Annotated in this window: 52 protein-coding genes and 2 tRNA genes (1 of these 54 running past the window's edge); 30 read left to right on the top strand and 24 right to left on the bottom strand. The window is 42.7% G+C overall.

Annotated elements, in window-relative coordinates; translation table 11 throughout:
- Nucleotides 1-1943, top strand: the 3' portion of a protein-coding gene (locus CQ839_RS17260) for a ribonuclease catalytic domain-containing protein (RefSeq protein WP_103669536.1). The gene continues 136 nt to the left of window position 1, outside the view; the window shows 1943 of its 2079 coding nt (coding positions 137-2079); its start codon lies beyond the left edge, outside the window; the stop codon is at nucleotides 1941-1943.
- A gap of 71 nt (nucleotides 1944-2014) precedes the next feature.
- On the opposite strand, the gene CQ839_RS17255 is transcribed toward CQ839_RS17260, so the two are convergent.
- Entirely contained in the window at nucleotides 2015-3496 is a 1482-nt protein-coding gene (locus tag CQ839_RS17255; protein WP_103669535.1) for an MFS transporter, read from the bottom strand.
- Nucleotides 3497-3634: 138 nt separating this feature from the next.
- Here CQ839_RS17255 and CQ839_RS17250 point away from each other — a divergent pair, with 138 nt between their 5' ends.
- Nucleotides 3635-4195 (top strand): thioredoxin domain-containing protein, encoded by a 561-nt coding sequence (locus CQ839_RS17250; RefSeq protein WP_103669534.1) that lies wholly within the window; start codon nucleotides 3635-3637, stop codon nucleotides 4193-4195.
- Nucleotides 4196-4267: 72 nt separating this feature from the next.
- Here the strand turns inward: CQ839_RS17250 and CQ839_RS17245 are convergent, their stop codons facing one another.
- The 5 genes from CQ839_RS17245 to CQ839_RS17225 all read right to left on the bottom strand — a co-directional run bounded on the left by CQ839_RS17245 (nucleotide 4268) and on the right by CQ839_RS17225 (nucleotide 9401).
- Nucleotides 4268-5854 carry a serine hydrolase gene (locus CQ839_RS17245; protein ID WP_103669533.1) on the bottom strand — a complete coding sequence of 529 codons (1587 nt, stop codon included), beginning with the start codon at nucleotides 5852-5854 and terminating at the stop codon, nucleotides 4268-4270.
- Nucleotides 5855-5931: 77 nt separating this feature from the next.
- Entirely contained in the window at nucleotides 5932-6735 is an 804-nt protein-coding gene (locus CQ839_RS17240) for an RNA methyltransferase (RefSeq protein ID WP_103669532.1), read from the bottom strand.
- Nucleotides 6736-6739: 4 nt separating this feature from the next.
- Nucleotides 6740-7276, bottom strand: coding sequence for an HNH endonuclease signature motif containing protein (locus CQ839_RS17235; protein WP_103669562.1), 537 nt, complete (start codon nucleotides 7274-7276; stop codon nucleotides 6740-6742).
- A 64-nt stretch (nucleotides 7277-7340) separates the two neighbouring features.
- A complete protein-coding gene (gene dcm, locus CQ839_RS17230) occupies nucleotides 7341-8351 on the bottom strand; it encodes a DNA (cytosine-5-)-methyltransferase (protein ID WP_103669531.1) in 1011 nt (336 codons plus the stop codon).
- 81 nt (nucleotides 8352-8432) lie between these two features.
- On the bottom strand, nucleotides 8433-9401 hold the full coding sequence (locus CQ839_RS17225) for an aspartate carbamoyltransferase catalytic subunit (protein ID WP_103669530.1): 969 nt from the start codon (nucleotides 9399-9401) through the stop codon (nucleotides 8433-8435).
- A 28-nt stretch (nucleotides 9402-9429) separates the two neighbouring features.
- Here CQ839_RS17225 and CQ839_RS25745 point away from each other — a divergent pair, with 28 nt between their 5' ends.
- The 6 genes from CQ839_RS25745 (at nucleotide 9430) to CQ839_RS17200 (ending at nucleotide 13763) form a co-directional block, all read left to right on the top strand.
- Entirely contained in the window at nucleotides 9430-9552 is a 123-nt protein-coding gene (locus tag CQ839_RS25745; protein ID WP_258040773.1) for a hypothetical protein, read from the top strand.
- Nucleotides 9553-9800: 248 nt separating this feature from the next.
- Nucleotides 9801-10049: a 30S ribosomal protein S16 gene (gene rpsP / locus CQ839_RS17220; RefSeq protein ID WP_094532087.1), complete on the top strand. Its 249-nt coding sequence runs from the start codon at nucleotides 9801-9803 to the stop codon at nucleotides 10047-10049.
- A 38-nt stretch (nucleotides 10050-10087) separates the two neighbouring features.
- Nucleotides 10088-10465, top strand: a complete 378-nt coding sequence (locus tag CQ839_RS17215; protein WP_103669529.1) for a KH domain-containing protein — start codon at nucleotides 10088-10090, stop codon at nucleotides 10463-10465.
- A 69-nt stretch (nucleotides 10466-10534) separates the two neighbouring features.
- Nucleotides 10535-11794: a competence/damage-inducible protein A gene (locus CQ839_RS17210; protein ID WP_103669528.1), complete on the top strand. Its 1260-nt coding sequence runs from the start codon at nucleotides 10535-10537 to the stop codon at nucleotides 11792-11794.
- 787 nt (nucleotides 11795-12581) lie between these two features.
- On the top strand, nucleotides 12582-13190 hold the full coding sequence (locus CQ839_RS17205) for a hypothetical protein (protein WP_103669527.1): 609 nt from the start codon (nucleotides 12582-12584) through the stop codon (nucleotides 13188-13190).
- A gap of 177 nt (nucleotides 13191-13367) precedes the next feature.
- Nucleotides 13368-13763, top strand: coding sequence for a hypothetical protein (locus CQ839_RS17200; protein ID WP_146048757.1), 396 nt, complete (start codon nucleotides 13368-13370; stop codon nucleotides 13761-13763).
- Nucleotides 13764-14181: 418 nt separating this feature from the next.
- Here the strand turns inward: CQ839_RS17200 and CQ839_RS17195 are convergent, their stop codons facing one another.
- Nucleotides 14182-15801: a radical SAM protein gene (locus tag CQ839_RS17195; RefSeq protein WP_103669525.1), complete on the bottom strand. Its 1620-nt coding sequence runs from the start codon at nucleotides 15799-15801 to the stop codon at nucleotides 14182-14184.
- Between the two features lie 253 nt (nucleotides 15802-16054).
- On the opposite strand from CQ839_RS17195, the gene CQ839_RS17190 reads away from it, so the two are divergent.
- Together CQ839_RS17190 and CQ839_RS17185 are read left to right on the top strand one after the other, a co-directional pair.
- A complete protein-coding gene (locus CQ839_RS17190) occupies nucleotides 16055-17479 on the top strand; it encodes a WGR domain-containing protein (RefSeq protein ID WP_103669524.1) in 1425 nt (474 codons plus the stop codon).
- A 191-nt stretch (nucleotides 17480-17670) separates the two neighbouring features.
- Nucleotides 17671-19122, top strand: coding sequence for a WGR domain-containing protein (locus CQ839_RS17185; protein WP_103669523.1), 1452 nt, complete (start codon nucleotides 17671-17673; stop codon nucleotides 19120-19122).
- Between the two features lie 10 nt (nucleotides 19123-19132).
- On the opposite strand, the gene CQ839_RS17180 is transcribed toward CQ839_RS17185, so the two are convergent.
- Both CQ839_RS17180 and bchE read right to left on the bottom strand, forming a co-directional pair.
- Nucleotides 19133-20569, bottom strand: a complete 1437-nt coding sequence (locus CQ839_RS17180; RefSeq protein WP_103669522.1) for a reverse transcriptase family protein — start codon at nucleotides 20567-20569, stop codon at nucleotides 19133-19135.
- A 431-nt stretch (nucleotides 20570-21000) separates the two neighbouring features.
- On the bottom strand, nucleotides 21001-22533 hold the full coding sequence (gene bchE, locus CQ839_RS17175) for a magnesium-protoporphyrin IX monomethyl ester anaerobic oxidative cyclase (protein ID WP_103669521.1): 1533 nt from the start codon (nucleotides 22531-22533) through the stop codon (nucleotides 21001-21003).
- Between the two features lie 252 nt (nucleotides 22534-22785).
- On the opposite strand from bchE, the gene CQ839_RS17170 reads away from it, so the two are divergent.
- On the top strand, nucleotides 22786-23250 hold the full coding sequence (locus CQ839_RS17170; protein ID WP_181016229.1) for a hypothetical protein: 465 nt from the start codon (nucleotides 22786-22788) through the stop codon (nucleotides 23248-23250).
- A 649-nt stretch (nucleotides 23251-23899) separates the two neighbouring features.
- Here CQ839_RS17170 and CQ839_RS17165 read toward each other — a convergent pair.
- Nucleotides 23900-23971, bottom strand: a tRNA-Thr gene (locus CQ839_RS17165).
- A gap of 721 nt (nucleotides 23972-24692) precedes the next feature.
- Here CQ839_RS17165 and CQ839_RS17160 point away from each other — a divergent pair.
- Nucleotides 24693-25655 (top strand): protochlorophyllide reductase, encoded by a 963-nt coding sequence (locus CQ839_RS17160; protein WP_103669519.1) that lies wholly within the window; start codon nucleotides 24693-24695, stop codon nucleotides 25653-25655.
- A 531-nt stretch (nucleotides 25656-26186) separates the two neighbouring features.
- On the opposite strand, the gene CQ839_RS17150 is transcribed toward CQ839_RS17160, so the two are convergent.
- Entirely contained in the window at nucleotides 26187-26849 is a 663-nt protein-coding gene (locus CQ839_RS17150; protein ID WP_103669517.1) for a LuxR C-terminal-related transcriptional regulator, read from the bottom strand.
- Between the two features lie 94 nt (nucleotides 26850-26943).
- On the opposite strand from CQ839_RS17150, the gene CQ839_RS17145 reads away from it, so the two are divergent.
- The 5 genes from CQ839_RS17145 (at nucleotide 26944) to CQ839_RS17125 (ending at nucleotide 29361) form a co-directional block, all read left to right on the top strand.
- The gene (locus tag CQ839_RS17145; protein ID WP_258040772.1) at nucleotides 26944-27381 is read left to right on the top strand and encodes an MAPEG family protein; all 438 of its coding nucleotides are present in this window, start codon (nucleotides 26944-26946) and stop codon (nucleotides 27379-27381) included.
- Between the two features lie 147 nt (nucleotides 27382-27528).
- Complete coding sequence (locus CQ839_RS17140) at nucleotides 27529-28266, top strand: SDR family oxidoreductase (RefSeq protein ID WP_103669516.1); 738 nt, start codon at nucleotides 27529-27531, stop codon at nucleotides 28264-28266.
- Between the two features lie 43 nt (nucleotides 28267-28309).
- Nucleotides 28310-28519, top strand: coding sequence for a hypothetical protein (locus CQ839_RS17135; RefSeq protein ID WP_103669515.1), 210 nt, complete (start codon nucleotides 28310-28312; stop codon nucleotides 28517-28519).
- Between the two features lie 105 nt (nucleotides 28520-28624).
- The gene (locus tag CQ839_RS17130) at nucleotides 28625-28927 is read left to right on the top strand and encodes a type II toxin-antitoxin system HigB family toxin (protein ID WP_103669514.1); all 303 of its coding nucleotides are present in this window, start codon (nucleotides 28625-28627) and stop codon (nucleotides 28925-28927) included.
- A 32-nt stretch (nucleotides 28928-28959) separates the two neighbouring features.
- The gene (locus CQ839_RS17125) at nucleotides 28960-29361 is read left to right on the top strand and encodes a type II toxin-antitoxin system HigA family antitoxin (RefSeq protein ID WP_103669513.1); all 402 of its coding nucleotides are present in this window, start codon (nucleotides 28960-28962) and stop codon (nucleotides 29359-29361) included.
- A 326-nt stretch (nucleotides 29362-29687) separates the two neighbouring features.
- On the opposite strand, the gene pheT is transcribed toward CQ839_RS17125, so the two are convergent.
- The 4 genes from pheT to CQ839_RS17105 form a co-directional block, all read right to left on the bottom strand.
- Entirely contained in the window at nucleotides 29688-32099 is a 2412-nt protein-coding gene (gene pheT, locus CQ839_RS17120; RefSeq protein WP_103669512.1) for a phenylalanine--tRNA ligase subunit beta, read from the bottom strand.
- 203 nt (nucleotides 32100-32302) lie between these two features.
- Nucleotides 32303-33034, bottom strand: coding sequence for an Abi-alpha family protein (locus tag CQ839_RS17115; protein WP_103669511.1), 732 nt, complete (start codon nucleotides 33032-33034; stop codon nucleotides 32303-32305).
- Nucleotides 33035-33183: 149 nt separating this feature from the next.
- Nucleotides 33184-33552 (bottom strand): DUF5615 family PIN-like protein, encoded by a 369-nt coding sequence (locus tag CQ839_RS17110; protein ID WP_103669510.1) that lies wholly within the window; start codon nucleotides 33550-33552, stop codon nucleotides 33184-33186.
- On the bottom strand, nucleotides 33549-33833 hold the full coding sequence (locus CQ839_RS17105; RefSeq protein WP_103669509.1) for a DUF433 domain-containing protein: 285 nt from the start codon (nucleotides 33831-33833) through the stop codon (nucleotides 33549-33551). Before CQ839_RS17105 ends, CQ839_RS17110 begins: the two co-directional genes overlap by 4 nt.
- A gap of 154 nt (nucleotides 33834-33987) precedes the next feature.
- Between CQ839_RS17105 and CQ839_RS17100 the strand changes: the two genes are divergently transcribed.
- The 10 genes from CQ839_RS17100 to CQ839_RS17055 all read left to right on the top strand — a co-directional run bounded on the left by CQ839_RS17100 (nucleotide 33988) and on the right by CQ839_RS17055 (nucleotide 46094).
- A complete protein-coding gene (locus CQ839_RS17100) occupies nucleotides 33988-34656 on the top strand; it encodes a YggS family pyridoxal phosphate-dependent enzyme (RefSeq protein ID WP_103669508.1) in 669 nt (222 codons plus the stop codon).
- 814 nt (nucleotides 34657-35470) lie between these two features.
- Nucleotides 35471-36055 (top strand): cell division protein SepF, encoded by a 585-nt coding sequence (locus CQ839_RS17095; RefSeq protein WP_103669507.1) that lies wholly within the window; start codon nucleotides 35471-35473, stop codon nucleotides 36053-36055.
- 22 nt (nucleotides 36056-36077) lie between these two features.
- A complete protein-coding gene (proC, locus tag CQ839_RS17090) occupies nucleotides 36078-36875 on the top strand; it encodes a pyrroline-5-carboxylate reductase (protein ID WP_103669506.1) in 798 nt (265 codons plus the stop codon).
- Nucleotides 36876-37043: 168 nt separating this feature from the next.
- The gene (gene purM / locus CQ839_RS17085) at nucleotides 37044-38075 is read left to right on the top strand and encodes a phosphoribosylformylglycinamidine cyclo-ligase (protein ID WP_103669505.1); all 1032 of its coding nucleotides are present in this window, start codon (nucleotides 37044-37046) and stop codon (nucleotides 38073-38075) included.
- Nucleotides 38076-38294: 219 nt separating this feature from the next.
- Nucleotides 38295-39665, top strand: a complete 1371-nt coding sequence (locus CQ839_RS17080) for a P-loop NTPase fold protein (protein WP_103669504.1) — start codon at nucleotides 38295-38297, stop codon at nucleotides 39663-39665.
- Nucleotides 39666-39682: 17 nt separating this feature from the next.
- Nucleotides 39683-41338: a tetratricopeptide repeat protein gene (locus CQ839_RS17075; RefSeq protein ID WP_103669503.1), complete on the top strand. Its 1656-nt coding sequence runs from the start codon at nucleotides 39683-39685 to the stop codon at nucleotides 41336-41338.
- Nucleotides 41339-41802: 464 nt separating this feature from the next.
- The gene (locus CQ839_RS17070) at nucleotides 41803-42567 is read left to right on the top strand and encodes a transposase (protein WP_103669502.1); all 765 of its coding nucleotides are present in this window, start codon (nucleotides 41803-41805) and stop codon (nucleotides 42565-42567) included.
- A 53-nt stretch (nucleotides 42568-42620) separates the two neighbouring features.
- The gene (locus tag CQ839_RS17065; protein WP_103669501.1) at nucleotides 42621-44324 is read left to right on the top strand and encodes a tetratricopeptide repeat protein; all 1704 of its coding nucleotides are present in this window, start codon (nucleotides 42621-42623) and stop codon (nucleotides 44322-44324) included.
- Between the two features lie 247 nt (nucleotides 44325-44571).
- A complete protein-coding gene (locus CQ839_RS17060; RefSeq protein ID WP_103669500.1) occupies nucleotides 44572-45495 on the top strand; it encodes a methylenetetrahydrofolate reductase in 924 nt (307 codons plus the stop codon).
- Nucleotides 45496-45575: 80 nt separating this feature from the next.
- Nucleotides 45576-46094 (top strand): DUF3172 domain-containing protein, encoded by a 519-nt coding sequence (locus CQ839_RS17055; RefSeq protein ID WP_103669499.1) that lies wholly within the window; start codon nucleotides 45576-45578, stop codon nucleotides 46092-46094.
- A 181-nt stretch (nucleotides 46095-46275) separates the two neighbouring features.
- Here CQ839_RS17055 and CQ839_RS17050 read toward each other — a convergent pair whose 3' ends face one another.
- The 5 genes from CQ839_RS17050 to CQ839_RS17030 form a co-directional block, all read right to left on the bottom strand.
- Complete coding sequence (locus CQ839_RS17050; protein ID WP_103669498.1) at nucleotides 46276-46509, bottom strand: DUF2555 domain-containing protein; 234 nt, start codon at nucleotides 46507-46509, stop codon at nucleotides 46276-46278.
- A 24-nt stretch (nucleotides 46510-46533) separates the two neighbouring features.
- Nucleotides 46534-46625: transfer RNA gene (locus tag CQ839_RS17045), tRNA-Ser, on the bottom strand.
- 47 nt (nucleotides 46626-46672) lie between these two features.
- Entirely contained in the window at nucleotides 46673-46960 is a 288-nt protein-coding gene (locus tag CQ839_RS17040; RefSeq protein WP_103669497.1) for an MSMEG_0570 family nitrogen starvation response protein, read from the bottom strand.
- A 42-nt stretch (nucleotides 46961-47002) separates the two neighbouring features.
- Nucleotides 47003-48166, bottom strand: a complete 1164-nt coding sequence (locus CQ839_RS17035; RefSeq protein ID WP_103669496.1) for an MSMEG_0565 family glycosyltransferase — start codon at nucleotides 48164-48166, stop codon at nucleotides 47003-47005.
- 3 nt (nucleotides 48167-48169) lie between these two features.
- Nucleotides 48170-49033: a class I SAM-dependent methyltransferase gene (locus CQ839_RS17030; protein WP_103669495.1), complete on the bottom strand. Its 864-nt coding sequence runs from the start codon at nucleotides 49031-49033 to the stop codon at nucleotides 48170-48172.
- Between the two features lie 126 nt (nucleotides 49034-49159).
- Here CQ839_RS17030 and CQ839_RS17025 point away from each other — a divergent pair, with 126 nt between their 5' ends.
- A complete protein-coding gene (locus CQ839_RS17025) occupies nucleotides 49160-50446 on the top strand; it encodes an NAD(P)/FAD-dependent oxidoreductase (protein ID WP_258040771.1) in 1287 nt (428 codons plus the stop codon).
- On the opposite strand, the gene CQ839_RS17020 is transcribed toward CQ839_RS17025, so the two are convergent.
- Together CQ839_RS17020 and CQ839_RS17015 are read right to left on the bottom strand one after the other, a co-directional pair.
- Nucleotides 50408-51679: an MFS transporter gene (locus CQ839_RS17020; RefSeq protein WP_103669493.1), complete on the bottom strand. Its 1272-nt coding sequence runs from the start codon at nucleotides 51677-51679 to the stop codon at nucleotides 50408-50410. The genes CQ839_RS17025 and CQ839_RS17020 overlap by 39 nt on opposite strands.
- A 128-nt stretch (nucleotides 51680-51807) precedes the next feature.
- Entirely contained in the window at nucleotides 51808-52470 is a 663-nt protein-coding gene (locus CQ839_RS17015) for a pentapeptide repeat-containing protein (protein WP_103669492.1), read from the bottom strand.
- Nucleotides 52471-52756: 286 nt separating this feature from the next.
- Between CQ839_RS17015 and CQ839_RS17010 the strand changes: the two genes are divergently transcribed.
- Together CQ839_RS17010 and gcvH are read left to right on the top strand one after the other, a co-directional pair.
- Entirely contained in the window at nucleotides 52757-53476 is a 720-nt protein-coding gene (locus CQ839_RS17010; protein ID WP_103669491.1) for a TerC family protein, read from the top strand.
- A 74-nt stretch (nucleotides 53477-53550) separates the two neighbouring features.
- The gene (gcvH, locus tag CQ839_RS17005) at nucleotides 53551-53937 is read left to right on the top strand and encodes a glycine cleavage system protein GcvH (RefSeq protein ID WP_103669490.1); all 387 of its coding nucleotides are present in this window, start codon (nucleotides 53551-53553) and stop codon (nucleotides 53935-53937) included.
- A gap of 29 nt (nucleotides 53938-53966) precedes the next feature.
- Here gcvH and CQ839_RS17000 read toward each other — a convergent pair whose 3' ends face one another.
- Together CQ839_RS17000 and CQ839_RS16995 are read right to left on the bottom strand one after the other, a co-directional pair.
- Nucleotides 53967-54605, bottom strand: coding sequence for a TMEM165/GDT1 family protein (locus CQ839_RS17000; RefSeq protein WP_103669489.1), 639 nt, complete (start codon nucleotides 54603-54605; stop codon nucleotides 53967-53969).
- A 190-nt stretch (nucleotides 54606-54795) separates the two neighbouring features.
- Entirely contained in the window at nucleotides 54796-57456 is a 2661-nt protein-coding gene (locus CQ839_RS16995) for an ATP-binding protein (RefSeq protein ID WP_103669488.1), read from the bottom strand.
- Between the last annotated feature and the right edge of the window lie 215 nt (nucleotides 57457-57671).

Raw genomic sequence — 57671 nt, 5'->3', positions numbered from 1 at the left:
TTAATTACATAGTAAAAGCTAGTGGTGAAAGTACAAGTTTCAACCATCTGCAAATCCCATCATTTTTGCAAAAAATCGAAAAATTTCTTGATCCTTCTAGCCTCGAAGTCGCATGGGAAATTTTGATTGAAGATAACCAAGCAACTAGCCCCAACGATCTTGCTAATCTTCTGTTCTCAGAATTATCGGCTGTTACTTCTTACGCTTCCTACTGCTTACTCAGTAATGACAAAATTTATTTTAAGCAAAAAGGTGATCTCTTTGAGCCGCGATCGCTTTCTCAAGTTTCAGAGCTAAAACATCAAGCGGAAGCTGCTGCCCAACGGGCTAAGTTGATTGAAGAGTTTCAGCAAAAGATCACTGATAAACTCTCAGGTGCTGTCGTGGCATGGACAACTAGCGATCGCAGTCGGTTAGATTGTTTAGAGCGTTACGCTCTTCATGGGGATGAAGCCTCAGACAAAGCTACTGCCCAAGAACTATTGAGCTTTGCTAAGCGTTCCAAGAATGAACAGTCAGCATTTCAAATGCTCGTTGATCTCGGCATTTGGGGCGAACATGAAAATCTAAATTTACTGCGTAGCCAAATTCCGATTCGGTTTGCGAATGAATTAATTGCTGCTGCCCAAGAATGTTTTACTGCTCCAATTCCCGATAACATGCAGCATTTGCGGCAAGATCTCACACATCTCCATGTTTATACGATTGACGATATCAGCACCACAGAAATTGATGATGGACTGAGCATTGAGACACTAGCAGATGGCAGTAAACGTATCTGGATTCATATTGCCGATCCGACTAGATGGCTCGATCCTGAAAGTCCTCTAGACAAAGATGCTCGTAAGCGCGGGACGAGTGTTTATTTGCCCACGGGCGTGATCCCGATGTTCCCGATGGACTTAGCGACTGGGCCAATGAGCTTAATTGAGAGTAAAGTCTGTCATGCAATGTCCTTTGCCGTCGATCTTGATGCTGTAGGTGCGATCGCCAATTACAAGATTGTGGCGAGTTTGGTGAAGCCAAACTATCGGCTCACCTATGATGATGTCGAAGAAATGTTGCAACTAGGCGTGGAAGATGATCTTGAGCAGCTCGCCACCTATGCCCGTCTTCGCAAAAAATGGCGGGTTGAGCAGGGTGCGATCGAGATTCATTTGCCTGATACCAGCGTTAAGGTTGATTCTAAAGATGGCAATCGCCTGACCTTGGAACTGATGGAGGATACATTTTCACGTCAACTGGTTGCTGAAATGATGATCCTTGCAGGTGAGGTTGCCGCCAAATTCGCGCAAACTAATAATATTCCGATCCCCTATCGCTACCAAGAGCAGCCAGAATTGCCACCCCTCGACACATTGATGCAATTACCTTCAGGCCCCGTGCGTGAATTTGCGATTTGTCGCTGTATGACTAAGGGTTCCTTAGGGCTTTATGCCTCGCGCCATTCAGGTTTGGGACTTGATGCCTATGCACAGGTAACTTCCCCGATCCGTCGTTACAGCGATTTACTCGCCCATTGGCAAATCAAAGCTTTCTTACTCGAAGAGCCTTTGCCTTTTACGGCGGAAATGCTCACGGCAATTTTGCAGGCGATCGATCCAGCGATTTGGGATGCTAATCAGGTTGAGAAGCAGTCGGTGCGCTATTGGAGCTTAGAGTATTTGCGCCGTAACAAGGATGTGGTGTGGGAAGCATTGATGCTGGACTGGCTGCGCGAAAATGAAAAACTGGCTCTTGTCCTGATCGAAGATTTAGGTTTGAAGTTGCCCATGCGAATTACACGTCAGATTCAAGTTGGTGATAATCTGCGTATCAAAACTGGTGAAGTCGATCCCCGCAAAGACATTATTTATTTCCAAGAGGCGCAGCAATCCACCTCAGTTTTAGAAATGGAAATGGAGAGGGATAGCGATCTCCTCGAATCTGAATATGCAACTTAAAAAATGATTTGCGCTCAAAGCTGAACAACAATAGATTTTGAAAAGTGTTGCTGAGCAACACTTTTCAAAATCTATTGTTGCTCGGTTGGTTGTCTTCTTCTTTCAGCAAGACGCATCAATATCTCTGTATGCACTTCACGAGTAATCGGATAGAAATATGCTAATCCTAAGCCAATAATCAAGGCGATTGTTGGTAAGGGACCGATCGCAATTCTGATCGCAAATAGAGCTGAATCGGGTTGAGTTGGCAAAGGCTGACAAGGTACACTCTCTTGAAATTTTGCCCATGACAGACCAATCCCAAGCAGAAATAAACCACCTGCTAGTCCAAACTTTTGCAGCAGTACCATGAAGGCGTAGAAAATACCCTCGCGGCGCTGACCTGTTTCTAGTTCATCAAGATCCGTCACATCAGGAATCATCGACCAAGGAATGAGATAGGCTGTGGAAACGCCACAACCCGCCATAATCGCGAGGATATACAGCAGCACAACTTGCCCTTCTTGCAAGAAAAACAGTCCTGCTTGCGCAATGATCCAGATTCCTGAACCCATGAAATAGGCAGCTTTTTTGCCAAATCTTTTGCTGATTTCACTCCATACTGGCAACATTAACAGCGCTGTACCTTGAACTGCGATCGTCACGAGAATAAAATCACTCTCCTGCATCTTCATCCAATTCACGACGAAATAGGGAATGATCGAAGCCGTGATCTGTAACGATAGCCATGAGCAGAAGTAAATTCCAATCACGAATAAAAATGGGCGATTGCTGAAGACGATTTTTAATTGCTCCAAGAAGCTTAACTCTTCAGTATCCGCATCAAGGGATTCATTATGGAGTCGATGCCGATCGCTAGCGATCGCTCTTCTTTTAATTCCCCAAACACACCAATAAATCGAGACGCTAGAAACAATTGCGCAGACTGCACCCAGCACAATATATTGCATTCCGCCCGCATTACAACTGCCAGCTTGACGGGCTGGATCTTTAAAGAAGGCAAAGATCAATTGGGCAATAAAGAGAGAAAGAATACTGCCGCCAATCGAAAAGGTAAACCGAAAGGTATTCAGACTAGTCCGTTCGTTGTAATCTTGGGTGATTTCAGGCGTGAGGGCGGTATAGGGAAGGTTAACCGCCGTGAAGAAGGTATTAAACACGATACCTACGATCACGTAATACCAAAAGAGAACCATCTTATCGGTGCTAGGTACTAGCCATTGCGCCAAAAATGACAAGCCAAAAGGAATCGCTGCGTAGATCATCCAAGGCAATCGTCTTCCCATTTTGGATTTGGTGCGATCGCTAAGTACGCCGATAATCGGATCATTAATCGCATCAAAAACTTTGCCAATTAATAACACCAGTCCTGCAAGGGCGGGATCGAGTCCTGCGACATTGGTAAAAAAGAATAATAAAAAGAATGAGAGCAGATTGGTGGTGATCGAAGTACCAAGATCTCCCGCACCATAGGCAAGCTTTTCACTAAAAGTTAGTTTGGCTTGCGTGAGGTCATATTGGGATGAATCAAAGGAATTCTCAGAATTACTCATACCTTAATTGTGTAATTACAGTTTTCAGATAGTAGCGGCACTTCGTGCCGCTACTATCTGTTGGGTTTTAGAATTGCTTTAGCATAGAGCAAACCTTGCTCGGCATAATGGGAATAGTAATTTTCGTAAGTTATCGTTATGAATCCAGAAAATCCAATTAGTCCAACGCCTGCTAGCTCTAATCAATTGCGAAATTTATTAGTAGCGATCGCCGCGATCCTGCTGACTACAGCCCTATTTTTTGGGTTTCAGGCTCAGCAAAGCAGTACATCATTAGATGCTGTTGCAGCAGCGGCGCTCCCTATTGATGAGGCTTTGGCAAATGGTAAGCCTACCACCATCGAGTTTTACGCGGATTGGTGTTCGAGTTGTCAGTCAATGGCGGCGGATAATCTGTCTCTTGAAAAGGAATATCGCGATCGCATGAATTTTGTGATGTTAAATGTGGACAACACGAAATGGTTGCCAGAGGTAACCAAATATCGCGTTGATGGTATTCCCAGATTTATTTTTTTAGATCGCGCTAATCAGTCGATCGGCGATACTACTGGCGCAGTTCCTCGCGCAATTATGGCGGAGAATATCGAAGCGGCGATCGCTCAACAGCCTCTACCTCACAATAGTATTAGTAGCGATCGTACCTCGCCCGTCTCTGAACCTAAAGCCGCAGATATCTCTCAACCACGAGACCATTCATAAAAAAACAGACATGCTTTGCCTAAATAAAGTGAGAGTGCGCCCCTTCGGGGCGCACTCTCACTTTATTTAGGCTTATCGGTTTTGGCGAGTTAACTCGGATGGGTTGTTCAAACTGGGCGATGTACTTGGGGTATTTGTTGGAGACGAATTAGGAGCGGCATTTGGTAGAGGAATAGTAATATTTTCAATAACGCTACTACCATTGTTGCTAGGACTAGCCGACTCTGTAGAATTCGCAGGTGAATTGCTAGGAGCCGAATTACTATTGTTTGCGGGTAATCTGCCACCACCGAGAAAATAGTCATAGGTTGCGCGTGAAACCTGACGGATTAACTCATTGGCTCGTTGATCATTGTCTGGACGCTTGACCATCACTGCGATCGCATAGCGCTTACCATTAGGCATATCAACAATGCCCGCATCTCCAACGGCTGAGCCAATATCCCCCGTTTTATGGATGATTCTTGCCTCTTCGCCAATACCCTTGGGCAATAGAGTATTTGTAATTGGGCGGCGCATGATATCCATGAAGCGATCGCGACTGCGTGGCTCGATCAATTTACCTTTATCCAGCATCGCTAATAGCGACACCATATCTTGAGTGCTAATTGTATTTGTGCCTTCTAGATCTGGCAGTTGGTTATTCACCACTACGTTATTTAGTCCCCAAGATTTAAAGCGTTGATTAAGAGCGGAAAACCCACCTAGACGTTTGATGATCATGTTGGTCGCAGTGTTATCACTGATCACAATCATTTGTGTTGCCACTTCAAGAGCCGAGATTTTTGTGCCTGTTGGTAAAAATTGGAAATCACCTGCTTCCCCGACCTTGACATCGGCAGTGATCTCTAGCTGCTCATCAAGCTTGATTTTCCCAGCATCCACATCTTGAAAAAAAGCAACCAAAATTGGGGCTTTAATTGTACTAGCCGCTGCGATCGGCTGATTTGCTCCAATTTGAGCATATGCACCAGAGTCGAGATCAACCACCATCATTTGCATAGAAAGATCTTTTTCTTTAGTTGCTAAGTCTTTAACCTTACTCAGCAATGGCGTTGCCTCAGTTTTAAGATCAAGGGGAATAGGATCTTGAGATTTATTTGGATCATCTTTGACTACCAATTCTGTCGCAGTAGTCTTTGCGGCAATAGATTGCTGATTTTGCCAGAAAGAGATAGCTGTCCCAGCGATCACGCTTAGTCCAATGCCTGCGATCGCGAGACGCAAGAATTGCCACCCAAGAGACTTGATAGGTGACTTGATCGGGATCGCCCGATTATTGCTCCCATTCGCTTTTTTGCGTGGTCTTAATTCAGTTTTATTGTCAGAGCGATCGAGTCGTTGCTCTGTACGAGCTTCGACAAATCCTTGACGGTTGGGCAATGGCTTTATCTTATTTTCAGGTCGCCCTTCATAATTACGATCTGAACGATTGTTAAATCGATTGTCTATGATTGGTTCAGGCGATCGCATTGGTTCGGGTGTTCGCATTGATTCAGGCGATCGCCCAAGACGACTTTTGGATTCAGAATTAATTGGTCTAAGAACAGAGTCACTATTGCTTGTCACAGCCTTGGCGCGACGCTCACGCAACTTATTTAAACGCGCTTCTCGACTTTTTTCGGTAGCGTCAGGCGATGAAAAGTTTCTGGGTTCCACTGCTATTTATAACTCCGATACAAAAATGTCTCTACATATCTATTTTCAAATGATTTACTTCGTAAATCATTTGAAAGTTAATCAAGATGAGCCGTAGCCCAATTAACTTGGCGCAAAATTCCCCGCAGCATGGCAACTTCTGATGGACTCAGATTTGCTCGATCAAAGATGTGCCGAAACTTTCGCAATCGATGAACGGCGGTATGCGGATAAACATAGCCGATCTTCAGTAATACTGCTTCAAGTTGCTGATAGCAAGCTTCTAGGTCTGCGCGTGTAGCAAGGTCTATGGGTGCTGACTCTATCAAATCTTGCGCGATTTGGCTAGTCAAATTTTCATGACATTGGGAATTTTCCCTAATACTTTCTTGCATCAGTTGCAGTTGGTAGCAACAGATACCAACTGCCTGTGCCAAATTTAGTGAAGGATATTCAGGATTGACGGGAATTCGCATCACTTGCTGGCAATGCTGGATTTCGGCATTGCTTAAGCCACGATCCTCTGCACCAAAGACGATCGCACTAGTTTCGGCTTGCATTAACCAAGTCAAACCTTTATGGGGATCAGTCACTTTCATCTCACCTTTGTCGATGCGCCCTGCGGTGGCGATCGCTCGATGGCAGCCAACTAATGCATCTGGCACACTATCAACAATCCTTGCATTTTCTAAAATTTCTGGGGCATGGACTGCCATGTGTTGTGCTTCATCACTAAAGCGATCGCATTGCGGATTCACCAACCACAACTCCGCCAACCCAAAGTTTTTCATCACCCTTGCCACTGAGCCAAGGTTTCGTGCCCCCGCAGTCTCGACTAACACAATTCTGATATTTGATGTGGTATTTGGCATATGGCGATCGTAAATCAGTTTTTGCGCCATAACACTATTTTTCCCATTCGATATGTCCGTTAATATTAAAATCCTCAAAAGTCTGGAGAATTTCTATACAAAATTTCTGTAGTTCCAGATTCCCCTCTTTCTTAGAAAGCTCATACAAGCGAATAAACATCTTTTTTCCTGTCTCAGTTTGCTTAAGATTTTTCTTGAGGAAATTATGCTGGCTACACAAAGTTTGACCGTTTTCAATTGTAGCTAAACCTCCCATATCTTTTGGTTTAATATGATCAACGTGCAATTCTGCACCATTCTCTCGACCAGCGCCACAAATTACACACTTATAACCATCACGCTTCAAAATTTCATTTTTCTGCGTGATCGTAAAATCTGCTTGGCGTTTATTTTGGGCATATTTAGGATCGTACTTATAAACTCCTTTTGCTATTTTTTGAAGAAACCCTTTTTGGTATAAAGATCTAATCCCTCTGTCAGGGTCTCTAAATATTTTCCCAGTACGCTCTAGATATTTTGAATTCACCCAATCAACAACATCCTTAGTATGTATTTCAACATCAGGATACATTTCAAAATATTCTTTAATGATATTAAGTTGAACCGTGCTTTTTTCTGTGGGTTCTTGATGAATATCAGACACTGATTAATCTCCCTTGTTTGACTAACTCTTCTTTATTAACGGCTGTATATTTTGCTAAACAATTAATTAAACTTTTAGCAACTTCATATACAACAGGCACTACAACTGAGTTGCCAAACTGTCTATACATTTGTGTTCTTGAAACAGGAATAATAAAACTCTGGGGATATCCCATAATTGCTTTACATTCATTTTCACTAAGCAATCTAATCCCAGTTTCTCCGTCTTTAACAAAAGTACCAGTTAGTCTCTGAATCTTATGATAAGTAGAACACAAGGTTTTTACCTGAATCTTAGATTTTTTGTCAATTAACTCTGGTCTACCATCATCGAGTTTAAACAAATATGAATTTTGCAAATGTTTGGATATTGAATAGCCGCTTACATTTTCTTCTACATAAGAGCCAATAAATTTTTTATTCGGAATAGATACTGGAAAACTAAAGTTAGGAATATCGGCAGAAATATCTTCAGATATTCCCACTATAAATATTCTTTTCCGTATTTGTGGTACGCCATAATCTTTTGCATCTAAAACGCACCAAAAAACATGGTATCTAACATCAGATTTACATAGAAAAAGATATTGTCCATTTACAGATATAGATAAAGTTTCTAATATAATACTTAAAGTTTTTCCACCATCATGAGTTACTAAACCCTCAACATTTTCTAAAATAAAAGCCTTAGGATTTTTCTCTTTTATAATCTTCACCACATCATAAAATAAAGTTCCTTGTGTAGGATGTTCAAAGCCTTCACGTTTGCCAATTGAACTAAATGGTTGGCATGGAAACCCAGCCGTTAAGATGTCAATATCTGGGATTGTAGATGGATGAATTTTAGTAATATCTCCATGAGGTGTTTCACCAAAATTAGCTGCATAAGTTATTTGTGCATATTTATCCCACTCAGAAGAAAACACACATTTGCCATTAAGATTTTCTAGGGCAATTCTAAATCCCCCAATCCCAGCAAACAAATCTGCAAAAACAAAGCTCATTTTTATCTCTATATTTCTGATGTTGATGCGTTACACTAACGCATCCTACAAATAATAAGAATTCCTACTTGTTGCAAGAATTTAAATTGCTGTGCCAAGTAAATACAATAAGCTCATCCTAATGGCGACTCCATTAGTTACCTGTTTATCGATCAGACTCAAGCGCGGATCGTCCATTAAGTCAGAGCTAATCTCTACACCACGATTAACGGGGCCAGGGTGCAAAACTTGGACATTGGGTGCACATTTGGCTAGGCGATCGCGAGTTATGCCATACCTTGCATGATATTCTCTCAAACTGGGAATTAAGAATTGCCCCATGCGCTCCATTTGCAATCGCAACGTCATCACAAAGTCCGCATCCTCAAGAGCTGGCTCAAGGGAATAATGAATTTTTGCGCCATATTCGGCAAATTCTGGTGGCAATAATGTTGGTGGTGCGGCGAGATGTACATCTGCGCCATTTGTAAGCAAACTCCAGAGATTCGATCGCGCTACCCGTGAATGCAAAATATCGCCAACGATCGCGACTTTTTTGCCCTTGAGATCTTTTGCCGTGGGAGCCTTGGGATTGAGATACATGCAGAGGGTTAACAGATCGAGCAATGCTTGAGATGGATGTTCATGCTTGCCATCACCAGCATTGAGAATTGCCACTTTGCCACTGAGGGCATCCATATCGCGGGCGATCGCTAAAGGTACACCCGCCGATTGATGGCGAATCACCATAATGTCCGTACCCATCGCCAAAAAAGTTCTTGCTGTATCGAGGATTGTTTCGCCCTTGGTGAGTGCCGATGTTCCTGGAGCAAAATTTAAGGTGTCGGCAGAGAGTCGCTTGGCGGCAAGCTCAAAACTATTGCGAGTACGAGTCGAGGATTCAAAAAACAAATTGGCGACAACTTTGCTCTGCAAGGTTGGCACTTTTTTATTGCGGCGTGATAAAACTTCTAAGAAGCTAACGGCAGTTTGTAAGACCGTTTCATAATCGTTCGGCGTAAAATCGGCTAGCGAGATCACATGTCGTCGCTGCCAAGTAAGTTCAGTCATGATGCTTTAAAGCTAGGAGATAAGAGATATGCCCGAAAGTACGCCGATGGGGGCTGGGGCAACCATGTCGTCTGGCAAGAAAGCGCGAGAGCTAACCAATACTAGAGTAAACAAAAAGATTGCAAAGATGATGAACGGTGCAATGTATTGACGAAAAAATGGCACGGTTTTAAATCATAGATGACAATCATATTATCTACGATTTAAACCCTAAGTAGCTAGGCTCAATTAAATATAAGATCCCAAAATCTGTACCGCCTGCTGCACGGGCGGTACAGATTTTGACTCTAGTTTTTTAATTATGCTGAGGTACTTAAAATAATGCTATATTAATAAGCCTGCTAAAATATCCAAATAGTATTGAACTAGATCAAACCCAGAAACTAGAGCCATAAACCCATGATGAAGTTGAGATTAAAGCGATTTGGCAAGAAATTTGAAGCCAGCTATCGCATCGTTGCCGTAAACAGCACCAGCCGCCGCGATGGTCGTCCTCTTGCTGAACTCGGTTTCTATAACCCACGCACCAAAGAAACCCAACTGGATGTACCTGCGATCGTTCTTCGCATCAAGCAAGGCGCTCAACCTACTGACACAGTACGTCGCATCCTCGAAAAAGCAAAAGTATTCGATCTCGTTACTGCTTAATTTTTGAATTAATTCTAAATTCGTGCAAATCTAAACTTGTGCCAGACTATAACGCCTTAATTAGTTTTTTGCTGAAGCCATTATTAGCTCATCCAGACGCGCTGCGGGTAGATTTTGAGTCAAATAGCAAAAGCGATCGCGTCTGGATCAGAGTTGCTTTCGATCCAGAAGATCGGGGGCGAATTTTTGGTAAAGGGGGACGGACGATTCAAGCAGTTCGGACTGTGGTGATGACTGCCGCTGAAGAAGCTGGACATAGCGCCAGATTTGAAGTTTTTGACCCAACCCCTAACTCAAATTCTGACGATTATCAAGACCGAAATGCAGAGTATTCAGATCCCGAACGACAACAAGTACAAGTTGAGCGTCCTCGAATCAATGTCGAAAAACCGAAGCGGCGTGAAATCAATAACTAAAATCAATAACTAAAATAAAAGGGGTGCGTTGCACCCCTTTTATTTGTATAAAACTGAGAGAGTAAGCATATGAATGTTGGCGCGGAGATCCTTTGCATTGGCACAGAATTATTGTTGGGCGAAATTCTCAATAGTAATGCTCAGTATTTAGCGCAGCAACTTGCCTTGTTGGGAGTGCCACATTTTTATCAAACCGTTGTTGGTGACAACCCCGATCGCATTCACCAAGCTTTAGAAATTGCGGCGAGTCGCTCTAACTTGATTATTACCACTGGTGGACTTGGTCCTACACCCGATGATTTGACAACTGAGGCGATCGCTAATTTTTTCAACACACCCCTCGAAGAACGTCCCGAAATTTGGGAGCGCATCCAGCAGATGGCGGCGCAAACTGGACGGACTCTCACACCTAATAATCGCAAACAAGCGCTACTACCTAAGGGTGCAGAAATACTACATAATCCCGTTGGGACTGCCCCAGGGATGATCTGGGAACCGCAGCCCAATTTATTGATCCTGACTTTTCCTGGTGTGCCTAGCGAGATGCATCCCATGTGGGAGCAGACTGCTGCGCCATTGCTGCAATCCCGAAACTATGGACAAGGTACTTTTCATTCTAAGGTTTTGCTGTACTGGGGCATAGCTGAATCTGCTCTTGCAACGAAGGTTAACCACTTCTTTGATCTTAAGAATCCTACTGTTGCGCCTTATGCCAATTACGGACAAGCAAGACTACGAATTACTGCAAGGGCTAATACTCAAGAAGAGGCGATCGCCTTAATTGCTCCTGTCGAAGCCGAGATTCGTGAACTCACGGGTGAGTTTTGCTATGGCACTGATGAGGATACCCTTGCGAGTGTTGCTGGTAGCCTCTTACAAGGGTGTGGGCAAACTCTTACAGTTGCTGAATCTTGCACAGGCGGATGGTTAGGTGAAGCTTTAACCGAGGTTTCAGGCAGTTCTAGTTATTTCCTTGGTGGTGTAATTAGTTATAGCAATGATGTCAAAGTTGATTTACTTAATGTCGATCGCCAAGTTCTTGATCAGCATGGGGCGGTTAGTGCGATCGTGGCTGAACAAATGGCGATCGGGATCAAAGCAAAACTCAAGTCTGATTGGGGGATTAGTATTACAGGGATCGCGGGACCAACTGGTGGCACGGAGACCAAACCTGTGGGCTTAATTTATGTTGGGATCGCGCATCCAGATGGCAAAGTCGAGGCGATCGAGTTGCGTTTTAGTCCCTCTAGAGGAAGAAATTGGATTAGAAAGGCAACTGTAATGTCAGCTTTAGATTTGTTTAGGAAAAGATTTGTTATGATTAAGTAAATAAACCTAGACGATGATAGGGAGCCAATTATAGTGAAAGCGATCAAGAAAGCACTGAAAGAGATCGGCGAAATTCTAAATCGCGTTCTAGAATCCCTTTTGGGACAAAATCAGCCCCAACCTGAGTTGATTCCTATACCAGTAAGAAATAACTCTCGGCGCGTTAGTCGCTATTAAGGTTATAAGACTCGCTTTGCGGGTCTTATATTTTGTGGGGGGGACGTTTGACGATTTACCTAAAATAAAAGGGGTAGTGCAAAGCACTACCCCTTTTATTTTAGGTAAATCAAGTTTTGGTTACATGCAGTAAAGAGATTGTTGGGGCGATCGCAACCAAAGCCAAAGAGTAAAACAATCTCTCTAACTAAGTCTGGGATCAGATCTAAAAATTTGCGTGGTTGTGGCTCAACTTGCGTATTTTTGTATTGAGTGGTTCAGGTTTATATAGCTAAATAATGCATGAGTATTTCTGTCAAATACACCGATTTAGATGATTAGACAGAAATTTTCCTTCAAACACGTAGTTATACCAAACCGATATGCCCGTCAAAGCGATCCGTTTCGAGCAAAGATTAGGCAGTAAAAAGTAGTCCGCTTCGTTGATGAGTTCCGAGAAGTTATTTGCGATCTCAAAGACAAATAATTGTTAAGCGATCGTGGTATAACACATCATTGGAGCGAACAAAAGCGTAGTATTTTCGTAGATAGCGAAAGATATCTTGCCGCTCAATTCAGCCGTTAGACTGTTCAGATCCCAAGTATTTCAAGAGAAAAATAGTCTTAGCATATGATTTGGGAGTCTCGTGACTGGAAAGAAGATCTGTTGAAGACAGCCTTAAAGTTGTCTAAGCGCATTCATCAAAAACGATGGACAGAACGGTCTTTTTTTCTATTTGAGAAAGAGATATTTTTTGCTTTCTACTCAATACGAAAACTTATTGAAGCTAAAAAGTTGTCAGACTATGTAATAGAGGCAAAGATATCGCTTCAGGCTTTTAAATCTATGGGGCTACCTGTGACGCGATTTAATCGAGACGGGATTAATGAACTCTATGATCTTCAAAATCCGTCAAGCGAGTCAATTAAGCTTAAAGATATTTGTAATCAATTCATCCACAGCTACATCTTTGTGCCGTGCTTCGGGGAGTCTAATGAACTGGATGGAATTATATTTTGTTCAGACCATACCCGAAAACACAGAGTATTCAAACTTGCGATTGCTGACTTGATTGAAGCACTTAAAATGGTAGGTTCAGACTATCCTTCTTCAGGACACTACGTCTTCGATGAAAAGTTAGGTGATTATCAGGTTGTGAATTTATCTAGAGATGATCCTGATTTTGATGCTAAGGTTCGCACACTATTATCTAAAGAAATTTGTGAAAATAACGGGTAAGCGGTCTAACTATTCGCTTGGATCGGACTGTTGAAATATCTTGGTATATTGCTAAGATTGTTTACAGCCACTCAAGCGAGCCTTTAGCCTCTGGCATATATACCTGCAAGGACTGAGGCGTTTAAAAATTACAAGGTCTATAGTTTTAACTTTTGAGGCACTGTCAAAAAAATGAAAATGGATGCTCTTGAAAACTTTTTGCCAATATTTCTTGTTATATGGGCATTTTTTAAACCTGCGACAGAAACTACTAAGTATTTGAATGAGATGAGAGATAAAATTCTCGATACTAAGTTGACTTATACTCTTGAAAACAAGGCATTAATTCTTGAAGACTGGAAAGGTATTTTCATAGCTGACATTCTATATTATTTTTTTATATTGTTATTAACTCTTCTTCTTAGTTGGAATTTCTCAACTAAGATCCCAAATGAGCTATTTCCTATGTTTCTTTGTTTATTTCTCTCATTTATCTCAATTATTCGAATTATTAGATTTTTGCAGGTTGGTTGGTATAAAGAGCGGGTTGCATTAGAAAAGTATCTTAAAGAAGAAAAACGCAATCTTCTATAATTCCTTGTTTGCTCTATGTTGGGGAATATGAGTGCGCTCACTGTTTTACTATTTATGATTGAAAAGGGGCTATCGCAAAGCTAAGGCACTGGTCAGATAAAGCGTGACAACATATTTGCGTCTTTTTTGTATCCATGAAATGGGCATTTCAGCACCCATCCTTCATTAACTGACCAGTGCCAAGGTAAGCATATAGCATCTATTCTCTACTTAAGTCCCGAACATGGATGTGCGATCCCAAGAGATAAACAATTGGCAAGTTATTAATGCATAATACATCATTGGAGCGGACAATATTGAGATATTGAAGTGTTGAATAGGGGGCGATCGCTTGCCGCTCAATTTAGCCGTTAGACATTAACTGAAGGCATGAGAAAAGTTTTCTTTATCTGTTTGGCAGTCATTCGCTTTTTGGTTATTAAAAAGCTAGAGAAGTTTTGCGATGTTTAATTAATGTCTCTACGGGCAAAGCGCTGCGAAGATGTTGCCAAGGTAGAACTTGATTAACATCCCAATCTTCATGGACATACCAAGCTAGAGGCGGTAACTGTCCACGCAATTCCTTAAAAGCACGTTTATAGGAACCATCACTAGGAACATCGCCATCACTATAGCTACAAGCTAGACGCAATAACTTGGTTAGACGGCGATCGCCTCTGGAAATTAGCCCTTGCACAATCGAATCTTTATAACTTTCAGGGCGAAAATCAATTCCTTTAGGTAATAGTTTTTTGCGGAAATACTGCATTTTCTTTTCGGCAGTAGTGCTGATGCCCTGCCATTGCCAAGGCGTATGAGACTTAGGTACAAACGTACTGCAACCAAAAGTGAGCTTCAGCTTTGGCGCGATTTTACGAAGAGAAATTAGCATCTCGATCGTTTGGTCGATATCGTCATCATTTTCCATCGGTACGCCTGCCATGCCATAGAGTTTTAACGATTTCAATCCACCAGCTTGAGCATTGACCGCCGCTTGCTTGATTTCATCATTATGCAATTTCTTATTGATGATTTCGCGCAAACGTTCAGAGCCACTCTCGATCGCAATGGTGACAGAGCGACTATCACGAGTAGAGAGGATTCGGGCTAATTTTTCCGTTAGGGTATTGGTGCGGACTGAGGCAAGGCTGAGCCGCACATCATCAAACTGAGGCTGGGCGAGATGATCGAGCAATGTATCAAATTCAGGATGTTGGGTAATTGATGCACCAAGTAAGCCTAGGCGTTTAGTTACCTCTAATCCTTTTGCGATCGCAGGTATCAGACTTGACTCTAAACTAGCGGTTCTAAAGGGAAGTGTTAAATAACTTGCTAAACAGAAGCGACACATCTCAGGACAGCTTCGTACCACTTCCACCATAAAGATACTTTCCCATGCGGCTTTCTCTGTAACCACTGTAGAGGCAGAGAGAGTGTTCCCTTTGTAGGTTTGTTTATGGATTGTGGCAGGAATTTCAGAATCTATGGGTTGAATTGAAGCGATCGCACCATCATCGGATTCGTAGGTTACTTCATACAATAACGGAACGTAAATTCCATCTAATTTTGCCAAATGGCGCAATTTTACTTCGCGACTAGCATGGCGAACTTCGTGATAAGCATTTAAGAAGTTCCCAATTAATTCTTCACCATCGCCAAGTAGCACAATATCAAACCATGCTGCGAATGGTTCTGGATTGGCGGTGAGAACTGGGCCTCCTCCAAATATTAATGGATGCTCATCATTGCGATCGCAGGTATCGATGGGAATATCAAATTTTTTTAAAGCGGCAAGAATATTGACATAATCTAGTTCCCATGAAAACGAAAATCCTAATATTTCAATCTTCCGTGGTAAGTCCTCATGGGCATCGGTAAACCATCGGCTCACGTTGATCTGCGATCGCGTGGCTAAATTTGCCCAAACGCCTTGATAGCCTAAGCTCGTAATTCCCACGGTGTAGGTATTGGGAAAAGCAAAGACAATATTTACTGCATCGTGATCTGGTGTGGCTGGGTCAAAGAGTAAATGTTCGGACTGAAAGTAGGATTGGTTCAACGTTTCGGGAATATATCGCAATATCGCTATTATGCCATATCTAAATGGACTCAAAACGAAGCAGAGAGGTGTGCCGCACCTCTCTGCTTCAACTCTTTGGTAGGGTGTGTTAGCGATAGCGTAACGCACCTGCGGTTATTGGGTGCGTTACGCTGACGCTAACACACCCTACGAGCTAAGAGTTACGAGCAATTTGGGGTTTCCCCGACAGGCTGCTAGAGTTATATTTTATGAAACTGCCAATGGATTTCTTATGTCAGAACAAACAACAACATATTTAGAGCTATCGGAAGGAGATAGTGGTTCTCACAAGTTTTATGAAGTAATTGTGAATAATACAAATGTGTCGATTCGCTATGGTCGGATTGGCGATCGCGGACAAACCAAAGTCTCTGCCTTTGATACACCTGAGAAAGCTCTGGCTGATGCCACCAAAAAAATCAACGAAAAGAAGCGTAAAGGTTATGCCCTAGCTGTAATGGGCAAGCGCCAGAAAAGATCTGTTACTCGCCGACAAATTACCAGTACCAAATCATCCTCTAAACAGTCGCCAGTCATCTGGAAGTTTGCCACTGGAGCATCTGCCTTTGGTGTCTCTGTCGATGAAATGGGTTACTGGGTTGGTAATCAAGATGGGCGGATCTATACTCTCACTCACGATGGTCAAGTTACGAATCAGTTCAAACTACCTGATGGCGTAAAGTGTATTGTTAGCGATCGCGATTGGCTATATGCAGGATGTGATGACGGTAAGGTCTATGACTTGGGTGGAAAAGTGCCGCGTGTTGCCTATGAGATTGCACGGGATGTTGATATTTTTTGGCTAGATATTAGCGATGGCATTTTAGGGGTGTCAGATCGAGATGGTGGTATTACCACCATCAATCATGAGGATGAATCGAAATGGACAAAACGTAGCAGTGGCACTGCTGGCTGGATGGTGCGTTGCGATGAGATTGGCATCTATCACGGGCATAGTCAAGGCGTAACGATGTATGACTGGGAAGATGGACAAGTGATCTGGAATCAGCCCACCCAAGGCGATGTCCTATTCGGTTGGCAAGAGGAGTCCATGATTTATGTTGGTACTTATAACAAGTTAGTCCAAAGTTTCACCAAAAAAGGTGAAATCGGCACTGCCTATCAATGTGATGCTGCCATCTATTCCTGTGCGACCGCAGGCGATGGTGAGTATGTATTTGCTGGTGATAACTGTTCTTCGATCTATTGTTTCAACCGTGATGGCGATCGCCTCTGGAAATTGGGAACTGGTTGCGGCTCTGCTTATTCGATGCAGTTCTTTAATGGGAGGTTATACATCGTCACAACTGACGGCTCTTTTGCTTGTATTGATGCTAGTGAAACCGCAATTCAAGCTGCTCAAGCAGGAACATTCACTCAAGCCGTTAATATCAAGTCTCCGAAATTAGAGGATATTTTACCATCTACGACATTGGAAACTACTTCAGATAGTAGCCGTGGTGTATTGTTAGAATGTTTCCAAGAAGGAAGCAAGTTGAGAATTCGCGTTATCTCTGATGGCTATGACCAGACTTGGAAGGTGCAATTCCCCAAAGACATTCGCGAAGCAGGCGCACGTTATCTCGTTGACGAAATTCGCGAATCTTCCAATGGTAGTTTTTATCGTACCTTTGGAGATATTAGAAAGTTAGTTTAGAACTTTCTAATATCCATTAAATTAGCCCTGCACTCAAGTGCAGGCTAAAAGCTCAAACCCTTTGGAACGGGTTAATTTAGAGTATTCTATAGTCCACTTCAGTGGACTTGAGCTTTTAGCCAAGAACTTGAGTTCTTGGTTTATTTGTGTATGCCCTATTTAAAATAGATAAAACTACCGATAGATATCTTATGTCAGAACAAAAAACCTATTTGGAACTATCCGAAGGAGATAGTGGCTCTCATAAGTTTTATGAAGTAACTGTAAATGGTTCAGAAGTAACCATCCGCTATGGTCGGATCGGCGATCGCGGACAAACTAAAGTCTCAACCTTTGCCACACCTGAGAAAGCTCTGGCTGATGCCACTAAAAAAATTAACGAAAAGAAACGCAAAGGCTATGGGCTAGCCGTCATGGGCGAACGCCAGAAAAGATCTGTCACTCGTCGTTCAGGCGCGATCGCAGAGAGCTATAACCAGTCTAGAAAAGGAAGGCGATCGCCAATCATTCAAGCGCCTGTGGTATGGCGGTTTGACACGGGTGCAAGCGCCTTGGGGATTTATATCAAAGACGATCTCTGTTTCGTCGGAAATCAAGCAGGTAAGATTTCCGCAATTACCCATGATGGCAAAGTCCAGATTCAATACAAGCTTCCAGATGGAGTGAAATGTATTCTCGCTGATGATGATTGGCTTTATGCTGGTTGTGATGATGGCAATGTCTATGATCTCAGTGGCAAATTGCCGCGTGTGGCTTACGCCATTGCCGATAATGTGGATATCTTTTGGATTGATGTCAAAGATGGCATTCTCGCTGTTTCCGATGCGGCGGGATATGTGACCGTGATTAATCATGATGATGAGTCGCAATGGTCGAAAAAGAGCGCAGGCGATCGCGGCTGGATGGTGCGTTGTGATGAGATTGGGGTATATCATGGCTACAACAATGGGGTCACGATGTATGACTGGGAGGATGGAACAGAAATTTGGTCGCATCGAGTCAATGGTTTGGTGGGCTTTGGTTGGCAAGAGGAGTCCAGCATCTTTGCTTCGACAACTACTGGAAATGTCCACCGCTTTAGCAAAAAAGGTGATGTTGAGGCTGTCTATCGTTGCGATGCCTATCTCTGCTCCTGTGCCACGGCTGAGAATGGCAAGTATGTATTTGCAGGCGATACCTATGGCGCGATCTACTGTTTTAATGAAGCAGGCGATCGCCTCTGGAAGCTAGACTCTGGCTGTGGCGCGTCCCAGTCTATGCAATTCTTTAAAGATCATCTCTACATTGTGACGCACTTGGGCTTTTTGGCTTGCATTGATGCCAGTGAAGCAGCGATTCTAGCAGCTCAGTCTGGCACTGTGACCGAAACAGTCAATATCAAAGCTTCAACTTTAGAGGATATTCTCCCTTCTGCAACCTTAGAAACCACTTCTGATAGTAGTCAAGGCGTATTAGTGGAATGTTTCCAAGATGGAAGTAAATTGCGAATTCGCGTTATCTCTGACGGCTACAATCAGAATTGGAAAGTCCAATTTCCTAAAGATATTCGCGAAGCTGGCGCACGTTATCTGGTTGAAGAAATCCGAGAATCTTCCAATGGTAGTTTTTATCGTACCTTTGGCGATATTAGAAGGTTAGTTTAAGAGAGGGTTTTTAGTTACTTTTTCGTCTTATGCGCTTTACACGTTTTGGTCTGTACTTGGCTTTAATGCGCTGGACTTGCTCCTTGAGCTTGCCACCCTTTTCAGGATTGACCATAGCCACAAAGTTCGCAAAGCCTTCAATCGATTGAATTAAATCAGGATAGTTACCCCAATGCTTTCCTGCTAATCCATCCTTCTCAATGTGAAACAAGGTAGCCCGAAAACGTTTGAGTGTCTCTCTATCCACATTTAGCTTCTCATTGACTACAATCCCTGTTACTTCTTGATGTTGAGACTTATGGAGAACTCTCGTCTTTTGGGGATGGATGGTGAATCCCTCATGAGTTGAGATCGCTTCCGTCCGTTTCAGCACATTACAGATCTGTCGCAAATTCTCACCAGAACCAGAGAAGGTCAAATCATCAGCATAGCGGGTATACACAAAACCCAGACTTGCTGCCATCTTAGTAAGACGCAGATCGAGGCGACGACAAATTAAATTGGTAATAGCTGGGCTGCTGGGTGCGCCTTGGGGTAAATGGCGATCGCCTAAAGCCACATAATAGGTTTTGCCATCAAGTTCTACTGCCTCTACAGCAGCATCAGTACAAATTAGTCCAAATATCGTGGCAGCAGCTTCAGAATAGCCTAAAGATATAAACAATCCCTTGACCCGCTTGTAAGAGATAGAAGGAAAAAAATCTTGTAAGTCTAGATTAATAACCACATCGGCTCCCACATGTGGCTCGGCATTGGTGACAATCGATCTCCCACGACAAAATCCATGCGCCGCCTTATGTAAATCTACTTGCTCTAAAATGTTATAGAGAATCCATGTCTGCGCTCGTTTGAGCCTTGGCATCGGTGCAGAAATCAACCGCTCGCCGCCTGTTTTCTTAGCGATTTTGAAACGGATGTAGTGAGAGATATTGCTAGCCCGTCGTGCAAAGGCTAAAAACCGCAGTTCACCGAGGCTGATTCCCATGGCAGCAGCAATCTCTCCTGATGTGCCATATTCTGGTAAGCCGTAGCTTTGTAAGCGATCGCGATCGCATTCGGTTTTATTGAGTCCTGCGGAAACTCCTTCACCTAGAAATACAATTTCTTGTTGTTTCTTGAGTTCCCAAATTTCTAAACGTTCTTGCCGCTCTCGCTCTCGCCGCTCTTTGGTTTCTTGCTGTTTGCGTTTAGACTCCGCTAATCTCTGGGCTAAAGCTTCTTTTTTGAGTGCTTCTTCGTTATGCAGTTGGCGATTTTGCGCTCGTAAATCCTCAAGCTCCCGCATGATCTCGCCCTTGCGCCGAATCTCATCGGCAGGATCCTTGGGCATTTCACCTGCGGCTGGCCAAAATCCTAAACGAATCATTTCCTCCAGAATTACTTCATCTCTGGAGCTACGCCTAATGCGATCGTAAAGTTCCTGACGGGTGCGGGGTTGGTTAGTCATAGTTATTTACCGCAAGTTGCGATTAAACAGAACCCAAATTTCTATTTAAAAATGCTGCTTTACAACATTTTTAAATAGAAATTTGGGTTCTCATTCAGCGCTTTGCGCTGTAAAAAAGTCACATTCAGCAGTCAACAGGTTACTCCTTCGTAAACCTCTCAGGACTGGATTGCTCAACTCCAGCGGCTCCGCTACTAGTGTGTTCGTTAGCTTTTCGGAAGCCAAACCGTAATAACACACTAGTAGCGAGAGACGCACAGTTAAGAGCAAGCCAGTGATGCGCGCTTAGACTAAATGCAAGAATGGCGATCCACCATTCGGATTGCAAGGTTGTTTGCCCTTATGACTGCTGTTGCGACTATTTCGTACATGTTTGATATACAAATATGTACTACTCAAAAGATAGCCTAAACAGGGGCTTTGGGTCAAACTCATATTTTGTGTTGGTTGTTAGGACGAAGGATGCGTAGCGGAATCTCTTGATGATCTTGTGGCGCACCCCAGAATTGATCCAGTGTGGGACCATCACTTACACGGTGATCGCGAAAGAAAAAACTCCACCACTCGTGTAAAAAAACACGCTTCCCCATACGGGTAAACCAGTTCATCCCATGTCGAGCCGCGCGATCGCTTTGGAGAAACGATCTCCATAATGCCTTTGGGCGAGTTTGCAGCACAATTTCGATAAACTTGACCCATAGAAAAATGCGCCAAGGTGGCATATGTAGTGTCTGTAGAACTTGGTGTTTATAGTCCCACTTGCGTTGATCTAGTTGGATAATGCGGCGACCAGATACAATGCGGTAGTATCCTGTCCATCTGTGTGGTGTGACATACAACGTCATAATCTGGTCTGGATCATACAAAAGCAACTGTCGCAGGGAGCGGATAAAATCCCAATCTTTCACCTCCTCAAAGTCAGTTACCCATGTTGCGAGCGACAGAATGCCATGTTTTCGCAGCAGTTGAATAGCCTCGCGATCGGTCTGCGTTGCTCCTCCCTTGCGAATTTTTTTGAGCGTAGCCTCATCGGTGTTCTCCATCCCCATAAGAAACCTCTCAACACCAGCTTTGCGATACAGGTGTAGGATATCCGCATCTCGAACAATATCATCCGCACGAGTTGAGCCGATAATAGTCACATTGATATTCTCGGCGATGATTGCCTCGCAAAGTTCTCGCCAGATCGCCTTGTTCACAGTTGGATTTTCGTCAGCTAAGTTAATTAGCTCCACTCCGTGTGTACGATGGAGCCAAGCAATCTCTTTGGCGAATTTCTGTGGGTCGCGATGCCGCCAACGCGCCCAGAAGCCGCGCTGACCACAGTAGTTGCATAGATGTGGACATCCCCGCGAGAACTGCATAACAACAGCTTGCTTTCCGCCATAGTAACTATATTTTTTGAGATCAATCAATTCCCAGCCAACGCGATAGGCATCGAGGTCTTCAATCATAGGAGCTGGCGGTGTCTCAACAATCTGACCGTCATCAAGGCGGAAAGCGATACCATCTACGCTGACAAAATCATGAGGGAGATGATTAGCACATTCAATAGCTGCCATCAATTTGGTTACGGTAGCCTCACCTTCGCCACGAATAATCAGGTCGATCTGTGGTTCATGAGCGAGGATGTCACGAAAATGATAAGTTGGGAAGACACCACCATAAATGATTGTGATGTTCGGTAACTCTGCACGAAAGTGCCGAGTCAAATCGACGACAATTGGGTGCGCCGATGTCGAGCCAGAATGTCCAATGAGAAGAACCTGTGGGCAGTGCATAACGACTTGCCGAACAATCTCAGTATGCGAAAGGGGACCAATTTCAGCATCGAGCAGTGTGACATCATGTCCAGCATCTATTAATGACCCACCCACGCACAGAAGTCCTAGTGGTGGCAACTGCTCAAGTGGAATGCGACTGCCTATTGATGGGTGTGGCGGATTGACAATGAGAATTTTCATAGCGCTCCATACTCGACTTTGCGGCGGATTGAAAGATTATGACATGCTTCCAAACTCTATGCCTATCATGCACCTTATGTGCGGCAATATACAGAGTTTGCTTTAGGCTAATATTAGGACTACATGATAATATTCATCATAATTTATCCTATGAGACATGATTTTCTTGATTCAATTGCGAATAACCCTTTTTATAAGCTGATTCAGCAAAAATATAAAGGTAAGGTCGCGCGGCGAAGTGGCGTTAGCTACATGAACCATATTCAAGAAGGTGCTTTTATTCTTCAGTTGATTTACGGCAACAACGAAGACTTGATGGAAGCATTTTGTCTCCATCCAATTTTCCAAAATGACAAATCACTATCTCAGTTACTTTCTGATGATTCAGATGAACTTTCCTTTATCTCTCCTCGCGCCATAATTCTAGGAATGGAGTATCGGCGAGTTACTAGTAGTTATAAGATCAAAAATAAAATCAAAAGCTTCGACTCCATCGAAATTGGCCCACTCGACAAAGTTCATAAGATGTTAGTAGCCGACAAAATTCAAAACAAAAAAGATTTTATGAAATATATGTATTTGAAGCACGATCGACCTTCTTATCAAAAGGCTTCTGAGCATGGACTTCAATATTTTGATAGTTGGCTTAACCGATTGTCTGTTAGTCAAGAAATGTATACAGAAATAGTAGAGCAAGTGGAGCAAAATAATCAGTAGTTAATTAAATGTAGATGGACATAGATACCTACTAAAATTACCGAAAAAGCAACTGTATTTGGCAATTTTGATTGTTTATATAAAGAGAGAGATATCCAAAATTGGATTAACAATAAAACTAGAACTGTATCTACGAAAGTTCTTTTTCATTGGAATCATGGACAGATAGAAATTGATGAGGATAATGTCAAATTAGATGTTATTGCTGAGGGTGCGCTATTTATAGGTGTTTACCAACAAGGAATTATGAAGAAGCCGCTCAAACTATCCACCGATAAAATTGAAGTAGATTTCGGAAGAGCATTTCTTTTATTTAGAAATTTGCCAGCGATAAGATTTACTGCGGATGGTAACGTTCTTTATGATGTATTTATCAGAGAGATGAATAACTAGGCATTCATCACAGCATATTCATCATATTTATTGATTTACTAGTTTGAGCTTGCCATACAAATAATTAAACGAACGACCAAATAATTAAACGAACGACGCTGCTTTATCAGGCTGACTGCTAAGCTAAAGTCTACGAAATCGATCTTTGTCAGATTTTTGACCGCAAATCGGTTTAATCGTTCATCTGTACATCTTTCAGCCATCTTTTGAGATGCTTCGATGAGATTATTCTGATTATACCGATGGTCTCTGAATAAGCCCTCAACGGGATTTGAACCCGTGACCTTTCCCTTACCAAGGGAATGCTCTACCCCTGAGCCATGAGGGCGTTTTTTAACGCTTTGCAATTATGACACAGTAACGTACATTTTTTTACAACCTCAGAGAAAATATTTCCATACTGCGATCGCCGCACTATAAAAAACGCTATTTATTCACGTTCACACGATAAAAGCAGAGAGGTTTTATCGACAAATTATCCCTGCGTGGCAAGTTTTTGGGTTAGTGTCATGAATTTTCGCGCCCTAGACGATCCTAAAGCACTCCCACAGAAATCTATAATTAGGCTGTAGGGAAGGGTTTTGCAGATATAGTAATGTAAGCTTTGCTTAGGACATAAAACCCAAATTAATAAAGGCGGAGCAAAGCTCTGCCTTTATTAATTTGGGTTTTGATTTGTCCTAGCTATCTCTATACATTGCGATACAAGTGTCTATAGCTAATGGTTGGATTCCTACAGCAAATTTTCTATAAAACTAAGCTGATTTTTTACATAAAGCCACGTAATGTGCGGCTTTATAGCTGTCGCCAAGTGGACTAGGACATAAACCACAAGAATTGATTGGCGGCGCTTCGTGCCGCCAATCAATTCTTGTGGTTTGATTTGTCTTAAGACAAGTGACTGTAGCTATATGTAAAAAATTTATTGGTTCGCTAGTTTATAATTTGCTGTAGTAAAGACATTCAGCGCAATGCTTCGTCCCCCATTTGTTGCCTAATCCCAAATCACTGTAAAATTCTAATCAAAGTCTATAGATTAATTCTTAAAAATGTCACAGTATCACAAGCCTACAGTTATTATCACAGGCGCATCTTCAGGTGTTGGACTATGGTCTGCCAAGTCAATGGCAGACAAAGGCTGGCATATCGTCATGGCTTGCCGCAATATCCCCAAAACTGAAAAAGCCGCCGAATCCGTCGGTATTCCTAAAAGCAGCTACACAATCATCCAAGTTGATCTTGGTTCCCTAGTTAGTGTGCGCGAATTTGTGGCTAAGTTCCGCGCAACAGGAATGCCTCTTGATGCCTTGCTCTGTAACGCCGCGATCTATATGCCTTTACTCAAAGAACCATTGCGATCGCCTGAAGGTTTTGAGTTGACAATGACCACCAATCACCTCAGTCATTTCCTCCTCTGCAATCTGTTACTAGATGACATGAAAAAGTCCACCTATCCTGATCGCCGTATGGTCATCTTAGGAACTGTCACCCATAATCCCGATGAGCTGGGCGGTAAGATTCCTCCACAGCCAGATCTTGGTAATCTCGAAGGCTTTGAGAAAGGATTCAAGCCACCAATCTCCATGGCAAATGGGAAGAAATTTGAACCTGTCCGCGCCTACAAAGAGAGCAAAGTTTGCAATATCCTGACTATGAGAGAGTTGCACCGCCGCTTTCATGAATCCACTGGGATCACCTTCACATCTCTCTATCCTGGTTGCGTTGCTGATACGCCGCTCTTCCGCAATCACTATCCTCTCTTTCAGAAGCTATTCCCATTGTTCCAAAAGAATATTACCAAGGGATATGTCACTCAGGAGCTGTCAGGTGAAAGAGTTGCTGATGTTATCGCTGCTCCTGAATACAAACAGTCAGGAGCTTACTGGAGTTGGGGCAATCGGCAGAAAAAAGATGGTAAGTCCTTTGTTCAGACAGTCTCTCCTCAAGCTCGCGATGATGCCAGAGCCGAGCGCATGTGGGATTTGAGCGCCAAGTTGGTCAGATTAGTCTAAATCAAAAATTTACTTAGTCTGCCGAAACAAACTACAGCGCCTAGTTCTCAAACCAGAATCAAAAATTGCGGTAATACCAATTCTGCAAATGGCGTGCTATTTAGAAGAATTAAAACCCTTATTGGATTTGGGGTTTAATTCTGGACATAAAGCTAAAAAGAGAGTTGCGGTGCAAAGCACCACAACTCTCTTTTTAGCTTTGATTACATGCCTTGCTACAGCTATAGTCACTTGTCTTAGGACAAATCAAAACCCAAGAATTGATTGGCGGCGCTTCGCGCCGCCAATCAATTCTTGGGTTTTACGTCCTATGCACACTTGGCTACAGCTATATAACTTGAATAGTAGCAATACCAATCTTTTTTGACTCTAATAGTAATTGCAATGTAATTTTTGTTCAGGATATAAAACTAAAAAGAGTAAAAGAACAAGATGTAGGGGCAATTCATGAATTTCCCTAATGTAAAATGAGACTTTCAGGGCATTTTTGCGTAAGTCCTCAAAGTGTTGCAAAGCAACACTTTTAAAAATCTATTGCTTCGTAGAAAGTTGTCCAACCATCTCTGCTCGTGATGAAACCTCAAGTTTACGGAACATTCGCTTTAAAGCTTGCTTTACAGAATTTTCTGTAATCCAAAGCTCAATCCCAATTTGGGCATTTGTTCGACCAAGAGCAACCAGTTCCGCAATTTGTAACTCGCGAGGTGTTAAGAGATCGCTACTCAGAGATTGACGCTGAGATGTATTCGTTGCAATCCAAGCTGATACATGCAAACAGATCGCGCTCAAATCAGCTAAATTTTGCGTATCAAAGCTAGTCATTGCCTTCTCACGAGTGCAACCGACTACGCCCACTAACTGACCACTATTGACAATCGGACCTGCCATAACATGCCAATGATCGGGTCGGGGGCAAATTAATGACCAGACTTTGGGTGTTACAACTAAACCTTCATGGACAGGAGAATGTCGCTCGACGAGATAACGGGCAATGGGATTATGTTCGACCGATAGCGCCACATTCAATATTTTCTGAAAATCACGATTGCCCAAATGTAATTGGTCAAAGAAAAAAATCGCCGATCGCGTAGCTGCAAAATATTCACCAATAGTCGGTGCAACCTGCGATCGCAAATTGTGTCGCTCCTGCGATTGGTTGATTGATTCAAAGATCAGCTTTAAGGGACTTGTCATAGCGCAAACTTTTGAACGAAGTGTACCCGATCGAGGTCTAGAGAAATTAATGCACTCAACTTAATATTACTCTCGTTCTCCCAAACGGATTGAAATGATCGAAACAATGACACAGGAAGCTATCTTCAGTCCCTTCTTTGCAACCATACTCCTCACAATTTTAGTGTGGGTGTACATGTATATTCGCCGCATCAATTTTATTGTGAATAAAAAGCTAACTCCCAAAGAGCTTACACCAGTTGTCCTCGCTCAGTTATCTCCTCCAGCAGTATCCAATCCATCAGACAATCTCAAAAATTTATTTGAGCTTCCAATCATTTTTTATGCCCTTGTCTTCTATCTCTTTATCACCAAACAGGTAGATTCAATATATGTCAATACGGCATGGATTTTCTTTGGGTTTCGCACCTTGCACAGCCTTGTCCACTGTACATTCAATCTGATTATGCTGCGATTTTATCTCTATTTGATTTCTGCGATCGCCCTATGGTTTATGACAATTCGTGCGTTTCTAATGTACGTTAACTCGTAAATCCAATGACCAGAAAGCCTTGAGAACATCTCATCAATTAGCATCATACAAAAGCATGAGTGTATTTCGCTCTACTTTACTTTGGTAAGCGACTGTTTTATCGTTGAATCTAGACAAAGTTTAAATTCGTAGGAGTAAAGCCGCATCGTGCTTGATTTAAGGGGAAAGATTGCTTTAGTAACTGGTGCATCGCGAGGCATTGGTGCGGCTGTTGCTCAACAATTGGCTGAGCGGGGAGCCGATATCATCATCAACTACCGCAGTAAAGCGCATCGAGCCGAAGAAATTGCAGCGAATGTGATAACAACTGGGAGTCGTGCGATTCTTGCACAAGCAGACATCACCAATGCAGAGCAGGTTGGCAAAATGATGCAGAGCATTGCCACTGACTTGACGAAATTGGACTTATTAGTACTTAATGCCAGTGGTGGTATGGAAAAGGATAAATCCACAGACTATGCGATGGATCTTAACCTCAAGGCGCAAGAGCGATTGGCAGATCTAGCAGTTCCCTTAATGAAAGATGGTGGACGAATTGTGTTTGTGACTAGTCACTTAGCGCATTTTTATGGACAAAAGCCTGTAAGTGCCATCTACGAAAACGTTGCTGCAAGTAAATACGCAGGTGAACAGTCGCTGCGCGATCGCATTCCCCAACTCACTGATAAAGGAATTAGTTTGGTCGTTGTTAGTGGAGATTTAATCGAAGGGACAATCACGCCAAAACTAATGGAACGTGCAAATCGAGGATTTATCAACGAACGACGCGAACAAGCAGGTACATTACCAACCGTTGCCGATTTTGCAAAGGCGATCGCTGATGCTTGTGCAAATACAAGTCTCAGCAGTGGAGAGACCATATTTGTAGGAAGTACGGAATGGTAGGTTCAAAATTACTGTCAATGGATCGACATAGGAGATTCACAGAATGTGTCAATGCGTTAAAGTAGAACATCGATCGCTATATTCATCAGAGCGGGTAAACTGTGCATACTCGGAAGTAGCTGCCACATTACGAATTTCTGAACAAGCCTTTAAAAATGCGATCGCCGATGTTTTATTAGCGTCTGGATATCAGCGTCATCAATCAAAAGACCTCAATCTCAAAAAACTAAAACAACAATGGTGCTTATTTTAGTTTTTAGCGAAAAACTAAAATAGTGTCTTTCCTTATTCTAGATTTTGCTAAATTTTGACATCCTCACCCTTGTAGCCAGCTTCGCAATTTGCTAAGATTTTATCTATGCACATCATCACGCGATCGCGCCTTATTGAATTTTGGGAAAAGCATCCAGACTCAAAACCGAGTTTACTTCTTTGGCATAAAATCGCTATTACTGCCAAATGGCAAAACTTTATCGAAGTGCGTGAAGTTTTTGCCTCAGCCGATCAAGTAAAAAATCTGACAGTCTTTAATATCGGAGGAAATAAATACCGTTTAATCGCATTCATTGATTATAAGTACCAAAAGATTTTTATTCGCAATATTCTTACTCATGCTGAATATGACAGAAACGACTGGAAAAAAGATGACTGGTACGAATAAAACAATTAGCTATCAACCAAAAATTAAAATCTATGATTACAGCCGAAACTAATAATTACATCCAACTTCTACAAACATTTCCACCACGACCAATCAAATCAGAAAAGGACTTACTTGCAGTCCAAGGAGTGATCGATCGCATAGTCGATGCTGACGAAATAACACCAGAACAACAAGACTACATCAATATTCTGGGAATGCTGATTTATGAATACGAAGAAAAGTATGTATCCATCCCCGATTTAAGCGGCGTTGAGTTACTCAAGGCACTAATCCATGAGTTTAACCTTCAACAAAAAGACCTAGTTCCAATTTTTAAAACAGAATCCATTGTGTCAGCAATTCTCAATGGCAAGCGTAAATTCACAGTAGAACATATTGAAAAACTAGCTAACTTTTTTAACCTCTCCCCTTCAGTATTTTTCAAGGGATAATCATAGATTGCCATGAATTGAACCTCTGAACAAGCCTTTAAAAATGCGATCGCAGATGTTCTATTAGCATCTGGATATCAGTGTCATTTCTCTCAGGAATTTGATCGCGAAAATGTCATTTCCCCTAATGAGGCACTCGCCTTTATCCAAATTACCCAACCTAAAGTCTGGGAGAAATTAGAGATTACTCATGGTGACAAAACAGGCGATCGCATTATTGCCGCCCTTTGTAAAACGTCTTATCGACCACAGACAAAATCAAAGAGCAAGGTCAATTCATAAATTGCCCTTGCTCTTTGATTTAAGCCAATCGTTTTAACAAACAACTAACTTCTCAATGTTGCTTGGAACTTCTCTTCAAGTAAGTCACGGACTTTCTGATGAATGGGATTAATATCGGCATCAGTTAGAGTGCGATCGCTAGCTCGATAAACTAGTCTAAAGGCAAGACTGCGAGAACCTTCAGGAACGCCTTTACCAATATATTGATCGAAGAGAGTTACAGAATCTAGCAACTCGCCGCCCACATGGGTAATCGATCGCTGAATATCAGCAACTGTGAACTTCAATGGTGCGAAGAAAGCAATATCGCGATCGCTGCTGGGGTAAGTGGAGAAAGGATGGAATGTAGGAATCGATTTCTTCATCATCGCATCAAGCAATGTGTAGAAATCTAGCTCGAAGGCATAAATTTCATCAGGGAGTTCTCTCTCAGCGCGTAGCTGTGGATGTAACTGACCGAATGTACCGAGGCGTTCACCTGAGATCCATAGCGATGCAGTTCGTCCTGGATGCAATCTTGTATCTTTTTGATCGGGTTGATACTCGACTGATACGCAGAGATTATGGAAGACAGAATCCAGCAAGCCTTTCGCTTCATAGAAATTCATAGGCTTGGATTCATGCTGCCAAGTGCCGACGGTCGGGTCGCCGCCGAAAATCCCTGCAATGCGATCGGTTTCATCACTGCCAGCTTCATCGAGCCAGAACACGCGACCAATTTCAAATCCATTCAGGATTCCATTGCCTTGATTAATATTGAAAGCACATGACTCAATCAAATTAGTGAGTAAATCACCACGCAAAGCGCCATATTCGATCGCTACAGGATTATTGATTTTCACCTGATGAGACTCAGCAGGACTGCATAGGGACATATGCATTACTTCATTCAAGCCGACAGCACGAAAGGCGGCTCGAATCATCCGACCACCTTCTTGATCGGCGGAAAGGAACCCAAACTCAGTTCTTGCAGGTAAAGTTTCCACAAATTTATCGTAGCCGTAGATCCGCGCAATTTCTTCCACCAAGTCGATTTCGCGCTCAATATCAGCATAACGATAGGGAGGCACGGTTACTTTCCATGTAGCATAGCTGCCTTCTTCGATCGGTTGCTTTACCAGCTCAAAGGACAGTACTTTGAGAGTTTGTTCGACTTCAGCTTCAGAAAGTAAAGCTAATGCGTCATCATCTTCGCGATCGACCTCTCCAAGGACTTGCCACACCTTAGTCAAGCGCAAATCAATCATGCGAACTTCCTTGGAACGTGCATCCACGATGCTCTGTTCTACGACTTCACCACCAGCCATCTCCATAATCATCTGCACCGCTTTTGCCGAGGCAGATTCGATCGCAGCTTGATTAACGCCGCGTTCATAGCGTGCCGATGCCTCGGTGCGTAGCCCTTGAGCACGAGCCGATCGCCTTGTGGTGACTTGCGTGAATAGAGCTGCCTCTAAAACAATATTTATAGTTTTTTCAGAAACTTCAGTTTCTGCGCCACCCATCACGCCTGCGATCGCGATCGGTTTGTCACCTGATGTAATCAACAAATTTTGACTAGTAAGACTGCGATCGGCATCGTCAAGAGTTTTGATCTTTTCACCAGACTTTGCAAAGCGCACACCAATCTTGATACCGTCAGCCAAAGTATCCGCATCAAAGGCATGGAGAGGCTGTCCCCATTCCAGCAAAATGTAGTTGGTAATATCGACGATATTGTTAATAGAGCGCATTCCCGCCGCTTCAACGCGGCGTTTTAACCATTCGGGCGAAGGTGCAACTTTTACGCCTTTAATCAATGTCCCAATGTAGGCAGGGCAAGATTTAGAATCTTCTACCGTTACCCAATTCGCGGCTTTTGGCTGAAAATCTGTAGTTGCTAATGGTAATCGCACTTCTTTGCCAAGTAGCGCTGCTACTTCACGGGCGATCCCCACCATACTCAGTGCATCAGCACGGTTAGCTGTTGAAGTCACATCAAGAATCGCATCATCAAGTCCGAGCAATGGACGCACATCTGACCCAACGGTCACGCCTTCAGGAAATTCATGGATACCGCTTGATTCTTTAGCTAGCCCAATTTCTGAAAGTGAACAAATCATCCCCTCAGAACGCTCGCCACGTAACTTAGTCGGGCGCAATTTCAAATCAACCGTCGGTAAATAAGTGCCAATTGTGGCAACAGGTACAAACAAACCCTGTCTAGCATTTGCCGCGCCACAGACGATTTGTAAAGGCTCAGGTGCACCTACATCTACTTTACAGACCTGTAATTTATCAGCATTAGGGTGACGCTCAGCCGTAAGGATATGTCCAACCACAACTCCCTCAGCCCATGTCCTGCGATCCTCTATTGACTCGACTTCAAAGCCTGCCATAGTCAGTTTTTCATCTAGCTCTTGCGGCGAGAGATCGCAGTCTACAAGTTCACGGAGCCAATTCAGAGAGATACGCATTGGGAAATTCTGGAGAAAAGAGTATTAAGAAATATTCAGGCTATAGTAGTTTAGCAAAATCCGCACTCCAAACTTACTAACTACATTTCATGGTTACCAATTTATTCAACTAACATGGGAAATATCCCATTTAGCGGTGTGAGTAAATTCGAGTAAAAAAGAATTTGATACATCGTCCGCTCGCGGCAAGTTTATTCATTAAGTCAAGACGAAGAACCACGACAAGCTTTTACGAAGCTTTTTCCTAGTCTTGTGAGCCTAATAACTTCAGTGTTAGCGTAGATATTTGTAATCGATTCAGTGTTTACAGATAGTTCCTCATCATCTAAAGAGGTTTCAGTTACAACTTCATAACTTTCTTCTTCATCAGGATGATAACATAGCCGAATCCTTAACAAATTATCTATTGACAGATAAAATTCTTCATCGTTAAAACCAACAAATTCTTGGATTTTTTTTAGCCAAAACTGTTTTAAAAAATTACGCTTGCTTTTTCTACCTTCAGGAGTCTTGTCTTCTTGAAGTTTATCTAAATCCATTTCTAGAGAATATAAATAGTCAATAATCTTAGCTTCGCTTTGAATAATTTCAGAAAGTATTTTGGAATAACTAGGATGTATAGAATCACCTATTACAGCAGATGCCAGAAGTCCCATCCACTTTTTAGTTAGATCATCATCTTCTTCTAAAGAAGCTTGCTCTATCAAAGGTAGCAATATTTTAGGTTTACAGATAGTTGGCTTCAAGTTTAATTCTGCAAGAATTTCTCCAGCCCCTTCTACTACTTTAGCGGCCTGTTTTGCTCTCCATTGAGAGTAATTAACTGACAAAGAATCTCCCAACCAAGAACCTATGATTTTGGCTGATGGGGATACGACATCTTTAACGATTCCTCCAACTGTAGAACTCAATCCACTTTTAATTTCTTCAGACATTTATCAATAACCTTTGTTGCTTAATTAAGCTAGCCTAAATTGTTAATTGTTTCTCAAGACTAAAGTTCTATCAGAATATTTCAAACCTTGCTTAAGGTTAATTCAGCAAATCATTTACTAATTATAGAAAAGTACTTATTTCCCTCGTTTCAAACCTTAATATAAGCACTAAGAAAAATCAATTGGTTTACCATATCTTCAGCAGACTTTTGACTTATTAGCTTTAACAGACCACGAAGTTGCTCTCCAATTGAGTAACGTTGTTGTGGAGCGAGAATAATTCCACTATGCTCTATACCTTTTGCTATAAAAACATGATGGAGGTTCTGAAAGTCTCCCATATTAAAGCTATATACGACTCGGCTCTGTTCTTTTGCCCATATTAATTGCTCTTCGTCTGAGAAACTAAACCTTGCTGCATCAGCAACAGTTACAACATCAACCTTAGAATTTTTGAGTGCTGATACTAAGGCACTTTGAAGAGCATCTTCATCAAAATAAAGGTGGATTTGACTCATTGATATGCGTAACTCGCTTCTAGACAGGCAAAGTCCTGATAGTAATTAGAAATTTCTAAGTCAATCAGTTCTTTATTGGAGTAATAATAAGCAAGTGCAGCATATATCTGGGCTGGATTCAGATGTGGTCTTTGCTGAATAATTTCTTCTACCTTCATACCTGCGTTAAAATCAACTGCGATAGTATGCACAGTTGTTCTTGTCCCCGCTATTCTGGGACGACCGCCACAGATTCCATGAGTTTGTGTAATTAGAGTACTAATATCAACAACTGTTTGCATAGTTAACTCATTGAGATACTTTTTGCTACGCTAAACTCAATCCTAGCATAGTCACCATGAGGCAATCGTACTCACTACTGGACAATCTGATCAGAAATATTCAGGCTATAGTAATTTAACGAAATCCTTACTCCAAAATTGTCAGCAGCATTTCATGTCTGAAGTTAATTCTGATGCGATCGCAAAACGCCTAAATCAAATTCGCGCCAAAATTCCGCCGCAGGTAAAACTCGTTGCGGTCAGCAAATATACGACTACTGAGGCGATACGCGCAGCCTATGCCGCAGATGTGCGCGACTTTGCGGAATCACGGGTACAGGATGCAAAAATTAAGCAACAAGAATTAGCGGATTTAACCGATATCACTTGGCACATGATTGGTTCTTTGCAAAGTAACAAGGCAAGAGCTGCGATCGCGCAATTTGACTGGATACATTCTATTGATCGTTTTAGTCTCGCAGAGCAATGCGATCGCCTAATCATCGAACTTGGTAAATCGCCTAAGCTTTTATTACAGGTTAAGCTTGCCGAAGACCCTCACAAATCGGGTTGGTCAGAATCAGAACTCTTAGCTGATTTACCAAGGCTAGAAAAATTACAAAATCTCAATATCGTGGGACTAATGACAATCTTGCCACTTGGCTTAGACGAGTCTCAAGCCTATGAAGTCTTTCATCGCGCGGCAAACTTAGCCGAAAAACTGCGATCGCTTGGTTGGAATAATATTCAGGAGCTATCAATGGGGATGTCGGCTGACTATGCGATCGCGGTCAAAGCAGGTGCTTCGATCATTCGCGTTGGCAGCCAAATTTTTGCTCAATAATTTTAGGTGCAAGCAATTCGTTAGGGCTGACAAACCTAGCCTTAACGAATATTAGATTTTCTTGCCAGATATGCACAAACCTGTTATAAGTTTAGCGTTCTAAGCCAAACAGTTTTTCTCATTTACATTGAGGGTTTCACTAATCCTGACAATCAAAGCTTGAATATACCGATGGCAGTACAATAAATTTCTGCAATTTCTGTATCCTAGAGCACTTTAATTGAGAATAAAAATACTGATATTCCAAAATCAGTATTGACTCAAGATATGTCTAACCATTTTGAAGTTATGTTTTTTGTCTTTTGTGATTATTAATACGAAAAACTATTAGAAAGACAATGTCAAACTAAGTTTTTATCGTGATATCGCATTGTGCAATTATCATCATTTAGACTCACATAGACGCTCTTAGCAAAAACAAATTGATTTAGCTAAGTCCTTAGTAGCAAACAAGTTTACCTAATTATTAAAAACTTGTTAAATATCAAAAAGGACTCTTCATAGGTAACTAGTTTACTTAAGTAGTTAAGCCCTATGTGCTACAAGGCTTTGTCAAATAAAAGTCGTGTTTTGTCGTATTAAAAAAAATTAATAACCATATCTAGCTTTTTTGCCTGTTATCGGTTACAGTCTGCGAGTAAATATTTTGTCAATACTGTTTTGGACAGAAAAGGCAACTTAGCACAACTAGACAAAGCAACTCTTTACATTGTTTAAGACTGCTTTATTAGATTGCACTCCTCATCTAGTCTAGAAGTATGATGTTTCGGTTTCCAAGCCAAAACTGAGGAGCAAACACTAGGAGTTAATTACGATGGGAATTTTTACTAAGCTCAAGGATTTTGTTGGTTTGTCTGAAGCTCAAGAGTACGAATATGAGTACGATGAAGCTTCTGGCCGTGAATACCAAGACATTTATCAAGAAGATAATGGCGCGATCGCACCAGAACCTGAAGAGCCTCAAGCTCGCCGCACCCGTGAACGTCCCACCGCTTTAAGAGCAACTTCTGAAAACATGAGCAATGTAATTGGTATGCCTGGCGCTGCAAATGGTTTGTCCCAAGTAATGGTGATGGAGCCTCGCAGCTTTGAAGAAATGCCTCAAGCAATCCAAGCATTGCGTGAACGCAAATCAGTTGTGCTGAACTTGACGATGATGGACCCCGATCAAGCTCAACGTGCAGTTGACTTTGTTGCTGGTGGTACTTATGCCCTTGATGGTCATCAAGAACGCATTGGCGATAGCATCTTCCTGTTTGCACCTTCCTGCGTTCAAGTTTCATCACAATCTTCAGTATTGAACGAAGCACCAATGCCTCAGCCTCGCGTAGTACGTCCTACCGCAGCTCCTGCTCCAGCTTGGGCTTCTGAAGCTCCAGTTAGCCGTTTCGCTCAATAAGATCTAGGTTATTGGTGAATCATTGAAAGCTCAACTCAGTATTATCGGTGGCGGTGTAATGGGTGAGGCAATTTTGTCTCGCCTTGTCGCTAGTAATATTTACCTGCCATCCGATGTCTGCGTCAGTGACCCGATGCCAGAGCGTCGTGCGCTCTTAGAAAAAAAGTATGGCGTGCAAGTTACGCCAAATAATTTGGTGGCTGCCGATGCAGAGATTATGCTGCTAGCGGTTAAGCCACAGTCGCTAAATGCGGCGGCAATTGGTCTTGCGAATGCTCCTGCACCTTGTATTGTGTCAATTTTAGCTGGTGTAACTTTGGCTCAGTTAGAGGGGATGTTTCCTTCTAAGTCAATTATCCGAGCCATGCCAAATACACCAGCGCAGGTAGGTGCAGGTGTAACCGCGATCGCTGCTAATGCTTTAGTAACTTCAGCGCAGCTTGATGCTGTGCGAAAAATTTTTGAGGCGGTCGGTACGGTTGTTGAAGTTGCCGAGTCGCTGATGAATGCTGTGACAGGTTTGTCTGGTTCTGGTCCCGCTTACGTTGCGCTCATGATCGAATCAATGGCAGATGGTGGTGTGGCGGCGGGATTGCCGAGAGCGATCGCGATGCAGCTTGCCACCCAAACAGTTTTAGGCACAGCGCAATTATTAAGTGAAACTAAGCTACATCCTGCTCAGCTTAAGGATCAAGTCACTAGTCCCGCAGGTACAACCATTGCTGCGATCGCCCAGTTAGAAAAAGCGGGCTTACGTTCCGCTATGATAGAAGCCGTGCTTGCTGCAACCCGTCGTGCTGAGGAATTGGGCAAGCAATAGTTTTTTTAAGATTCAAATCTCTAAGAGATCCCCCTCAATCCTCCTTAAAAAGGGGGAAGAAGATAATTTTATTCTCCCGCCTTTTTAAGGGGGGCTGGGGGGATCTCTGGGAGTCAAGTCTTAAATGGTTTCTAGAAATTTAATTGAACAGATTGGGAGTTAGAGGTTTTGGATTATCGTCAAGCGGGTGTAGACATCGAAGCAGGTCGTACCTTCGTTGAAAAAATTCGCGATTCTGTTGCACGAACCCATCGTCTAGGCGTACTAGGCGATCTTGGTGGTTTTGGGGGCTGTTTTGAATTGCCCACAGGTTATCGGCAACCCGTTCTCGTTTCAGGTACAGACGGTGTTGGCACAAAGCTAAAAATTGCTCAGGCAGCCAATAAACACGACACGATCGGCATCGATCTCGTGGCGATGTGCGTGAATGATGTGCTGACCTCTGGCGCAGAGCCATTATTTTTCTTAGATTATTTAGCCACTGGCAAACTCGAACCCGATCAACTCGCTGAAGTGGTTAAGGGCATTGCCGATGGTTGTCAGATGGCAGGTTGTGCTTTACTCGGTGGCGAAACAGCGGAGATGCCAGGTTTCTATGGTGTGGGCGAGTATGACGCGGCGGGCTTTTGTGTAGCGATCGCCGAAAAGTCAGAAATGCTTAATGGCACTCAGGTAAATATTGGTGATGTGGTAATTGGTTTAGCGAGTTCGGGTGTGCATAGCAATGGCTACAGTCTTGTTCGCAAGATTATCGAAAGCAAAGGCTATAGCTGGAGCGATAAGTTAGAAATTTCAATTGATACGCAGGACTTAACTTTAGCTGAAATATTTCTCACGCCTACTCAGATTTATGTGAAGCCAGTTTTGGCGGCGCTCAAAGCCAATTTCGGTATTCACGGACTAGCACACATTACAGGCGGCGGTTTACCCGAAAACTTGCCGCGTTGCCTCGGTGAAGGTCAAGCAGTACAAATTGTCCGCAATAGTTGGCAAATTCCTGCTCTGTTTCAGTGGCTCCAGTCTGAGGGAGAAGTTCCCGAACTAGATATGTTTAATACTTTTAATATGGGTATTGGCATGGCGGTAGTCGTTGATCCTGTTAAAGCAGATGATGCGATCGCCTATTTTCAATCTCAAGGTTTTGTAACGAACCGCATCGGTGAAGTAATCGCAGCAGAGCGATCGCTGATTTTTGCTTAGCAGTAGCCCTGCACTCAAGTGCGGGCTAAAAGCTCAAACCCGTTGAAACGGGTTAATTAGAAGTATTCTTTAGTCCACTTCAGTGGACTTTAGCTTTTAGCCAAGAACTTGAGTTCTTGGTTTAGTTCTATTGCTGAAAGTTGCGATCGCATGGTTGACTTGCCCAGTAATTAATCGGGTGGTCTATAATGCTGTCAAATCCACTCGCAATCTACCCCCATGTCTCAAGATCTGCTGTCTCAGATTTATAACGCTTTCGACCCGTTTCAGCCTCTAGATGCTGAGAAGGATCAAGATCTCTATGTGGATTTTCAGAAGGCGCGGGGTAATGCCAAAATCGAGCGGGACTTGGGGCGCAAAATCGAGCGTAGCCAGAATAAGCCTCTGGCACAACTATATGCAGGGCATCGCGGTACGGGAAAATCGACTGAGTTATTACGGTTAAAGAAATATTTAGAAGAACGCAAGTGTCATGTGGTCTATTTTGCGGCGGATGAAGGAGATATCGATCCTGAAGATGCTCAGTATACGGATATTCTGATTGCTTGTACGCGGCATTTATTGGAAAATCTCAAGCAAGCTGATCGCCGCATCTTTTTGCCTTGGCTAGAGGCGCGTTGGCAGGATTTAATTGATTTGGCTCTGACAGAAATTAAGTTTGATGACCTGAAATTGGAAATTGGGGCAAAAGCAACAAACAATGTATCAGAATTATTTGCCAAACTATCTACCAGTATTCGAGCAATTCCTAGCGAAAGACAAAAGATTCGCGATAAGTTGAATGCTCATACGGTTACTTTGCTACAGACATTGCAAGCGTTTATTGCCGATGCAAAGAGAAAGCTCCCTGATGGCAAAGAACAGCTAGTGGTGATTGTGGATAACTTGGATCGGGTCGTACCAATTCGGCGTGAAGATGGACGCACCAATCATGAAGAGATATTTATTGACCGCGCTGAGCAGTTGAGGGGTTTGGGCTGTCATGTAATTTATACAATTCCCATTTCTATCGCCTATTCTCGCGCGAACGATCTGGCTAATCTCTACGATCGCGAACCTTCGGTATTGCCGATTACTTCGATCAATGCGCCTGATGGCAATCCCTATGAGGAAGGTAGACAGGAGTTGCAGGATTTGATTGCCAAGCGAGTTCATCGTCATGCATCTGAGGCAAAGCTCTTTCCTGATGTGTTTGAGAGCGAGGCGGTGTTGTTGCGGTTGTGTGAGATGAGTGGTGGTCACGTTCGCGATCTGTTGCGGCTGGTGCGAACTGCTTTTGATTATATTGACGAATTGCCGCTTACGAAGGAGGCTGTGGATCTGGCAATTACGGGAACGCGGGATACCTATCGGCGCTCCGTTGAAGATGAGAAGGAATGGAAAGTATTAGCACAGGTATCGCGGGACAATATTTTGAGCGGTGAAGCGGTGATCTATCGCAAATTACTGTTTAGTCGATGCATTTTGCAATATGCCTTTTTGGGTGCGAATGAAGATGGTGAGGCGGATTTGCTGATTTGGTATGACGTGCATCCTTTAATTCGTGGGATTCAACAGTTTCAAAGTGCGCTAAAGAATTTACCAGTATAAAAGCATAAAACAAGTATATGAATTCTCCAGATGTAGCGATCGAACCAGATATTCATCCCGATGCTGAGACATCCTACAAAGCCCTGCGGCGAGCGATTCAGCGTGGGGTGGGTTTTAGTTTGTTGTTTGTGCGTTGTACGCCTATCAAGGGTGAGGAGATTGTGGAACGCATTAAAGAGGATTTGCCACAAAAACGAATTGAAGTGCTTAATCTAGACGCTAATACGGAAAATCTCTATCATTTAGTCGAAAATCTAACCGAAGAACAAAGTTTTGATGTTCTATTTATTCGTGGTTTGGAAGAGTCGCTATTTCAATATGAAGATCGCGAACAGTTAGGGATTTTGGATCGCAGTAAGGGGACTGGTTATGGTGGGAATTGGGAATCAATACCGCGTATTCTAGGACATTTGAATCTCAGTCGCGAAAGGTTTCGGGATAATTTTAAGCTCTGCTTTGTATTCCTGTTACCCGATTTTGCTCTGAACTATTTCATCCGCCGCGCTCCTGATTTTTTTGACTGGCGGTCTAATGTCTATGAGTTTCCTACAGAAAGAGAATTAGTAAGCCGTGAATCTTATCATTTAGCTTATCTTGATGGTAGTTATCAAGAATATTGCGAACAACTTCCCGAACAACGAATTGCTAAATTAGCAAAAATCAAATCCTATCTTGAAGAAGACCTTGATTATAAAGAAAGATCTAGTCTATGGTATGAAAAAGGACTAATTCATGCTGCCGCAAACGAATACGAAGAGGCAATCAACTCTTATGACTACGCTCTTTCTATCAGATCAGATTATCCCGAAGCTTGTAATAGCCGAGGTAATGCACTAGTTAACTTAGGCAGATATCAGGAAGCTATCAGAGCTTATGATCGTGCTTTAGCAATCAACTCTGACTATAATGAGGCGTGGCAGAATCGAGGTATTGCTTTAGCAAATTTAGGCAAAAATGAGAAAGCAATTATCTCCTATGACCGCGCTCTTGCTATCAGTCCTAAAGATCACAAAGTATTGTATAGCCGAGGGAATGCGCTATTTAACTTAGGAAGACATGAAGAATCAATCATATTTTATGACAAAGCTCTTGACATCAAAACTGATAATCATCAAATATGGAACAATCGAGGAAATGCACTATTCCATTTAGGAAGATACGAAGAAGCGATCGAATCCTATAATAAAGCTCTTGAAATTAAACCCAATGATTACAAAGTATTGTGTGATAGAAGCAATACTCTATTTAACTTAGGAAGATATGAAGAAGCAATCGAATCCTATGATAAAGCTCTTGAAATCAAACCCGATGATTACAAAATATTGTTCAAACAAGGTGTTTTATTAAGAAATTTAGGAAGATATGAAGAAGCAATCGAATTCTACGATAAGGCTCTTGAAATCAAGCCTGACGATCAAGAAACATGGTACAACCGAGTTATTACACTAGGTATATCGGGAAGATACGAAGAAGCTTCTAAAGCTTACAATCAATTTAAAGATATAAAAACTAACGATAACTATTATCTAAACCATCTTCAATTTATTTTAGGAACTTCAGAAGGAGAACTTGCAGCTTATGGCAAAGACGAATTTTTTTGGCGATTAACTATGCTAAGAGAATTTCGAGAACGGGATTATATCCTACGAACAAGGGTTAGAAGACGAACCTGATACCCTATACATTAGCACCTCCAAAAAGCAATCCAACTCAATCCTGAAGAAAGTCGCGAAATAGCAAAGACCGAATCAGATTTTGACAATATCCGCCACGATCCACGCTTTCAAGCCTTGATACAATAAAAGTGTTGTGGGGACTGTAGGGGCGGGTTTAGTTGGCAATTTTATGCTTAAAGCAAAATCTATCTACAAATCCCGCCCCTACGCAATCAATATCACTTTCCGCAAAACCCCGTCCCTACCGAGGATTTGGGGATTGCAGATAATAATATTTTGGGCGATCGCAACGGTTTCGGAATGATGTTGGAACCGTATTGTAGGGACGGGTTTAATTGTTAATATTGTAGGGGCGGGTTTAGTTGACAATTCTGTACTAAAAGCAAAATCTATCTGCGAAACCCGCCCCTACGCAATCTCGATATCTGCAAAAACTGTCCCTACACAATCTTGATAATGCCATGAAATACGATCGCGAAAAACACCATCGTCGCTCTATTCGGCTCAAAGGATACGACTATTCATCTGTAGGCAGTTATTTCATCACCATTTGTACTTTTCAACGAGAATGCCTATTTGGAACAATTAGTGATGGAGAAATGCAGTTAAATCAATATGGAAAAATCGTCTATACCCATTGGCAAAACTTACCTAAATACCATCCCAGATTGGAATTAGATGAATTTGTCATAATGCCCAACCACGTCCACGGCATTCTATTTTTGATAGATAACAATGATATTTCTCTGGATCACGACAATTCTGTAGGGGCGGGTTTAGCAGACAATTTCATCCTTGAGAACCAAAATCCATTTCCAAAACCCGCCCCTACAAACGGTTTAACAGATAATTCTGCACTTAATAACAAAGATTTATACGATACCGTGGGGGCGGGTTTAGCTGATAATTTTGTGCTGAATGCAGGATCTATCTGCAAAACCCGCCCCTACACAATCTCAATTCCTGCAAAAACCGCCCCTACAAAGAATTTTGCAACAGAGAACAATCATGGAATCCCAGAAATTATTCGCGGATTTAAAACATTCTCTGCTCGCCACATTAACCAGATTCGTCATACATCAGGAATTCCTGTGTGGCAGCGCAATTATCACGAGCATATCATTCGCGATGAAACATCATTACAAAAGATTCGCCAGTATATCCAAACAAACCCAAATTTATGGCAGGTTGACCAACTGCATCCCAATAATCCCTCTAAATGGTAAATTGCACTCCGTCGTATTGCCCAAATAATTGCTCCTTAAATTAGAATTTAACTATGATTGAGATTGCCGTATTTGTTTTTCTGGGATGGATATTGTCATTGTGTTTGCATGAGTTTGGACATGCGATCGCAGCCTATTATGGGGGAGATACTTCGGTAAAAGCAAAAGGATATTTGACACTCAATCCACTCAAATATGTCGATCCTGTGGTGACACTGATTATGCCCATGATTTTTCTGTTGATGGGAGGGATTGGACTACCAGGAGCGGCAGTATACATTAATTCTAGTCAGATTCGTAACCGCATGTGGTTGAGCCTGACTTCGATCGCGGGGCCATTTGCTAGCTTGGTATCGGCGCTAATTCTAGTAGCCATCTATAAATTTAGTATTAGTCAACTATCTCCAGTCAGTCTTAATGAGTTGATGCAACTGAAATATGCTTCTCAATTATCTACTGACGTTCTCTTTAATATGTACATGCCAGAAATCTCAAAGCACTGGTTCATCTTTGGCTTGTCAATACTTATTTATTTGGAAGTATTTTCGGTAATTCTTAATCTTCTACCCATTCCTTCTCTAGATGGGTATGGCGCGATCGAGCCTTGGTTGCCGCTGTCTTGGCGGGCAAAACTAGAGCCTGTAAAAAAATATGGATTTGCGATTTTTCTGGCTTTATTTTGGTTTTTGCCCACATTCAGTAGGCAGTTCTCTCGATCGATTATGCAGCTTACGGGATTGTTCGATATTGATCCAAACTACATCAGAACAGGATTTACATTATTCCAACAAGCATCTACGCCTATGGCTGTAGCCATATTAGTCATATTTATCGTCATTCGTAAGCTCACGATTAAAAAACATGAAGCTCTATATGAAAGCGCTTTAGCACATCAGCGTTCGAGAAAATTAGATGCAGCTTTGAAAGATGTAGAAAAAGCGATCGCAATTCAGCCTGATTTCCAGAAAGCCTTGCTGTTGAAGGCAGATATTCTTTATGAACGCCAAGATTATGCAGCAGCAGGGAGTATTTGGGAAGCATACCTCTCCACCCATCCTCACGACTTGGATGTGCAGCAAAACTCTATCCGCGTCTTGGGCAAGCTTGGTCGAAATGAAGAAGCTTTAGATTTATGCGATCGCCTTTTATTTGACAATCCTCATAATGCTTATATTTGGCAACTGAAAGTATGGATATTAAATAATTTGCAAGATGACGAGCGAGTATTGGAGGCTTGCGATCGCGGTATCGAGATCAAGCCAGATACAGTCTATTTTTGGAATGTCAAAGCCGAGATCTTCACAAGCAGCGAATCTTGGCAAGAGGCTTTACATACCTATCAAAAAGTCACAGAAATAGATAGAAGAAATATCTCTGCTTGGGTATCTCAATCCAAGATTTTAATAAAATTAAATCGATTAGAGAATGCTCTTGTCTGTAGCGATCGCGCTCTGCAAATTGATCCGCGCGAATTAGATACACTTCACTACCACAGTTATATTCTTTGCTTACTCAATCGACTCGATGAAGCAATTGATTTTCTGGATCGTATCCTCAGAATCGATCCTAAGCGTTCTGTAGCTTTTTACAATAAAGCTTGCTGCTATGCCGAGCGTAACCAGTTAGATTTAGCGATCGCCAATCTCAAATCAGCAATTCTTTATGACAGTAGTTTGGAACTAAAGGAACAAGCTAAAACCGATGAAAGTTTTGCCAAAATTCGAGATACTTCAGAATTTCAACAATTACTCGCATGAAATTAGCCTTGCACTCAAGTGCAGGCTAAAAGGTCAAACCCGTTGAAACGGGTTGCATAAAATTAACAAGATGGGCATTGCCCACCCGACTAATTACTGCCCACCCGACTAATTGCGTAGAAGTAATCTTTAGTCCACTTCAGTGGACTTGCGCTTTTAGCCAAGAACTTGAGTTCTTGGCTTAGCTTGCGATCGCAATAGTTTAAAATGCAGTCATTCTTAAAATTTTCTAATAGTTTTGTTTCGCATGATCGATTCGCCCCAGCCAATAGTTGAACGACCCTTTCATAAGTTTCGTAAGGCGATCGCCAATAAGGAATTTCTAATTACGGCTGAGGTATCGCCACCCAAGGGCAGCGACCCCACCCATATGCTCGCACAAACGCGATCGCTCAAAGGGCGAGTTCATGCTGTAAATATTACTGATTCTAGTCGGGCGGTGATGAGCATGAGTCCCGTCGCTGCATCAGTCTTGATCCAGCAGCAGATCGGGCTCGAAACTGTTTGTCAACTTGCCTGTCGCGATCGCAATCGGATTGCATTGCAAGGAGATTTATTTGGGGCGGCAGCGTTAGGAATTACCAATATTCTTGCGCTCACGGGCGATCCCGTAAAAGCTGGAGATTCACCCGATGCGCGATCGGTGTTTGACTATGAATCGGTGCGATTATTACAATTAATTCAAAAGCTTAATCAAGGATTTGATGCCAACGGCAAAGCATTGCCTCATCAAGGTACAGACTTTTTAGCAGGAGCCGCAGTTGATCCGCAGTCGCCCAGTTGGTCAGGTTTACAAAAGCGGTTTGAGCGCAAGATTAATGCAGGGGCACAATTTTTTCAAAGTCAATTAATTACCGATTTTGATCGCCTCGATAAATTTGTCAATCAAATCGCCAATCAATCCGACAAGCCAATTCTGGCGGGAATATTTTTAATTAAATCCGCCAAAAATGCTGTATTTCTAAATAAGTTTGTACCAGGGGTACAAATACCTGACCATATCATTGACCGCCTAGCCCAAGCTAAATCACCCTTAAAGGAAGGCATGGCGATCGCTGCCGAACAAATCCAAACAGCTCGGCAAATCTGCCAAGGCGTTCATATCATGGCAATCAAAGCTGAACACTTGATTCCAGAGATTCTAGACCTTGCAGGCGTGTCAATTATCTAACTTTAGGGAGGTTTACTTTATAAAACTTCCTAAATCTCAACACATTCGGTTAATCTAAGGAATCACCCTACCTAACATCTATGGCAAGACGTAGATATTCTTCAACCCTGAATACACCTCCCACTGAACCAAGATCGAACGGGACAACGACCAAACTGGCGATCGCAGGCGCGATTTTTGCGGTCGGTATTGGTGTTGGTATTGCCCTGTCTACGCTCAACCCTACGCCGCGTACTGTTGATGCGATTCGTTTAGATAACCTTGCCCCTAGCCGTGATTTTTGTAATAACTATGGCGCATCGGCAATGGTGATGAGTAGCCGTGTCTATGTCACACTCAACCCTTTTAACGTTTTCATCAGCCAAGCTGAACCTGTCCCAGGATGTGTAGTTTTGCCGAATAACTGGAACGTGCTTTTACAAAAAAATGTGATTAAAGAATCAGATATTCGTCAATGTAAGGACAGGATGAATACCTTTGGCTTTACAGGCGATCTAGAAAAAGCTCCCACCGTTGATTGTATTTACGAAAGCAAAAATGCTTCCGAAAAGTTTACTAACGGTCTACCAGCCTCGCCGAGTCCTAGCCCTCAACCATAAAAAAAGTGCGCTAGGCGCACTTTTTTATTTTCAATGGAGGGTGTGTTAGCGTCAGCGTAACGCACATAATAAAAACAAACGGTGCGTCGCGCTATCGCTAACACACCCTACGAGTAGCGTAAAAAAAGCAAAATAAAAGGCGATGCTAAGCATCGCCTTTTATTTTGCTTTTTTTAGATATTTAACATTCGTCAAATGATTCAACATCTAACAAATGGCGGTATGGCTCGGCTAGCTCTGAGCCTTTAAAAGCTAGTGCTCGCAAAATATGCCAATCACTTAAGCTCTCAAAAGCATTGGCATAGTCATCACGTTCTAAACGATCAGCGATCGCAGCAACATCTGACGCACTAAATTTACTAGGATCGACTTCTGGAGCTTCGCCAACTACATCCTTTGAAGGGTTATTAACCATATCGCTCTATGACAGTCCTGTGAACGGAGAGAGAGGGATTTGAACCCTCGGTACGGAGTTACCTGCCGTACAACAGATTAGCAATCTGCCGCTTTCGTCCACTCAGCCATCTCTCCAAATTTATTAGGAATTATATCTTATCAGATACCGTGCATAATGCAACCTAATTGTTAAATTTAATAAATTTCACTTTGGGTTGCTTGTTCTGAGCGAACTTCGCCGCCTTAGCCTCGATTTCTTGCAACTGTCCCAAAGCCAATCCACAGGGAAATCCATACTTGGCTTTAACGCGATCGCTAGCAATATTTAGAGCAGTACGCGATCGTTCAACAAAATCCACGAGGTCGTATTCGGTATCTGCTGCGAAATATTCTTTGACGATCAAAGATGGCGAATAGCAGGAATCTTGAGATTCATCTGGCCAAACAATTTGAAAACGAACTTCAGGCATAAAAGCTCCATCACAATTAGGTTAGGCGGCTCTTCGCGTCGCCTAACCTAATTTTTGCATTTTTTTGTAATGAGCTGTATGCATCTGTGCCGAATTTTCCCATGTATATTTTGGCAAAATGGACTGGCTAGCTTGCACTAAAGCCTGACTAACATCAGATTGCCTAATTAAGCGCATTGCTTGAGCGATCGCACCCACATCGTCAGGATTAACCAGCAAAGCTTGTTGATTAGATAAAAATTCGGTAAAGGGTGGACAGTTAGAAGTGATGATTGGTAGCCCCGATGCGATCGCTTCCATGATTACCAAACCCCAACCCTCTTTGGCGGATGGAAAGACAAAAGCATCAGCACAACGATAAAGTGCAGGTAATTCAGCATCAGTGAGAACTCCTGTAATGATTAGGGATTTGGCAATATCTAGTTCCTGTGCGATCGCTAGAAATTGATCGCGATAGGCTTGATAGTCAAATAATGTTGCCCCTCCCGCAATCACCAACTGAGCCTTGGGAAAGTCCGCTAGAACCTGAGCAAAAGCTTGAATCAACTTAATTGAATTCTTGCGTGGTTCAATCCCCCCCACAGTCAGATAAATCGGCGCATTTGTTAACCCCAATTTTAAACCAAATTTTTGGCTGATTTGGGATTCTGTACCATTGCAATCGCTAGAAAATCTTTGCAAATTGACACCGTTAATCACTCGCGGCGCATGGATTTGGTAATGTTCATAAATTTGGGCTTGCCAGCCTTCACTCACGCATAAACATAGCTCTGCTTCTCGAATTGAGCGATCCTGACAAGCCTGTAAGTAAGGGCTATTGTAATCTTCGATATGGTGAATGGTGCGCACAAAGTGGGGAATGAGTCCTTGCGATCGCAAAATCGCCAAAGCATTGGCACTGATGCAGTCCTGAGCGTGATAAATATCATAATCTAGTGACGAGTTCTGCAAATAATCCACAAATTCCTGAATGCGTTGCTGAATTAGTTGATCTATTTCCTGTGATGCAGGTTGCGCAAGAATTGGTTGAAATTCGCAGGACAAATGGCGCTCAAATCCTGAGCCATCTTTATCTAATGCATAGATACATACTTGATGTCCTAAAGCTTGCAATGCTTCCGCAAGTTCTAGGGTATGGATCACGCTCCCTCTAGGTTTTGTGGAATAAGTGAGTAAAGCGATGCGTAATTTAGAAAACTGCGGCATGGATTATATTTTATGGGCAACGTGAAAAGCGGAGATGAAAGAAAGCTTTAGGCGATCGCCATGATTTTTATGGAGGACTTCTCTCAATTTTGTAAATAGACTAGTTCTGACTTCTTCAGCTAGAGCAATATATGGCGAAAGCGTACTCAAAAGTAGTAGATAGTCATCAAGGCTATAGTTGACTTGATAAATTGCAGATTCATAATTGACATTTTTAAAATATCCTGAATCACTGATCATCTCACTGAACTTCATAAAATCTGCTTGATGATTGGCTCTGCCTTCATGTCTGGGATATAGAGGGATAGAAGGTGCTAAGACCTCATAAATCTCATCAACTAATTGATAAGTTTCTTGATCTAATTGTGGTGGAGTATTCCATAACAAAATGAGTGAGCCTTTTGCTTTCAATGCTGCTGCCGATTTGACATAGGCGATCGCAGGATCGATCCAATGCCAAGATGTTGCGGCTAGAACTGCATCAAAGTAATCGCGTTTTAATTCCCATTCTTCAAAGGCTAGATTTTGAACTTCGACATTAGGATATTCTGCACAATTGAGTTTCGCTAAGTCTGAAGCTTCTCGATTTGGCTCCAGACTCAATAGCGAAAAGCCAAGCTGAGCAAGTGGCACTGTTGCGATCGCGGGACCACAACCTAATTCTAAAATTTTGGCTTTTGGGGGCAACTGAGCAAGCTGTATTGCTCGTTCAATTACAGGTTGTGGATATCGGGGTCTGACACGATTATAGGCTTCAGCGACGGAGCCATACCAATTTTTTCTTTCGCCTAAGTCTTTGCCAGCGTAGTCTTTTACTACTTCTGTCCAAGTTTTGTTACTAATATCACCTCGTTTTTCTTTACCCATTATTTTTGCCTCTACAGCAGTTTGCACATTGCTTAACTTTATCGCAACCCCAACTCAAGTTCTTGGTTTATTCGCGTAACATCAATATAGCCCTGCACTCAAGTGCGGGCTAAAAGCTCAAACCCGTTGAAACGGGTTACGGAAAAGTATTCTTTAGTCCACTTCAGTGGACTTGCGCTTTTAGCTAAGAACTTGAGTTCTTGGTTTATTCGCGTAACATCAATATATAGAGAAACTCCGTCAAGGCAAAACATGAATTACGATGCGATCGCGATCGGGGCAGGGCTGTCGGGCTGTAGCGCTGCCATTCAATTAGCAAAACTTGGCTACCGCGTCCTTTTGCTAGAGCAAAGTCATTACCCAATGCACAAACTCTGTGGCGAGTTTCTATCCGTTGAAGTAACCGCAGCATTTGAGCATCTGGGCATACTAGAGCAGGTGCATAAAATTGGTGCTCAGCCAATTCATCGGGCTTACTTGACCACTGCTAACGGTGCATCATTTCGCAGTAAGCTCCCTAGCACAGCATTAGGACTAAGCCGCTATCAACTAGACTTGATGCTATTTCAACGGGCGCAAGCGGTGAATGTAACTTGTATCGATAACATCAAGGTTACAGGCGTTACAGGAAATCTCTCAGAAGGATTTACGGTGAATACGACTAAAGGAGAATTCTCTGGACGGATCGTATTGGGTGCATTTGGTAAACGTTCATCGCTCGATCGCAGTCTTAATCGGTCATTTGTGCAAAAGCGATCGCCTTGGATTGCTTACAAAGGACATTTCACAGGTGTAGATATAGCCGATGTGATTGAATTACATGCTTTCCCAAGCGGCTATTGCGGATTATCGCAGATCGAAACAGGGGAAATAAATGTTTGTTGGATTGCCCATGAACGGGTGATGAAGGAGCCAACGCATCCAGAATTAGATATTCCTGAATCCTTAGCCCAAAATCCTGTATTAGCAGATCGCTTTCGCCATATGCAAAGAGTTTCAACTTCATTGCAAGGATTAAGCCAGATTAGCTTTGAGCTGAAAGAGAACTTTCACAATGATATTTGCATGATTGGCGATACAGCAGGGATGATTACGCCGCTGTGTGGTGACGGTATGGCGATGGCATTGCGGTCAGCGGAAATCGCGGTTCCTTTTGTGAGTCAATTTCTGGAACGTCAAATCACGGCTGTCACCTTTAAACAACAATATGCGATCGCATGGCGTAAGGAATTTCAAACGCGCTTGCAACTCGGCAGAATCATGCATAATTGCTTTGTCCAGCCTCCTCTAGCGAATATGGGCGTGAGCCTATGTCAAATGGTTCCTGCTTTAGGGAATTGGATTATCGGTGCAACCCGTGGTAAGCCACAGCAGTTAATCAGTAACGAGTTTGCCAGTAATGCGCTCTCCTAATGCTATGCCCACACCTGCGGCAAGAAAGGCGATCGCCGTTAACAAAATCACGTTTGGCGTTGAGAGCATCTCCGCAGGTTTAGGAACCAGATAACCAAAAACTGCGATCGCCCCCGACAGTCCTCCGAAGAACATCCCCACCGTCAATCCACTTAGGGATTTAGGAACCATTGTCAGAGCAAAAGCAATCATGCCATTGTTGACCGCACTGAGGCAGGTGAGCATAAATAGAATGATGATAATCGTAGCGATCGCACCATAGCCAACTGATAACAATCCTAATCCTGCGGCAATACAGCCCAAACTAATAATCATTAGGCGTTTGTTATCTATTAACTTCGAGACTCTACCCGTCAGTAAAGCTAACAAGCCTTGGGCAATCAGTGCCGCTCCCATTAATAGCTCAAAAGACAAACCAGTAAATCCTGTAACATCCGCTTTGATCGCCCGTGGCAACACATCGTTCATCAGCAAGCGCAGCCCTAAGCCGATCGCCGCACCAACCAACAGGACAATCGCTAAGTTACTCAAACAAGCTCTGATTGGTAAGGGTTCATTTTTTTCTAATTTTTCTAATTCTGGATTGAGATTTTTAGGAATGTAGATCATCGCACTCCGCAATCCTGCCACACTTGCTAGCAGGACAATTGAAGCGATCGTAAAAGTCGCAGGTGCGCCCAGACTCAAAATAAATTTCGTCGCCAAAGGTCTGATCGACCCAACAAAGCCACCAACTAGCGTTAAAACACTGCCTGCCTGTGGTAATTTCGTTGCCCCTGCAAAGATACCAAGCAAGCACATGACTGGACTCCGAAAAGATGCCATGACGATCGCCCAGAGTATCGCTAGGCTGAGTAACAGTATGCGCGTAATTTCGTTGGCTCCACCAAAGATGGCAACACAGGGTAATCCAATAAATAAAGCCGTCGAGGCAATCACAGTGGCAACAATGAAGGGCATTCGTGTGCTATACCAACGCTGCCAGCGATCGGACAGACCACCAAATAATGGCTCGACAATTACCGCGATCACGTTTTCGATTACCAGTATTAGCGCTGCAAACTGTTGTGCTTGACTGGTTGGATAGCCAAAAACCTGTTCGATAAACTGCGGTAAATAGATCGCATAAGCGATCCAAGTTAGAGTCATTGCTCCCTGAACTGATGCTAAGCCCCATACTTGGAGCCAACGCACTTGATCAGGCGCTTGATTTGATGGTGATGCGATCGTCATTAAAAACTCTCTAACAAGTACTTTCTACGTCAAAAGCTCCAAGAGAACCCCCTCAATCCCCCTTAAAAAGGGGGAAGAATTTAATTCTCCCCCCTTTTTAAGGGGGGCTGGGGGATCTAGCGCAATCCTTAAAACTGCATACAGCCTTGCATCGAAACTTTGCCGTCGGGCATGGTTGCACGGCAAAGATTAGCTTGACTTAGATCTACATTGGTTACATTGGCATTGGTGAGGTCAGCACGATACAAATCCGCACCCTTGAGATTTGCGCCAGTCAAATCTGCACCATATAAGCTTGCGTTGCGCAAAGAGGCATTAGCTAGATTAGCGCCGTTGAGCTTGGCATAAACCAACTCGATATCAATCAAGTTAGAGTTTTGCAAATTCGCTTCGGTTAAATCAGCATATTTCCAGCGACTATTACGAGCATTTGCCCCAGACAAATTTACTTGAATCAAATCGCTATGAATCAAGAAAGTATTTCGCAGATCGGAGTTGCTGAGATCTGCGCCACGAAAATCAGCATAATACATGGTGCTAAAAGCCAAAGTTGCCCCAGAGAGAGAGCTTTTGCGCAGATCGGCAACATCAAGGAATGATTCACGTAAATTGACCCCATTGGCAGCAATGCCACTTAGCTCGCATCGCTGACAAGTACGATGAGCCAAAAGTTCTTGGAGATGTCCAGCATTTTGCGCTTGGACGCTTGAGGCTATGCCCATTGTCATAAAGCTAGCCACAAAGGCGCTAGCGATCGCAGTCACGGAGTGAGTAAAGGCTGTTGACTTCATAAAAAAGTACCTAAATTTGGCAATCCCTCTTTAATAATTATCATACGCGCCCTCTATGCAACACCGCAAAATGTAACAAAAAACTAAAAGTAATGAAGGTGCAAAGCATCTGCATTACTTTTAGTTGTTGTCGCCAGTCATGTTAAGAAATAAAACCTAAAAGAGTGTTGCGGCGCTTCGCGCCGCAACACTCTTTTAGGTTTTATGTGACGACAGTTATAGTTGATGGTCTGATGATTTTGTATACTTGTAGTATTTGTTAATGTTTTGTTATGGATAGTATTGAATGTTCGAGCAGTTTCTAGAGACAAATGGTTTGTCATTTCGCCCCGAAGTCATTCCAATTTTGGGAGTACTAATTCTGCTAGAGGCAATTCTGTCTGCGGATAATGCGATCGCCCTTGCTGCGATCGTGCGTAGTTTACCAGACCCTAAGCAAGAAGAATGGGCGCTACGTTACGGCTTAATTGGGGCATTTGTATTGCGGGTGGTATTGATCTTTACGGCAACATGGGTAATTAAATATTGGCAATTTGAACTAGCTGGCTCGGTATATCTGCTGTGGCTATCAGGAAAATTTTTCTTGGAAAAGTCCCAAGCAGGTCATGATGCACAGCATCCAGTGCGGATGGCAGATAAATTATGGCAAGTTGTCGCTCTGGTCTCATTAACAGACTTGGCTTTTTCCCTTGATAGTGTGACCGCAGCAGTGGCAGTCGCTCAAGAGACTTGGCTAGTGCTGATTGGTGGTGTCGCGGGAATTATCACATTACGCTTTCTAGCAGGACTATTTATCAAGTGGTTAGCAGAATTTACACACCTTGAATCGGCAGGCTATTTGATCGTGTTACTTGTAGGTTTACGTCTATTTATCAAAGTATTTTCTGATAGCTTAGTTCCTCCCGAGTGGTTGATGCTGACTTGCATCGGACTAGTTTTTATCTGGGGATTTTCTAAACGTGAGCCAGTCGATGAAATTGAGGCGATCGCAGAGCAAACCAAATAATTTATAGAGAGGAGCGCAAAGCGCTCCTCTCTTTTGTCTACAATAATCAAGATAGAAAAAGGGAAAATAGCCAGATGTTTGAATATCCTGATGACTTGAAATACACTAACTCCCACGAATATATTCGGCTGGAAGATGACACCGCCACAGTAGGAATTACGGCTTTTGCGATCGATCAACTCGGTGATATTGTGTTTCTCGATCTTCCTGAAGTGGGGACAAGGGTAGAAAAAGGTCAAACCTTCGGCACAATTGAGTCGGTCAAAGCGGTAGAAGATATCTATTCACCCGTAACTGGTACAGTAATGGAATCTAATACATCTCTAGTCGATGACCCTGAAATCATTGGTAATGATCCTTATGGCGCATCATGGTTGCTCAAAGTAAATATCGAAGATGCAGGCGAACTAGCTGGCACTATGTCGGCTAGTGAATATCGCAGTAAGGTAGAAGGAAGCTAGAAAAAATCGGCACTCAGTGCCGATTTTTTTTAAGCTTGAAAGAAAGCAGTTACCCCAAAAACTAGAAACAGAACGCCGCCAATTCCTGTAATTACCCGTTCAGAGATCCTCCCCGCCACTAAACGACCGCCAATCACGGCGATCACTGTGCAGATTCCATGTCCCAAAATTGCCCCAAGGGTTACAAAAATCGGATCATTTGCCGCCGCTAACGCGATCGTACTAATTTGCGTGCGATCGCCCCATTCTGCCAAGAAAGTCATCACAAAAGCCTGTACCCAAACGCCGATTTGTGGATAACGCGCTAAAATCTTGCCAAAAACGGGAATAGAAGTTTGTGGGGTTTGTCCTGCAACAGTTTCCTCGGCTTCCTTTACGACTTCCTCAGTTGAATTAGGAGACATTCGTACTGCATCGACAATTAGCTTGACACCGAAAATCAAAAATAAGGCGATCGCTCCATAGTGAGTATAAACCTTTGGTAATAGCGAGACAGCTTGTCCTAGCAGAACCGATAATACTGTCATCAAAGCCAGTGCAGCTAGCACTGACGAAAACACGATGCGGTGGTTGTAGCGCATCGATAAAATCACAGCGATAAAAAAAGTTTTATCCCCTAATTCCGAAATCGTAATTAGCAATAAACTGGCTGTAAAAGCTTGCAGCAATCTCTTAATTCTCTCTATGATTTAGATTCCATTGTAAATCATAGAGAGAGAATTATTATGCATTTGAGAGTAAATAAAAAGCAGTAAAAGCCTTACTGAAGCTAGATTACAGATAATGAATGAACTATGAACTGATAATGAGCGAACTATGAACTGATAATGAAGCAATAATGAATTGCCTTGATTTTTACTATGTAATTTCTATGTCTTTTAATCGTGGAGGTAATTCGACTGTAAATGTTGAGCCTTGATTAACTACACTTTCTACAGAAATTGTGCCACCCATTAACAAAACAAGCTGCTCGGTAATCGCTAAACCTAGCCCAGTTCCGCCATGTTTTCTTGTGGAGGATTGATCGACTTGACGGAATTGTTCAAAAATTGTGCGCTGGAACTCAGGCTCAATACCAATACCTGTGTCGCGCACAGAGATGAGAATATTTGATGTTGCGAAAGGAGAAATCTGCACTTCTTCGCTAGATGGATTAATGGAATCTGTAGTTATCTCAGATGCAGACATTTCTATACCTGTATTTGGTATTTTCGCATATGTTAGCTCCACACAAACTTCGCCATCATCCGTGAATTTAATCGCATTAGAAACTAAGTTGGTAATCACCTGCTTTATCCGAATCGAGTCATGATAGATCGCACAAGTACCAATATGATTTTCAAATATAAAATTGAGAGATTTGATGGTGGCTAGTGGTTGTAGGCTTTCACAGGTATGGTGAATTAATTCGTCAAGGTTAAAAATTTCTGGATGAGCTTCCATCTTACCTGCTTCAATTTTTGACAGGTCGAGAATATCGTTAATCAAATCCAGTAGATTTTTGCCATTGCGTAGGATTCTCTCCACCATGTCAACTTGGCTTGATGAGAGCGTGTCAAGGCGTTGACGCAATAGCACTTGAGAAAACCCAATAATCGCGTTCATCGGTGTGCGTAGTTCATGACTCATATTCGCCAAGAACTGACTCTTAAGCTGGGTTGCTTCCAATAATTGAGCATTTTGAGCTTCGATTTGGTTAATTAATTGAGCATTGCCGATCGCGATCGCAGCTTGCACTCCAAAAGAAGCCAATAGATTCAAATCTTCACGGGAACTGGCTCGCTCTAACTGGACATGCCCGATCGCTAATACTCCCAAGCGTCCAGAACGACTAGACTCAATGGGCACACACAAAGCACTCTTAACTGGTAGATCCTCAATGAGATGTGATTCCCCTGCCTTAATCTCGATGGGAATTCCTTCTTTAAATACCTGTGCAATCAGATTTTGAGCCTCCAAAGCAAAGGATTCTTGCAGTGGGAAATTCTCTGGCAAGCCTTTTGCGGCTGATAGCGTTAGTCGATTCTCTTTAGGATTGTAGAGAGCAATCACACATATATCTGCCCACATAATCGCATCACAAGTTGCCTCCACCACTGACTCCAAGAGAACATCAAGATCTTGCAACTGCTGGTTAATTAAGTTAGTGAGACGTTGCAAAATACTCATTCGCTTTTGCTGCTCGATCATGATTTTATTTGTCTCTTGCAGCACCTTATCGCGATAACGCTGCTCCGTGACATCTCGTAAAATCATCACACTGCCAATCAGTTCTGATTCAGTACCAACCAACGGTGCAGCTTTAGTACTGAGAATGATTTCATTGCCCTCAGGCGGACGTAAAACCACTTGATCTTCCACAACTTCCCCTGTGGACATGGCGCGAAAAACCACCAGATTGGCTAAGTCCACAGGTTCGCCATCCTGATGTCTGATGTCAAACTGTTTAACAATCTCTTCCATGGATTTCGCAATTACTGGTGATGCGGCTACACCTGCATTTACGGCATTAAAGCTGAGGATTTTACGCCCTGCGGAATTGATTTTGAGAATCCGTCCTGCTGGATCGCTTAGTAATACGCCATCGGCAAGCTGCTCAAAAACAGTAGTTAGTTCCTCACGCTGACGCGCGATCGTTTCAATACTCTGGGCATTGCTAATTGCTGTAGCAAGGCGACGACCAATGGATTGAAGAATATTGCACCCACGATCTGAAAGCGGGGTAAGACTTCCCAAAAACAGCACTCCCACAAGACTGCTTCTGAGCATCAGAGGGTAAGCCGAGAGGCTTTGAGGTAATAAATCTCCCACAGGAGTCCGATAAACCAGAGTTTGTCCTTTGAGGCGATCGCCTTCCCAAATAATCGCTTCTTGTAGTTGTCCAGCTTGACCAACAATGCCTTCGCCAAGGGTGATTTCCGTTAATGCTTGACTAGTTTTATAGCCCCATTCGGCAGCTAATATTAGACATCCGTCAGGACGTGAGGTTGGCATTTCCCAAAGGTAAATGCTACCGAGTTGTGCGCCCGTAAGTTTACAAATTTCTTCTAAACTTGCCTTGATTAATTTGTATTGATCGGTAGTGTTGACTAAAACGCGATCGAGGGACTGTAGCGCAAACTGAATATCACGGGCTTCTAAGGTGGCGGTTTTGCTTTCGAGATGCGCCGCCATACGATTAAATACCTTGGCAAATTCCCCAATTTCATCAGCTCGATTTAATTGCGATCGCGCTGACAAATTGCCAGTAGTTATTTCTTCGGCAGTTTCAGCTAGCTCTGTCAGTGGCGGCTGTATGCTCCGCACAATCGAGAGAGCGACAAATAGCCCAGAACCCAATCCCGTTGATAGAATCACGATCGCTAGCCATGTAGTAAAGGATTCTAGTTCAGGTGTGCCTTGTTGGATATGCAGCAACAAGATCAATGTGGCTGTGGCTAGTAGTGAAATACTAGTGGTCAGCCCAAAAATCAAGCGATTGACTAAACTTTCACGGCGGGGCAGGTTGGCATTAGTCATTAGGCTTTAACTTAGTTTGACGATCTAACTAAGTTGATTCTAGTACTTTTAGTTGTGAATTAAAAACCAAACCCAGTAAGGGTTTTAAAAGCACCAAATGGCGTAGCCATTTGGTGCTTTGGTATTTAAGAAACCATTTAAGAATTACTTTCTGCGGTCAAAAGCTCTAAGAGATCCCCCTCAATCCCCCTTAAAAAGGGGGAAGAATTAAATTC

The organism is Pseudanabaena sp. BC1403, assembly GCF_002914585.1.
Classification (GTDB): Bacteria; Cyanobacteriota; Cyanobacteriia; order Pseudanabaenales; family Pseudanabaenaceae; genus Pseudanabaena.
Note: the sequence above shows the minus strand (reverse complement) of the source record. Positions and strands in the feature narration are given on the sequence as shown.

Coding starts and splice junctions, on each gene's coding strand:
- CQ839_RS25745 (WP_258040773.1), top strand. CDS start 9,430: ATGCCCGAAAGTACGCCGATGGGGGCTGGGGCAACCATGTCGTCTGGC.
- CQ839_RS17055 (WP_103669499.1), top strand. CDS start 45,576: ATGGCAAGACGTAGATATTCTTCAACCCTGAATACACCTCCCACTGAA.
- CQ839_RS17115 (WP_103669511.1), bottom strand. CDS start 33,034: ATGTCTGAAGAAATTAAAAGTGGATTGAGTTCTACAGTTGGAGGAATC.
- CQ839_RS17235 (WP_103669562.1), bottom strand. CDS start 7,276: ATGTATCCTGATGTTGAAATACATACTAAGGATGTTGTTGATTGGGTG.
- CQ839_RS17200 (WP_146048757.1), top strand. CDS start 13,368: ATGGATGCTCTTGAAAACTTTTTGCCAATATTTCTTGTTATATGGGCA.
- CQ839_RS17110 (WP_103669510.1), bottom strand. CDS start 33,552: ATGAGTCAAATCCACCTTTATTTTGATGAAGATGCTCTTCAAAGTGCC.
- CQ839_RS17255 (WP_103669535.1), bottom strand. CDS start 3,496: ATGAGTAATTCTGAGAATTCCTTTGATTCATCCCAATATGACCTCACG.
- bchE (WP_103669521.1), bottom strand. CDS start 22,533: ATGAAAATTCTCATTGTCAATCCGCCACACCCATCAATAGGCAGTCGC.
- CQ839_RS17160 (WP_103669519.1), top strand. CDS start 24,693: ATGTCACAGTATCACAAGCCTACAGTTATTATCACAGGCGCATCTTCA.
- CQ839_RS17040 (WP_103669497.1), bottom strand. CDS start 46,960: ATGCCTGAAGTTCGTTTTCAAATTGTTTGGCCAGATGAATCTCAAGAT.
- CQ839_RS17030 (WP_103669495.1), bottom strand. CDS start 49,033: ATGGGTAAAGAAAAACGAGGTGATATTAGTAACAAAACTTGGACAGAA.
- CQ839_RS17135 (WP_103669515.1), top strand. CDS start 28,310: ATGTGTCAATGCGTTAAAGTAGAACATCGATCGCTATATTCATCAGAG.
- CQ839_RS16995 (WP_103669488.1), bottom strand. CDS start 57,456: ATGACTAATGCCAACCTGCCCCGCCGTGAAAGTTTAGTCAATCGCTTG.
- CQ839_RS17130 (WP_103669514.1), top strand. CDS start 28,625: ATGCACATCATCACGCGATCGCGCCTTATTGAATTTTGGGAAAAGCAT.
- dcm (WP_103669531.1), bottom strand. CDS start 8,351: ATGAGCTTTGTTTTTGCAGATTTGTTTGCTGGGATTGGGGGATTTAGA.
- gcvH (WP_103669490.1), top strand. CDS start 53,551: ATGTTTGAATATCCTGATGACTTGAAATACACTAACTCCCACGAATAT.
- CQ839_RS17075 (WP_103669503.1), top strand. CDS start 39,683: ATGAATTCTCCAGATGTAGCGATCGAACCAGATATTCATCCCGATGCT.
- CQ839_RS17205 (WP_103669527.1), top strand. CDS start 12,582: ATGATTTGGGAGTCTCGTGACTGGAAAGAAGATCTGTTGAAGACAGCC.
- CQ839_RS17145 (WP_258040772.1), top strand. CDS start 26,944: ATGATCGAAACAATGACACAGGAAGCTATCTTCAGTCCCTTCTTTGCA.
- CQ839_RS17035 (WP_103669496.1), bottom strand. CDS start 48,166: ATGCCGCAGTTTTCTAAATTACGCATCGCTTTACTCACTTATTCCACA.
- CQ839_RS17240 (WP_103669532.1), bottom strand. CDS start 6,735: ATGGCGCAAAAACTGATTTACGATCGCCATATGCCAAATACCACATCA.
- CQ839_RS17015 (WP_103669492.1), bottom strand. CDS start 52,470: ATGAAGTCAACAGCCTTTACTCACTCCGTGACTGCGATCGCTAGCGCC.
- CQ839_RS17150 (WP_103669517.1), bottom strand. CDS start 26,849: ATGACAAGTCCCTTAAAGCTGATCTTTGAATCAATCAACCAATCGCAG.
- CQ839_RS17080 (WP_103669504.1), top strand. CDS start 38,295: ATGTCTCAAGATCTGCTGTCTCAGATTTATAACGCTTTCGACCCGTTT.
- CQ839_RS17020 (WP_103669493.1), bottom strand. CDS start 51,679: ATGACGATCGCATCACCATCAAATCAAGCGCCTGATCAAGTGCGTTGG.
- rpsP (WP_094532087.1), top strand. CDS start 9,801: ATGATGAAGTTGAGATTAAAGCGATTTGGCAAGAAATTTGAAGCCAGC.
- CQ839_RS17010 (WP_103669491.1), top strand. CDS start 52,757: ATGTTCGAGCAGTTTCTAGAGACAAATGGTTTGTCATTTCGCCCCGAA.
- CQ839_RS17100 (WP_103669508.1), top strand. CDS start 33,988: ATGTCTGAAGTTAATTCTGATGCGATCGCAAAACGCCTAAATCAAATT.
- CQ839_RS17065 (WP_103669501.1), top strand. CDS start 42,621: ATGATTGAGATTGCCGTATTTGTTTTTCTGGGATGGATATTGTCATTG.
- CQ839_RS17105 (WP_103669509.1), bottom strand. CDS start 33,833: ATGCAAACAGTTGTTGATATTAGTACTCTAATTACACAAACTCATGGA.
- CQ839_RS17210 (WP_103669528.1), top strand. CDS start 10,535: ATGAATGTTGGCGCGGAGATCCTTTGCATTGGCACAGAATTATTGTTG.
- CQ839_RS17060 (WP_103669500.1), top strand. CDS start 44,572: ATGATCGATTCGCCCCAGCCAATAGTTGAACGACCCTTTCATAAGTTT.
- CQ839_RS17190 (WP_103669524.1), top strand. CDS start 16,055: ATGTCAGAACAAACAACAACATATTTAGAGCTATCGGAAGGAGATAGT.
- CQ839_RS17185 (WP_103669523.1), top strand. CDS start 17,671: ATGTCAGAACAAAAAACCTATTTGGAACTATCCGAAGGAGATAGTGGC.
- CQ839_RS17170 (WP_181016229.1), top strand. CDS start 22,786: ATGAACCATATTCAAGAAGGTGCTTTTATTCTTCAGTTGATTTACGGC.
- CQ839_RS17070 (WP_103669502.1), top strand. CDS start 41,803: ATGAAATACGATCGCGAAAAACACCATCGTCGCTCTATTCGGCTCAAA.
- CQ839_RS17125 (WP_103669513.1), top strand. CDS start 28,960: ATGATTACAGCCGAAACTAATAATTACATCCAACTTCTACAAACATTT.
- CQ839_RS17250 (WP_103669534.1), top strand. CDS start 3,635: ATGAATCCAGAAAATCCAATTAGTCCAACGCCTGCTAGCTCTAATCAA.
- pheT (WP_103669512.1), bottom strand. CDS start 32,099: ATGCGTATCTCTCTGAATTGGCTCCGTGAACTTGTAGACTGCGATCTC.
- CQ839_RS17050 (WP_103669498.1), bottom strand. CDS start 46,509: ATGGTTAATAACCCTTCAAAGGATGTAGTTGGCGAAGCTCCAGAAGTC.
- CQ839_RS17225 (WP_103669530.1), bottom strand. CDS start 9,401: ATGACTGAACTTACTTGGCAGCGACGACATGTGATCTCGCTAGCCGAT.
- CQ839_RS17095 (WP_103669507.1), top strand. CDS start 35,471: ATGGGAATTTTTACTAAGCTCAAGGATTTTGTTGGTTTGTCTGAAGCT.
- CQ839_RS17180 (WP_103669522.1), bottom strand. CDS start 20,569: ATGACTAACCAACCCCGCACCCGTCAGGAACTTTACGATCGCATTAGG.